The following is a 57,671-nucleotide window of genomic DNA, read 5'->3' on the forward strand; positions in this document are numbered from 1 at the left end:
GCAGAGCGCGGAGCCCGGCGTCTCGAAAGGCAGAGAATCACAAATGATCAAGGATCGGGGATCAAAATTTCGGGAGACGGACTCTTCACCGATCCGTCAATCTGGCATCCGGTGACCCTCTGAGCCCGAAAGAGCATCCACGATGCCATATACGCCAGGTTTTGCCGAATGCTGTCTTCGTTCACAGAGGCACCTGGTCCGACCCGTACCCGCACATCATGATACGGATGTTCTATACCATTCATATAACTAGCTCCTTCTTTGCTGGTCCGGCAGGGCTGATAGATGGCCGCTGCCTCTTTCCATGCAAGCCCTACAGCTCCATAGTCAAATGACTTGGCAGTTTCAAGTTCGAGCCCCTCGTCATAGGCGACCCGACTCCGCCATGATGCTTCTTCCCCATCCACCGTGTTAAGGGTAATTCGCAAGACCGTCTTGCCATTGGCGCTGACGTAGCACGATGCCTGATAACCCCGTTCGCGAGAGCGCCGGTCAACCCAGACCGAGGTAGCAGTGCCACGAGCCGGGAGAAGCTCCCTAACGGGGCCCTCTTCCATCCCCGTGCTCCCGAAATCGCCGCATATTTGATTCGGCTTGACATTAATTGGCCTGAAGAACAACCGGTCGAGAGAAATCGACGCCACAACAGTAGAAACGAGAATCAATGCTATGCACATATTGCGCCAGCGGACGAAACTTTTCACTTTCGACATCAACAGCCCTGAATATCTTGTGAATTCTTATTGGTGCGACAGAAAAGCAGCCATAATATTTCCCGGCTTCACATCCGCAAGTTCATTCAATCTGCCAGCCATTTCCCGAAAGGGCATCCCGGGACGTGTGGGGCCCTGTGAACTCCGGTACGTCGTAGAGCAGACCGCCGTCCAACTCCACCAGCCAAGTAACAGGCCGCTCCAGACGGGTACGACGGGCCCAACCTCTCCGAGCCCCTCTAATCATGGAACTCAATCGCGCCCGGCGGCTTCAGAACCCCTTCCTTCTGGCATCCGGAAGGAGCTTGGGCCAGAAACAGCATGCGGGAGGCCAGGAATACCAAATCCTCCCGAAACCTGTCGTCTTTCACAGAAACATCTGGTCCAAGCGCCGCTCGCACGTATTGATAGGGGCTATCCACCCGTCTATCGCTACCGTAACCCTCTTCTTGCGTACGACAAGGCTGGTAGATGGCCGCCGTATCTTTCCATGAGAGCCCTACTGCCCCGTAATCAAATGGTTTGGCGACCTTCAGATCAAGTCCGTCAAGATGTCTTAGCTGCCCCCGCCAAAAAGATTCCGAACCATCGAAGGCACTAACTGTAATCGACAAGACATGCTCACCATCCACACCGATGTGACACGAGGCCGCGTAACCATTCCTCCCCGGCCGCTCAGCCCATTCCGACGTGACGATCCCGCCGACAGGGAGAAGTCTGTTAACGGGACCACTATCTTCACTTGGAAGCAGATTCCCATCGCACACTTCACGCGAATCCATCCTGACTGGCGTCCTGAAGAACATCCGGTCAACAACGATCGACGCTGCAGCAACAAGGACGAGTGTGAACGCAACACAAAGGTTCCGCCTGCGGGCAGATATTTTCGCTTTCGACATTTCAAATCCTGGGTCGGGTTACGATTTTCTTTTATTACCCAGCAGGACCGCGGCACGGCCTTGGCCTTCTTCGACTCCGTCACGGACCATGCTTTCCCGGGCCGCTTTGGATAGCCCTGAAGGGTTCTCTCGGTCCGCCAGAGCCGCAGACTTCAGCGTGGCGGCTGTCGTGGAGTCCGAGTTATCGTCAATATCTGATTCGGCTTTATAAATATCCATCTCCGACACTTCCCGTGAAAGCCCCCCTACAACCGCATCGATAGCCTTACCACCGACATTATTTGCCAAGGCGGCGGCCACAGCTCCAGCAACTGGCGAAGAGATGCTACTTGTCCCCAATCCGACACCTATGCCGAAAACCTGTTTTGCCCATTCACCCCCCTCCTTCAGCGCTCCATTGAATTCCGTATTCTTCACTTCCTTATCTCCCACAACTGCATCGAAGCGAGCTTGATCAACAATTCCCTCGACGGTCGCTCCATATTTCGTGACATCCTCAAGAGCAACCCCCACATCGCCATCATCCGAATATGCATCAGGGTGAGAGAAATGATAGTTAATCATGTCGCCAGTGTAGGATGTTTGGCCGAAGGTAATCGCGGCATACCCGTCCGGGTCCCTCCCCACTGCATAGAGAAATCGCGTTGTGTCTCCGATGTCCAGCTGCGCCCGCTCCCCCATGGGCGGATATAGATCTTCCAGAGTTTCGCCACCCTTAGGTCCACCAGCTATGGCGTAGTTAAGGTCCGCCATATACTCAGCACTCATCTTGCCGAACGTTTCGTGCATCCCCGGGTGAATCTCGATCTTGTCGCCCGGGTAGGCGATACCATGGACCAGCTTCTCCATGATTTTTGCCTGCTCGGCAGTATGCGCTGGGATTCTGCTGGGCGGCGGCTCGTCGTAGTTGTGACCAGTCGTCGCGGACATGAGGGCGTGGCTGAGCGAACGGTGCCCGGCGCCCTCCTTGGCATCGCTGTACGGAGGCGCGTCAGCCGGCCAATCCCGGTCGCCGAGTAGGTAGTCGAAGTTCTTCTTGGAGCTGAAGAACTCGGTGGAGGCCTCGGGGTTGTGCCCCAGGGCTTCCATGAAGCCGGTCATCGGATCGTTCCCGCGGTCGTCCTTCGCGCCGAAGTTCAGATCGCTCTGAGATTCCCAGGTCCAAAAATGGCCAGCGTTGTGAACAGCGGAGTTCGATCGCTGCTCCAGTTTGATGAGGTTGTTCCCGTAGTCCTTGAGGAACTGCGAGTCGAACTCGCCCTGACGCATGAGGTTGCTCATGACCTGGGCACCGTAAGGACTGTCGTTCTGCGGGCAGTCGATCCGCTCGTTCGACAGCTTGATGACGTCCTTCTTCCAGGCCTGCATCTCTCTGCTGTCGGAGTGTGTGGCTGTCCCCAGGACCTCGCTCAGGTTCTTCTGGAGCGCCTTGAGTTCCTTGACCCGGTCCTCGTCCGGTTTTATTGCCAGCCTGGCCCCCTTGGCCTGCCCGGTATCGGCCGCCTCTGCCCAGAACTGCAGTGTGCCGCCGGCGCCGAGTCCCACTGCGAAGCGCTCGGCGAACCACGGATTTCCGCTGTTCTTCTTGAGAAGTCTGTTGAGGGATGTCAGCTCTTTCTCCGTCAGCTCGCCTCCCTTTCCGGCAAGCTCAAGGGCTGTCTCCGCGTCCTCCAACGCCTGCGCGTCCTTGATCCCGCCCATACTGTTCTGGGTGAAGTCGTGCGGGTTGTCGCCGACGATGGCGTTGAGTGCCTCCGCTACGAGTTCGTCGTCGTGGGTGGCGGCTTCGAGGACCTTCTTGATGCGGCCCGCCATGGCGGTGACGGCCTTGTCGTCGGTGTGCTGCGGTGCCAGGGCCGGGGTGTTCTGCCAGTAGTCGGCGGAGAGCGGGGCCTGGACCTTGGTGGAGCGGACGGTCCCCCGGGCGTCGATGTGCACCTGGTGCTCCGGCGCCTCTTCGATGAGGTTCTGGAGGGCCGTGCGGTGCTCGGCGAACTTCTTCTTCGCGTCCCGGAGGATGTTGCGGATGCTGGTGGCCTCCTTGAGCGCGTCGTCGAACTCCTTGACGGTCTTGCGGACGAACGGTTTGGTGACCGCCGCGTTCTCGCCCTTCCAGTCGGCCTGATCCGACTTCCGCCTCATCGCCGGAGCGTCCTCCTCCGCCAAGTGCCTGAGCCGCTTCACGGTCGCAGTCCAGTCACTGACCGCGTCATCGAGAGCACCCAGACGCACGTTGAGCACATCATCGAAACCGAGCAAGTGGAGGGCTCCTTCACAGAACGACTTGGCTCTTCATTCAAGGCAGGTACGCGCATGGGCCGCCGCCTCACCGTGTTCACGCGTGCCGGGCCGTCATGGGCAGCCGCCAGAGACCGGAGGCCGCCGGCCCCTCTCCCCCAGAAGCCGACGGCCGGGACCGCCTTACCCCTTTCGCGAAATATCCGAGCACTGCGTGAGTGCACAGCCACTCACGGTATCACCGTGGCCTGAGGTCGAACTCCCGCTCCCTACAGCGTTGTTGACTGCTCGGGAGACGACCGGGCCGGTCGCCGCACAGCCCGGCCGCCGGTGATCCTGACGGAGGACGGGATCGGCGAGTGCTGGGGAAGGTGCGCGAGGCGGTCCCGGGGAATGCCCCCTGTCGACACCGCTGCCTCGAGTCAGCACCGGAGGCGTTCGACCGGGGTCAGGAGTTCGCTGGCTCCCGGTGACCACCCTCGCCGGGCTTCTCCTGGGCCCCGGGGACGTGAGCCATGACGGCTGCCAGTGCGATCAGCAGCGCGAGCCCCGCGAGCATGCCGTACAGCGGAGCGCCTGGACGGGCGATACCCGAAGTGATGAGCAGGGTGGTCGCGGCGGCCGGGGGATGATGTGCCTTCAGAAGGGTCAGCAGCAGGAGCGTAACGCCGACCGAGAGGGCCTGAGCCCCGATTTGCGGGAGGGTGTCGTGGTGCGTCTCCGCGATCGAGGGGTTGTCCCAGAGTCCGAAGATCGCCAGGCAGGCCAGTCCGCTCCCGGTCGCAGCCGCGTGTCCGAGCAGTGAGCTGCGCAGCCGCGACGCCTCCTGCCCCGGGTGTACGAGCAGCAGGTAGGCCGTCGGGCCGAGCGTGGTGGTCAGCCACACTCCTCCGGCGGCATGGCCGACCAGACCCACCGCGGTGAGGGTCACGGCAGCCAGTACCAGTAGCCGGATCCCTGCCACCCATGCCGGCCGAGTGCGCGGTCTCATCGCCGCCGCACCGCCTCGGTTCGGGCTTCGGGGTCAGGTCCGGTCGTCCCGTCACGGTTCGGTCCGGTCACATCTTCTCCTTCCAACCGACCCGGATCAGCCAGAGGTTCACCGGCATGGCGGTGAAGAACCCGAGGATCATGGCGAGCTGCATCATCATCCAGTAGCTGGCGGTGGTCTTCGGCAGGCCCGGGGAGAAGAGCACTTCCTGGTAGATCCACATGCCGAGGAAAAGGCCCAGCTGGAAGGCGAGGATGGACAGGGTGTCAACCTTGATCGCCGTCCAGATCGCCTTGACCTTGCCGACCTCCCGTATCGGAGTGATTGCGAAGTACTGGAAAGCGATACCCAGCAGCCAGGCGAAGGCGAAGGCCAGTGGGAAGTCCGCGTAGAGGCCCTTGCCCGCGACCGCCAGGGCGAACGAGTACACCAGCCACTCGGCGCCGATGTCGCCGAGGGTGCAACCCGCTCCGCAGTGACTGACCGCTTTCGACAGCACGCTCCAGGCGGGCAGCCGCTCGGAGTCGGGCAGGGCGTGCCGTTCGACCAGTGGCTTGGAGGTGCGCCGGCCGTGGCGGAAGTAGAACCAGACGGTGACCGGCCCCCAGTAGAGGGCCGTGACCGGATACACCAGGTTCATGATCCACATTTTCTGGCGGTGACCGAGCGCGTAGATGTCGATCAGGATGGCCAGTGCGCTGGCGAAGGCCACGGACAGGCTGAGCCAGCCGATCGCCTCGATCCAGCCGGCCGGGTGCGAGTGGGGCTCCATGACCACCTACTGTGGTGTCTAGACCAGAAAAAACCTTATGCGGCATTCCGCGGAGGTGGTCACGGCGCGAAGGGATCCCATCATCTGAGGGAGTGCCCCGTCATCTCTGATGGATCAGCGCACGGCGTCGCATCGGGGCACCTCAAACTGAGGGAGAGCCAGCCACGGGGTACGCCTCCGGATGCTCCGGCAACGCGGCCAGGCCGTAGCCCTCGCCGTAGCCGTCGCCGGGCAGAAGCGTTGCTGAGGTTCCAGACGGACGCAGCACGCCGACCGGTGGCGATCACCGAGCTGCCCAGCTCGGTGATCGCCCCGGCCTGCCCTCACCTGTCGGCTGGCCACGGAACCTGGGAAGGGCCGCCCACCCTCAGGCCTGGGCCGGGAAACGGTCCCAGACCCGGTGGTAGCCGAGCAGATCGACGATCTCTCCGAGCACCGCCATGCCGTCGTCACCGATGACGACTCCGGGCGCGTCGGTGGGGATCCCCGCACTCTCGAACACCGGCCGGGCGACGCCCAGGGCGCCCAGTGGCTTGGCGTGGCGGTAGGCCTCGGTGATCATGAGCAGCAGGCGCGGGTCGACGGGCGCGCCGACCCCGCTCCACGCCTTGGCGTCCCGGGTCGCGAAGGCGTCCTTGCCCGGCGCCGGCGTGCCGGCCAGCAACAGGGCGTCCACTTCGGTCGACCGACCGGTGGCGAAGCTCCGCTGCACGGTGACGGGCTCACCGGCGGCCGCGCTGAGCTTGCCGCCCCGCGGAGCGATGACGAACGGGACCATGTCCCTCTCGAGAACCGCTCCCCGGAGGGCGCGGACCGTCTCCAGGTCGCTGTCCTCGTCCGCGACGATGCCGACGATGCGGCCCTTGACCGGCCACTCGCGACCCACCTGCGAGAGGGCGGGGCTGGGTTGGACGGAGGGGAGCTCGCGCGTCGCCTTGGGGGCGGGCAGGCCGAGACCTTCCGCGACCTGCTCGCACAGGTAGGTGTCGATTTCTGCGAGCGCTCGCAGCGCGCGTTCCTTGACGGCGTCCTCGTAGCACCTGCCGAGTTCGAAGGTGAAGGCCGAGATGGTGTGCTCCCGCTCGACCGAGGTGAGGCTGAGCCAGAAGAGTCGGGGCTGGCTGAAGTGGTCCGCGAACGAGGCGGGCGCTTGACGGACCTTCTCGGCGGCCGCCACCGCCAGCGGGTACTCGACGTATCCGCCTGCCTCGCTCCCGGCGAAGAAGGGGCAACCGCCGTCCAGGGAGTTCGGCTTGTACGGGGCGCCACCGGAGTGGACGGCCGTCTGGTGCATGCCGTCCCGCAGCATGTCGTTGACGGGCGTGTGCGGACGGTTGATCGGGAGTTGAGCGAAGTTCGGTCCGCCGAGCCGCATGAGTTGGGTGTCGAGGTAGGAGAAGAGCCGCCCGGCCAACAGCGGGTCGTCGGTGATGTCGATACCGGGCACCAGGTGGCCGGCGTGGAAGGCGACCTGCTCGGTCTCGGCGAAGAAGTTGGAGGGGTTGCGGTTGAGGGTCATCAGGCCGATCGGCCGGACGGGCGCCAACTCCTCAGGCACGATCTTGGTGGGGTCCAGCAGGTCGATGCCCTCGAACATCTGCTCGGGCGTGTCGGGGAAGACCTGGATGCCCAGCTCCCACTCCGGATAGGCGCCCGCCTCGATCGCGTCGGCCAGGTCGCGGCGGTGGAAGTCGGGGTCCACACCGTTGATGATCTGCGCCTCCTCCCACACCAGGGAGTGCACACCGGCCGTCGGCTTCCAGTGGAACTTCGCAAGGGTGGTCCGCCCCTCGGCGTTGACCAGCCGGAAGGTGTGGACTCCGAAGCCCTCCATGGTCCGGTAGGAGCGCGGGATACCGCGGTCGGACATGTTCCACAGTGTGTGGTGCGTCGCCTCGGTGTGCAGGGACATGAAGTCCCAGAAGGTGTCGTGCGCGCTCTGCGCCTGCGGGATCTCACGGTCGGGGTGCGGCTTGACGGCGTGGATGACGTCGGGGAACTTGATGGCGTCCTGGATGAAGAACACCGGGATGTTGTTGCCGACCAGGTCGTACACGCCCTCCGAGGTGTAGAACTTGGTCGCGAAACCGCGGGTGTCGCGGACGGGTGTCGGACGATCCCCGCGAGCCGATCACCGGTGAGAAGCGGGTGAAGACCGGTGTCTCGGCGCCCTCTCTCAGGAAGGCCGCCTTCGTGACCTCCGCTGCCGCGCCGTAGCTCTTGAAGATGCCGTGGGCCGCGGCCCCCCGAGCGTGGACGACGCGTTCGGGGATCCGCTCCTGGTCGAAGTGCATGAGCTTCTCCCGCAGGTGGTGGTCCTGCAGGAGCACCGGGCCGCGGGGGCCCGCCTTGAGTGAGTGGTCGGAGTCGGGGAGTCGCAGCCCCTGAGCACTGGTCAGGTACGCGCCGTCCTGCGCGAGCGCCTCAGCGGGTACGCCGGTGGGGCGGCCGGTCGGTGAGTACGGCTCCGGGCCTCCCTGATCGGGCCTGGGGGGAAGCGGCCCAGCCGGCTCGGTGGGCTCCTCCACCGGAGGTGCCTGGCTGGTCGGCCGCCCGGGGATTACCTCGGCCGGGTCACTCCCGGACGTCGCCTTCTTGGTGATCTTGTCGACGGCCGCCTTGACCGGGTTGGGCTCTTCCACCATGACTCCTCGCATATCGGCTGCACGATCCGCCGGCCGCCGACCCGTACGGCGCGCCGCTACGACCCGCTGACCCACCGTTTGGGACAGCCGTCACCGGGTCCTGCTACCCGCTGCCGGGAGGACGGCAGCGGAAGCTCCGCCAGAAGGCCGAGAATTTCACCCTCGTCCATTCGAGTCAGGGGCGGTCCGCAATCGGCGACCGTGTTCCGGGCGGCCGGAAACCCTTCGGACCGGCCACAGTTGACATCAGAAGCGGTGAATTCACTGAGACGAGGATTCCGGAGTTCGAAAAGCGAGACCCGATCCCGGGAAAGGGGCGGACGGCCGCGCGGCAAGGAAATTCACTCCGGGCGAGGGATCCGCGGTCGGTCTTCCCCCGAACACGGCGAAGCTCCGCCCCGGACGAGCGACCCGTGGGTCACCCGCTGGGCGGAGCTTCGCCGTCTACACCGGGTCCGCCGGCTCCGAGGGAGCCCGACGTACCCGGCCGTATGCCGTTGTCCGCGGTTCGCTGCCCGCTGTCGGTCAGGCTGCCCGCTGTCGGGTCAGTACGGGCCGTTCACGTTGTCGATGGAACCGTACCTGTCGGCGGCGTAGTTGCACGCGGCGGTGATGTTCGCGACCGGGTCGAAGGGGTCCATCGACGTGCCGGGCACGTGGTAGGCCTGGAAGGTCGGGTCGATCACCTGCAACAGGCCCTTCGACGGGGTGCCGCGCTGGGCGTTGATGTCCCAGTCGTTGACGATGCTCGGGTTACCGCCGGACTCCCGGATGATGTTCCGGTGGATGCCCTCGTAGGTGCCCGGGATGTTGTGCTCGGCCATCACGGCCAGCGCTTCCCGGATCCAGCCGTCGAGGTCGTTGGAGTAGGTGGTGGCCGCCTCCGTCGTGCTGCTGGTCTGCTGCGCCTCAGCGGCTTCCGCGGGGGCCTCCGCGGAGTCCTCGACTGCGGACCGCTCCGCCTCGCCGGCCTCGACCGGGGCTCCGACGGTCAGCTCCAGACCGGGGTGGATCAGGGCCGGGTTCTCACCGACGGCCTCGCGGTTGTCCTGGTAGAGCTGCTGCCATCCGCCTTCCAGCGAGTGCGCCTCGGCGATCCGGTAGAGGGAGTCGCCCGGGACCACGGTGTAGACCTCGCCGGCCTGCTCCTCGGGGGCGTCCGCCGCCGGCGCCTTCTTCTCGGCGTTGACCTGCTGCGGGGCCGGTGCGGCCTGCGCCGTCGTGGCGGCCGTGAGCGGGAGGGCGAGCGCGGCACCACCGGTGCTCGCTGCGACGATGGCTCGAATCAGCGCGCTCTTCTTGGCGCGACGGTGTTTACCCTTTGCGGGCATGATTTTTTCCTCTCCGTCGCCTGCGAGGTGAGCTGTCGGGTTCGGGCTGGAGATGCCCGGCCGCGTTGTTCCGCGGCTTCACCCCAAGCCGTCCGAGTCTTTCGGACCGGCGCCTTACCTGGGTCCCCCGCTCCTGCCGTACGTGAGTGAGTGCGAGTACGGTTCCCGGACGGCGGCAGGATTCGGCGGTCCGTCCGGACTGAGGTGACGGTAGACGAAGCGCCTCGGAAAGAACAAGTCCTCGGATAGCGGTACGCGGCACCTGCTGTATTCGGTCGGGGCTGATCGCGTTGCGCGCCGATCGGGAATTCCATCAACTCGCTTGGCAGCAAAGAGAAAAGGCGCGGAATGCAGACGTCTTTGCGCGGGGATTCCCGTGACCCATATCACCGGCGGGCACCGGCATTTCTTGTCATGCATCGAGCGGAAAGCAAGCTGATGACCGAACTCTCCGTTTTGCCGCCCGACACCCGATAAGGCGGCGATCGTCACCGGTCGGTGACGTACTGGCCGATCAGCGGCAAGATGTCAAATCCGGCGGGGCGCAGGGCGGGGAGCGGTCGGGCAGCGGACGTGTCCGGGGGGCACCCCGACGACATCCGGAGCGGTGGGTCGGCCATCGTCCGTCCACGCACGGGATACGGGGACGGTGCCCCTCGGGCCGGCACAGCGAGGCTTCCTGGTGCTCCGACGAAGAAACGTCCGGCTGCCCGCGCCGGATCGGGCGCGGGCAGCCGGACGTTCTGTCAGGCGAGCGGGAGGATGCGGTCAGCCCCTGCCGGACTTCCCGGTGGCGCGCAGCCACTCCTTGTTCATCTGGGTGATCGAGGTGAGCGGAATGCCCTTGGGACAGGCGGTGGCACACTCGCCGGTCAGCGTGCAGCCACCGAACCCTTCCTCGTCCATGGTCGCCACCATGTCCAGCACCCGGGACTCCCGCTCGGGGGAGCCCTGCGGCAGGACGTTGAGGTGGTTCACCTTGGCCGAGGTGAAGAGCATGGCCGAACCGTTGGGGCAGGCTGCGACGCAGGCGCCGCAGCCGATGCACTCCGCGTGCTCGAAGGCGTAGTCGGCGTCCGGCTTCGGCACCGGCGCGGCGTGCGCCTCGGGCGCGGTTCCGGTGGGGGCCGTGATGTAACCGCCGGCCTGGATGACCCGGTCGAAGGAGGAGCGGTCGACGACGAGGTCCTTCACGACCGGGAAGGCCGACGCTCGCCAGGGCTCGATGTCGATCGAGTCGCCGTCCTTGAAGGACCGCATGTGGAGCTGGCAGGTGGTGGTGCGCTCCGGGCCGTGGGCGTCACCGTTGATGACCAGGCTGCACGCGCCGCAGATGCCCTCGCGGCAGTCGTGGTCGAAGGCGACCGGGTCCTCGCCCTCCAGGATGAGCTGCTCGTTGAGGGTGTCGAGCATCTCCAGGAAGGACATGTCGGAGGAGATCCCGTCCACCTCGTAGGTGGACATGGCACCGGGGGCGTCGGCGTTCTTCTGCCGCCAGACGCGCAGGGTGAGCTTCATGCGTAGCTCCGCTGAGTGGGGTGGACGTACTCGAAGACCAGGTCTTCCTTGTGCAGGACGGGGGCGGTTCCGGTGCCGGTGAACTCCCAGGCGGCCGCGTAGGAGAACTCCTCGTCCTTACGGGCGGCCTCGCCGTCGGGGCTCTGCGACTCCTCCCGGAAGTGACCGCCGCAGGACTCGCTGCGGTGCAGCGCGTCCAGGCACATCAGCTCGGCCAGCTCCAGGTAGTCGACGATCCGGTTCGCCTTCTCCAGCGACTGGTTGAACTCCTCGCCGGTGCCCGGGACCTTGATGCGGCGCCAGAACTCCTCGCGGATCTCGGGGATCCGGTCGAGCGCCTTGCGCAGCCCCTCCTCGGTGCGGGCCATGCCGCAGTACTCCCACATCAGCTCACCGATCTCGCGGTGGAAGGAGTCCGGGGTGCGGTCGCCGTCCACCGAGAGCAGCCGCTGCAGCCGCTCCTCGGTCTCCGTGAGGGCCTCGGTGACCGCCGGGTGGTCTGCGGAGACCTCGTCGCTGTGCGGGTTGCGGGCCAGGTAGTCGTTGATGGTCGACGGCAGGACGAAGTAGCCGTCCGCCAGGCCCTGCATCAACGCGGAGGCGCCCAGGCGGTTGGCCCCGTGGTCGGAGAAGTTGGCCTCGCCGATGGCGAACAGACCGGGGATGGTGGTCTGCAGGTCGTAGTCGACCCAGAGCCCGCCCATCGTGTAGTGCACCGCGGGGTAGATCCGCATCGGGACCTTGTAGGGGTCCTCGTCGGTGATCTGCTGGTACATGTCGAAGAGGTTGCCGTACTTGGCCTCGACGGCCTTGCGACCCATCCGCTTGATGGCGTCGGCGAAGTCGAGGTAGACGCCCTGGCCGCCGGGGCCGACGCCACGCCCCTCGTCGCAGACGTTCTTCGCGGCGCGGGAGGCGATGTCACGGGGCACGAGGTTGCCGAAGGACGGGTAGATGCGCTCGAGGTAGTAGTCGCGCTCGTCCTCGGGGATCTCGTTGGGTGGGCGGTTGTCGCCCTCCGCCTTGGGCACCCAGATCCGGCCGTCGTTGCGGAGCGACTCGCTCATCAGGGTGAGCTTGGACTGGTGGTCGCCGGTGCGCGGGATGCAGGTCGGGTGGATCTGCGTGAAGCAGGGGTTGGCGAAGTAGGCGCCCTTGCGGTGCGCCCGCCAGATGGCGGTGGCGTTGGAGTTCATCGCGTTGGTCGACAGGTAGAACACGTTGCCGTAGCCGCCGGAGGCGAGCACCACGGCGTCCGCGAAGTAGGTGTCGACACGACCCGTGACCAGGTCCCGGGCGACGATGCCGCGGGCCTTGCCGTCGACCACGATGAGGTCGAGCATCTCGGTGCGGCTGTGCATCTCGACGTTGCCGGCCGCGATCTGCCGCGCCAGCGCCTGGTAGGCGCCGAGCAGGAGTTGCTGGCCCGTCTGGCCGCGGGCGTAGAAGGTGCGGGAGACCTGCACACCGCCGAAGGAGCGGTTGTCGAGCAGACCGCCGTACTCGCGGGCGAACGGCACGCCCTGGGCGACGCACTGGTCGATGATCTCCACCGAGATCTGGGCCAGCCGGTGGACGTTGGACTCCCGGGCGCGGAAGTCGCCGCCCTTGACGGTGTCGTAGAAGAGCCGGTAGATGGAGTCGCCGTCGTTGCGGTAGTTCTTCGCGGCGTTGATACCGCCCTGGGCGGCCACGGAGTGGGCGCGGCGGGGCGAGTCCTGGAAGCAGAACTGGACGACGTGGTAGCCCTGCTCGGCGAGGGTCGCGCCGGCGGAGCCGCCGGCCAGTCCGGTGCCGACGACGATGACGGTGTGCTTGCGCCGGTTGGCCGGGTTGACCAGCTTCGCCTGGAAGCGGCGGGTGTCCCAGCGCTCCTGGACCGGCCCCTCGGGGGCCTTGGCGTCGGCGATCGGCTCGCCGGACGTGTAACGGGTGTAGTCGACGTTGTCGGCCATGTCAGCTCACCACTCCGGTCAGGACGGCGACGGGTACGGAGATGAAGCCCAGGGTCAGTACGAGCGCGAGGCCGTTGGCGATCCCCCGCAGGGCGAGGTCGCGGCCCTTGCCGCCGGCGCCCAGGGTCTGCGCGGCGCTCCAGAAGCCGTGCCGGATGTGGAGGCCGACGGCGAGCATCGCGACGATGTAGAGAGCGGCGGACCACCACCGCTGGAAGCTGGCGACGACGTTCTCGTACGGGTGGCCGGACTGGAAGTCGGGGTTCACGGTGCCGAGGGTGAGGTCCAGGATGTGCCAGACGATGAAGAGGGCGAGGATCACTCCTCCCCAGCGCATCGTGCGGGTGGCGTAGCTGGCCCGCGGCCGCTTGTGGACGTACTTGACCGGGCGCGCCTTGATGTCGCGGCGGCTCAGCTGGGCGGCGGAGACGGCGTGCGCGACGACTGCGGTGAGCAGCACGACCCGGGCGATCCACAGCACCCACTCGCGGTGCATGAAGGGCTCACCCACCACCCGCAGCCAGTGGCCGTAGGCGTTGAACTCGTCCGGACCGAAGAAGATCTTCAGGTTGCCCATCACGTGGACGACGAGGTAGCCGAGCATGATCAGGCCGCTGACGGCCATGATCGCCTTCTTGCCGATCGTGGAGTGCCAGACCTGGCCGATCTTGGTGCGTGGCCGCGGGGGTGCCCCGCGCCGCTTCGCCTCATCCGTCGTACGCCCCTGCGGGCGCGTTGCTGTCACCGGTGCCATATCAGCAGACGTTAAGGGCTCACCCGATCAGACGTCCAAGACGTGGTTCGACTGTTTGCCATAGGCTGCGGCTATTTCTACTGGTCACAGCGGTGTTGTGACTCCGGTCGACGGTGGATCGTGAGCTTCTCGTTGCATCTTCTCCACCTGATCCGCGTCAGATCCATCCGCGTCCCACGGCACGGACGCCGGCCTCGAACCTGCTCTGCGCCCCCAGCCTGTCTGTCAACTGGGCCACGACCCTGCGCACCGTGCGGTCGGAGAGCCCGAGTTGGTGGGCGACCGCACGGTCGGTGGCACCCTGGCTCAGCATCCGCAGCACCCGCAGCTCGACGGTGGTCGGCAGCTCCCCACCAGCCTGGGAGAGGTCGTCGCCCCCTTCCCAGAGGAGGTCCGCGAAGGCGGCGAGCACCGACAGCGTCTCTGCTTCCTCCACGCGCACATAGCCGCGGCCCGACCCCGTGCGCACCGTGAGCAGGGCGCCTTCCACGCCGAGCAGCATCGCCCCCGGCGGCAGACCGCTGCTGCCGCGCACCGCGAAGCCCTGCTCCCGCTGCCACGCCACCTGCTCCACCACGGCCGGTGTCTTCAGCGCGGAACTGGGCAGCACGGCATGCAACTCGCGCTGGCTACCGCGGAGTTCGGCTTCGCAGCCGCGGACCGCGTCGAGTAGGGGGTCTTCGGCCGAGGCATGGTTCCAGAAATAGAAGAGTCGGCCTCCGCCCGCTCCCGCGATCTTCCGCGCGGCGGCGGTGAGCTCGGCCTGGCTCTTCAGCCGGGTGGCCCCTGAGTCGTCCACGAGCACGATCGACCTCCTCGAAACGATCCGCTGTCCCACCGGCCGCGGGCTGCCGCCTCACGGTGCCGCGGCCTTGCTCTTGTCGACGGGCCGCGGCTCCGGATCGGTCGGCAGCGCGCCGACCAGCCGGAGCGTGGCCCGCAGCCCGCCCTGGTCCCCCGGGTGCAGTTCCAGACGGCCGCCCGAGGACTCGGTGAGCTTGGAGGCGACGGAGAGCCCGATACCGCTTCCGGGGGAGGACCCGCTCCCGCGCCAGCCGCGGGTCAGCGCGGCCCGCCGCTCGGCGTCCCCCAGCCCCGGCCCCTCGTCCTGCACATCGATCCGGACACTGGTCTCCCCGACCAGCACCCTGATCCGTACGGTGCTGCCCTCCGGCGCGTACTTGAGGGCGTTGGCCAGCAGGATGTCGAGCACCTGCTCGGCGGCGCCGGGCCGGGCCAGGCTCCAGGCGTGGCGCGGCATGGTGACCTGGAGGTGCATGTCCCGCCCGGCCGCGGTGGCGGCCCAGCCCCGTACGACTTCCTCGACCACCCGGCAGACGTCCACCACCTGGACGTTCACCCGGTGCGAGACGGTCTGCGCGTGGTCCAGCATGTCCGTCAGCGTCCGGTCGAGCCGGTCGACGTCGGCGAGCACCCTCTCCAGCCGTTCTTCGGCCTCCCCCGTCACGTACGGGCCGAGGTTCTCCAGCCGCAGCCGGAGCGCCACCATCGGGTTGCGCAGTTGGTGGGCCACGTCCGCGAGGAAGTGGCGCTGCTCCTCCATGGCGGACTGGAAGACGGTGGCCAACTGGTTCACCTCGGTCGTCAGCTGCCGCAGCGCTTCCATGCCTCCCTGGTAGTCCGCCCGGGCGTGGAAGGAGCCCTCCGAAAGCAGCCGTACCGCGTCGCCGATCTGCTCCAGCGCCTCCAGGTTGGACCGGCGCAGCCGGGACACGGGCAGGACCAGCAAGGCGGTGCCGAGCGGTACCAGGAGCGCCAGCAGCGCCCAGACCAGCAGGATGTGATTGCGTACCTCGGCGGCGGGCTGCCGTACGAGCACCACCCCCTGCTCCGCCCCGTCGCCCGCGAACGGGGCCGCGGCTGAGAGCCGCCCGTCGACCCCGGGCAGCATCGACGCCCTCCCGGGGACGGTGACCCGCCCCTCTCGGACCTCCAGCCTCCGCACCACTTGGGCCAGTGCCGGCGGGGCCCCCGGCGAGACCGAGAGGGTCCCGTCCGGCCAGCGGACGGCGGCCTCCAGACCGCGGGCGTCCGCCAACCCGGCGATGAGGCGGTCGCGGTCGGCTCCGACCGCGGAGTCCCCGGTCGGAGCCGTCGGCGGCTTGGGCCGGTCCTCGGACAGGACCGGTGCCAGGGCGAGGGCCGCGTCCCGCAGGCCGCCGGTGGCGGCGTCCACGTACCGCTGGGCGGTGAGGGCGCCGATGACGGCCACGAGGGCGGTGAGCACCAGGCCGATCAACAGTGCCTGGACGAGTACGTGTAACTGACGCATGCTCGGCCGTGCGCCCTTACTTACCGGTCACGGACTCAAAACTGAAACCGACGCCGCGGGTGGTCCTGATCCGTCCCGCGGCGCCGAGTTTCCGACGGAGCGCCGCCACGTGGGTGTCGAGGGTCCGGGACTCCCCGGCCCACTTCTGGTCCCACACCGCCTCCAGGAGTTGCTGGCGCGAGTAGACCCAACCGGGCCGTTCCGCCAGGAGGTTGAGGAGCGCGAACTCCTTGAGTGTCAGCTGCACCTCGGCTCCGTCCACCAGCACCTTGTGCTGGGCCCGGTCGATGGTGATCCGGCCGCGTCGGATGACGTGGTCCACCGCGCCCGCGGCGGGCGCCGCGCTCCGCCGGGTGACCGCCGCCATCCGGGCGAGTAACTCCTGCAACCGGTAGGGCTTCACCACGTAGTCGTCGGCTCCGAGTCGCAGGCAGATCACCTGGTCCATCTCGCTGGACCGGGCGGTCACCGCGATGATCGGGACCTGTGAGGCGTTCCGCAGCGACCGGCACAGCTCCAGTCCGTCCATGTCGGGCAGGTTGAGGTCGAGCAGGATCACATCGCTGCCGGCCCGGCTCCGCAGCGCCATCGCCCCGGTCGAAACGTGGTCCACCTGCCATCCGTACCGCTGTAGGCCGTCCGCCAGGGCGCTCGCGACCTCGGCATCGTCTTCGACCAGCAGTGCCCTCACAGATTCCCCCTGATTCCGGACGCACGCGATTCCGGCAGAGCGCCCCCGTACACCAGACCCCGCGGAGCCGCTTCGACCGACAGGCCGACCATACTTAAATTTGCATGGATCTGACATTGCTATCGCGATGAACTCACCTGCGACTCCTAGCCTGGCCGCGTGCCCGGGCCGGCTTCTTCCCAAGCGCCCCCGGGAGGTGCCGGACGGGGGTCGACAGCGGTGGCCGTATCGAGGGAACACGTCAACAGAACCCTGACTTTCTGGGTGCTGTTGGGCCTGTTCTCGGGGGCGGTATTCGGTCTGGTCGCTCCCGGTGCCGCCGCCCACGTCCGATTCCTGGCGGACGGTTTCATCTCGGTCATGATGACGCTGATTCCCCCGGTCATCTTCACCACCGTCGTGGGCGGGGTCGCGGCGCTCGGCAGCGGACGCCGAATGGGCCGCCTCTCGCTGAAGGCGATCGTCTACTACGAGGCCATGACCACGGCCGCGCTCGGGCTGGGCCTGCTCGCCGGGAACCTGCTGAACTTCTCCCCCCTGGAGACGTCGGGCGGCAAGGACTCCTCGGCACAACTGGACTCACTGCTGGAGAAGGTGGAGCGGGTCTTCGACAGCTCCGCCGGCGTCAACGCCATCGCGCCCCAGAGCCTGTTCTCCGCCATCACAGGCGGAAACCCGCTGCACGCCCTCACGGTCGGGGTGCTGATCGGCGGGGCGATCCTGATGGCCGGCAGGCGGGCGGCCCCGGTCCTGGACCTGGTGAACCGGTGCAGCCACATCCTCTTCTGCGCGGTCCGCATCCTGCTCGTCGGCGCACCGCTGGCCGCCTTCGGCGGTGCGGCCAACACCACGAGCCAACACGAGTCCATGCAGGACACCGGGGTGCTCCACTTGCTCTTCGGGTTCTTCGGCACCTGCGCGCTCGCGGTCTTCCTGGGTCTGGGCCTGCTCGCCCGGCTCAACGGGTTCTCGCTGCTGCGCCTGCTGCGGTTCCTGCGCTACGAGATCCTCCTCGTCATCGGGACGTCGTCCTCCGGGCCGGTGTTCCCGCGGGTCCTGCGCAAACTGGAACTCGCCGGGGTCCCCCGTGCCACCAGCGCCCCGCTCATGGCCGGCGGCCAGTCCTTCCACCTGATCGGCACCTGCGTCTACATCACCATGGGCGCCACCTACATCGGTGCGGCCGCCGGGCACCCCATGGGCCTGGGCGAGCAGTTGTTCTTCCTGGCCATCGCGGCGGTGGTGTCGAAGAGCGCGGTGGGCGTCACCGGCTCGGGGCTGCTCACGCTCATCGCCACCATCTCGGTGGCCCATTCGGTTCCCGTCTCGGGCGTGGCCCTGCTCATCGGGATCGACCGCTTCATGTCCGAGGCCCGGGCGCTCACCAATCTGGTCGGCAACGCCGTGGCCACCCTGGTCATCTCCAAGTGGGCCGGCCAACTCGACACCGAGCGACTGCGAGAAGTCCTCACCGGCCAACGCCGTGTCGAACCGGACCGACCGGCGGACGACCCCGACGTGGTGGACATCCGCATTTCCGACACATAGCGACTTCTTACCCAGGACCGGAAATCAGCTCAGCCACCCGACTCGCACTGCCTTCCCGATACCGCACTCACGTCAGATTCCCGTCGGCAGAGAAGATGAGGAACGCGGCATGTCCGTCACCACTACCACCACTGACGACACCGTCTCCCTGGCGGAGAAAATCAGAAGGATTCCCTCACGCAATTTGGGATTCACCTTACAGGCCGCTCTCCTGCCCGCCCGACGCGAGGTGACGATCCTCCGCTCGGAGACGGACCTCGACACCGAGGAGATCAAGCAGGAGACGCTGGCGATGAACACCCTGCTGCGGCGCTGGGTGCGGGTCAGCATCGTCTGGGACTCCCGGCTGCTCACCCGGCCGCACCTCGCCCAGTACCTGGGGTGGCAGCTCCGCGCGGGCATCGAGGTCCGCACCGCTTCCCGGGTGCCCGCCACGCTGGCCCTGGTGGACGATCAGACGTCGCTGGTCAGTGCGGTCTCGGAGGACGGGGGGACGGGCCGGGGGGTGACCCTGTCCACCTGCCCGGAGACCACCGGCATGTTGCGCTACCTCTTCCTGAGGACCTGGGCGGACGCCACCCCACTGTCCGCGAGCGGCCCCTGGACGGGCGACGGGCAGACCCGACTCGTCATGCGGATGCTGGCCGAAGGCGCGACGGACGACCAGATCGCACACGAAATGAGCGTTTCCAAGCGGACGGTGAGCCGCACCGTCGCCCGGGTGATGACGGAACTCAACGCTCGGAGCCGATTCGAGGCGGGGGTGATAGCGGCCCGTCTCGGCTATTTCGAGACTTCGGAACAGCGGTGGCTGGCCTGACGAGCGTCCCCATTGGCGCTACGGTCCGCCGGAAGTCCTCGGCGGACCGGCCAACGGCGTCGGACGCGCTGCGCCACAAGGCGGAGGGACGTCCCGATACTGGGCGTATCAGGATGTTCCGACAACGCGGCGAGGTGCCGTAGCTGCCGTCGTGCGCCCACCAGTGATTACGGGACAGCGCTCACCCCGGAAACCCCGGTGCGGAATCTGGGGAAAATGATGCTCCCCGGACCGCTGACCGCTGGAAAGGCTTCCGGCAGAAGGACGCCACCCCCTGTCGGAATACGGCCATGGGAGCCACCGGCTTGCAGCCCGAACCGCCCGACAGGGATTCGCGTCGGGGATTCAGGCCTGCTCGCGCACGAGGCGCATGTCCCGGTGGGCCAGGTGCCAGACGGTGTGGTAGCTCTCCACCAACGGGGAGGTCACATAGGTGAGATCGCCCTTCTCGACCCGCAGCAGGGCGTTCTCCAGCCGCGCCGGGTAGGTCGCCCACAGCGGCGCCGTCCGGGCCACCTCGCGCACGGCGGGCTCCGCGCGCTCCGAGAACTCCCGGAGGCGCTCGCCGATGTCGTCCCGGGCGCCGCGCTGGTAGCGGGTCACCAGGCTCTTCAACTCCCCGTCGTGGGCCTCGAAGCCGGTCAGCACCGCGGTCAGCGCGGCGGTGCCGGGGCCGTCGTCCCCGGCCAGCCACTGGGCCAGCAGCTCTTCGGCCCGGCCGGTTCCCCCGGGGGTGAGCCCCCACATCGCGCCGCGGGGGGTCTGCGCCTGCCGGACCAGACCGGCCTCCACGGCCTGGTCGAGAACCTCCTGGGGGTTGCCGACGTCCCAGGCGGCGAGCCGCTCCGGATCCAGCCATCCGGCGACCCGCAGCGCGTGCAGCGTGGCGCCGCCGGCCTCGCGAAGGTCAGAGAACTGCGTCATCGGTTCCTCACTCACTTCCGGTCGGTTGCTGTCGTGGTGCCGTCCGCGCCGATCGGCCCGGTTCACAGGTACGCCTGGGCGTGGGTGAGGGCGAGCCGCGCCAACGGGCCGTCGGCCCCCAGGCGGTGCCTCGCCTCCTCGGCTCCGCGCCGGGTGGCCGCCCGCACCCACGCCTCGGCGGGGCCGCTGATCACGTCCGAGGCGTCCTCCGGTCCGAACGTCCAGCGGCCGTGCGGTCCCCCGTCGAGGTCGATCCGCAGGGTGTGCCCGGCGGGCGGCCGGGCCCGGGCCCGGCGCAGCGCGAAGGCCAGGGTGGCGTGGCCGAGGGAGGCCACATGCCACGCCTCCGCCCCGAACCGCTGCGGGCGCCCCATCCCCTGCGCCAGGTCCCAGCCGTGTGCCCAGCTCTCCATGAGGCGGGCCTGGGCGAACGTCCCGGCCGACATACCGAGCGCCCACGGCACCCGGGCGTCGGGCGAGGCGTTCTCCAGCGCGGCGAGGGTGGCGTCCTGAGCCCGTGTCAGCCACTCCAGGAGCCGGTCGGCGTCCAGCCCGGCCCCCCGTGCGACCCCGGCCGCGGTGAAGGCGTCGGCACCGGGGTACGGCCGGACGGCCTCGGCGAAGGAGCGCGGCCCGCCGGTCACGGTGTCCGCCGCGACCTCCTCGGTGTCCGCGAGGTGGGCGATCTGGTCCCGGACCGTCCACCCCGCCGCGGGGGTGGGACGGTCCAGGTCCTCTTCGGTGAGCGCCCCGAGCAGTTCGCGGACGGCGGTGAACTGCGCGGCCAGGTCCCGCAGCACGGAGCTGTGAGACGGGGCGTCGTGCCGCGGGTGCCCCGGCCGCGCGGTCCCAGCCGGGTTCACACCGGGCTCCGGCTGGCGGTCCTGACCGCCAGGGTCCAGCGGGCGTGGTCGGCCTGCTCGGGGCGGTCCAGCACGACGGCCTCCAGCCGGCAGTCCGGTAGGGCCGTGTGCCAGGGCCGGTCCGGGTCGGCGGGCGGGTGGAGGAAGACCACCGTGCCGCCGCGGGCGGCCCATGCCTCGGCCACCAGGGGGTCGCCGGTGGCGACGGTCCGGTCGCCGGGGCCGTCGGGCAGTTCCTCGACGCTGGCGCAGCGCGGCAGCGCCGAGCTGCGGGCGTCCGCCTCCGTCTCGCCCGCGAGGAGGAGTTCGGTCCCGCTCTCCACGGCGGCGAGCAGGTCGGCGTACTCCTCCCGGCCGTAGACCTCCGGAGTGGCGGCGGCCCGGCCGCGCCAGACCCGGCCGGTGGTACCGCAGACCGTCACCTCCGGCAGCGGCACGCTCTCGCCGGCGGCGCGCCGCCGCAGCAGTTCGGCGAAGTCCGGGTCGACGATCCGCGCCCCGACCACGGTGGGCACGTTGAGCTCCCGGGCGACGACCGCGGCGTGCGAGGTGCCGCCGCCCTCCAGGGTGAGCAGCGCGGCGGCCTGCGCCATCCCGGCGAAGTCGGCCGGTTCGGTGGTGGGGCGCAGCAGCACCGCCTCGCCCGGAGCGTGCCCGAAGACCTCGTCGACCTCGGTGGCGACGGGCCCGTGCGCGACCCCGGCGCAGGCCGGCAGGCCGACGGCGAGCAGGCCGTCCGGTTCGCCGGCCACAGCTGGCGGCAGCGGGGTGAACAGGGCGTCCACCTCCAGCCGGGCGAGCGCCTGGGGCGCGGTGAGCCGGCCCTGCGCCCGGAGTTCGAGCACCACGCGGTTGAGCACGTGCGGCGCGGCGGTCGCCGGGCGCACCTGCACCAGCCACAGCCTGCCGCGTTCGACGACGAACTCGACCTCGACCATGGCCCCGAGCCGGTGGTGCAGTCCGGCGACGAGCCGGGACAGCTCCTGGTGCACCCGCTCGTCCTGCTCGCGGAGGGCGCCGACCGGCCGAGGGGTGCGCACCCCGGAGACCAGGTCCTCGCCGGTCGATCCGGCGAGGTACTCGCCGAACAGGCCCGGGCTGCCGTCGACCGGGTTGTGGCTGAACACCACGCCGCTGCCGGAGACCTCTCCGGCCATGCCGTACACGAGCGACTGCACCACGACGGCCGGTCCCGGCTCGTCCGGTACACCGTGGGCCCGCCGGTACTGCCGGGCCCGCTCCGACCACCAGGAGTCGCGGACCGCCTCGACGGCGAGCCGCACCTGGGCGGCGGGTTCCTCCGGGTACGGGGTGCCGGTCAGTTCGGTGTACAGCCCGTGCAGTGCCCGGTAACCGTCGGAGAGGCTGTCCGCCCCCGCCGCGGCAGCCTCCACTCGGGCCGGTTCCGCCCCGGCGACGTGCAGGCACAGGTGGCGTGCCTGGAGGCGGAGCAGTTCCCAGGCGGCCTGCTCGTCGCCGAGGCGCCGGGTCAGCGGCCCGATGTCCTCGGGGGTCAGCCCGATGCCCAGCAGGGTGTCCATCATCCCCGGCATGCTCCGGGGCGGACTCGACCGGACGGCCAGCCCGGTCACCCCTTCCGGCCCGCTGTCCAGGTCCGCCGCCGCGAGCCGGTCGAGTAATGCCCGGATGCTCTCCGGCCCGGGCACGCCTTCCCGCAGTTCGGTGGCGCGGAGCACCTCGAAGGGTGGGACGGGCAGCCCCGCCCGCCGCATCAGCTCCAGGTGGTGTCCCTTCCCGCCCACCTCGGCCCGGGAGTCCGGCCGGCCGCTCTCGGGGCTGTGAGCCGGGACGACCCGGGCGTTTCCGCCGGTGTCCTGCTCGAAGCGGTGGGGGAAGTCCTCGCCGCGGTGCAGGAGCACCCCCTCCAGCCGGCCCTCGGAGAGCGCGCGCCAGAGCTTGGCCCGCTGCGGCTTGCCACTGGTCGTGCGGGGCACGGCCAGCGCGCCGACCTGGAGGACGGCGGTGCGGTCGACGCTCAGCCCGAACGTCTCCAGCACGTCGCCGATCCGCTCCGGTTCGACCCGGGCCGCTCCGCGCTGGAGGCAGACGAGGACGGCGGGTCGGCCGGCGGTGGAGTCCAGCACCACCACGAGTTTGTCGTGCTGGAGCCCCAGCGCCCGTACCAGCGCCAGGTCGACGTCCTCGGCGGTGACGTACCGTCCGTTGACCTTGACCGAGTCGCCGACCCTGCCGAGCACGTAGATCTCGTCCTCGTGCCGGAAGCCGACGTCGCCGGTCCGGTAGCCGCCGGTGGTGAACCGCTCGTCCTCCGGCGGGGCGCCGAAGTATCCGGCGGACAGCGAGGGCGAGCGGATCAGCAGCTCCCCCACGTGTCCGTCGGGTACGGCGTGGCCGTCCTCCCCGACCACCATGAGGTCCACTCCGAGGAGTTCGCTGCCGCAGGAGACCACGCTGTGCCGGCGGTCGTCCGCCGAGAGGGTGTCGCCGAGCCGGAGCCGCCCGACCACGTCCACCGGCTCGCCCTGGCTGAACTCCGGCGAGCCGAGGAGCAGCGCCTCGGGCTCGTGGCCGGGTCCGGCGGCGGCCACCGCCAGCGTCGCCTCGGCCATGCCGTAGGAGGGGGCGAGGGTGTCCCGGGCGAATCCGTGCGGGGCCAGCAGCCGGTGCACCGAGTCGAGCACGGGCATGCTCACCCGGTCGGCGCCGACGATCAGCGAGGTCCAGCTGCTGAAGTCCATGCCCTGGAGGTCCTCGGAGCGCACCCGGCGTACCAGCTTCTCCAGCGCGAAGTTGGGTATCGCCCCGTGGGTGCCGCCCTGCCTGCCGAAGACCTCCAGCCAGGCGAGGGGCTTGCGCACGAAGTGCTCCGGGCGCATCAGCCACACGTCGGAGCCGGTGAGCACCGGCGTCACCAGCAGGCCGATCAGCCCCATGTCGTGGTGGAGCGGGAGCCAGGAGCCGAAGGAGCAGCCCGGCCCGATCCGGTACTTGCGCTCCAGCAGGGAGACCTGCGCCAGCACCGCCTGGCTGGTGAGCGTGACGCCCCGGGGTGCGCTGGAGGACCCGGAGGTGAACTGGATGAGCCCCAGGTCGTCCTTCTCCAGCACGACGCGTTCCCGCTCGCCGCCCTCGGGGAGCGGCTGGCCCGCGTCGATCACCCGCGGTTCGGTGCCGTCGGGGCTCCGGCGGATCCGCTCGGGCAGTCCGGCGACGGTCTCCAGGGTCGCGCCCTCGGTGACCACGCAGCCGGGGCGCAGGGTGTCGAGCAGCCCGGCGACGAAGTCGGCGTGGTCCATGGGGCCCTGGTAGCCGGCCGGGGCGATCGGGGTCGGGGTGGCGCCGACCGCCATGGCGCCGAAGAAGTAGCGCACGAACTCCGGCCCGGTGCCCAGCACGAGCGCCACCCGGTCGCCCTGCCGCACCCCCTGCCGGCGCAGCGCCGCGGCGGCCCCCCGCACCTGTTCGGCCATCTCCGGGTAGCCGGTGCGGTGCCAGCTCTTCCCGTCGTAGAAGTGGAGTCCGGTGTCCTCGGGAGGGCTCTCCAGCCAGCTGGTCAGATCGCGCATCAGGTGCTCTCCGGGGTCGGGGCGTCGCCGCCCGCGGCGGCCCGCGCGGTGGCCTTGACCAGCTCGACGAGGTCGCCGACGGTGCGGGCGCTGTAGGTCTCCGGGTTGTCGATCAGCTCGATGTCGAACTCGTCCTCGACTCGGGTCAGCACCTCGAGCAGCGCCAGGGAGTCCAGGCGGATGTCCTGGGTGATGGAGTCGGTCAGCCGCAGGTCCCGCCGGGGGCGGTCGGCGGCGATGGCGTCCTCCAGCTTGGCGAGCACCTCCTCGGTGGTGTACTCGACCGGCCGGTCGGCGGTCGCGGACGCGGTGGTGGGGTTCTCAGTCAAGGGTCCTCACTTCTCCGTTGTCACCGTTCAGATAGACCCGCTGGCCCGGTTTTATGACGGAGGCCAGCGGGTGCGAGACCACCGCCGGCACGCCCATCTCCCGGCACAGGATCGCCACGTGCGAGTACTGGCTGCCGCGGGCGGTCACCACACCGCTGACGAAGGGCAGCAGCGGCATGATGTTGGCGTCGGCGCTCTCGCAGACGAGCACGGCCGCCTCGTGGGTCGGCATGTCCTCGATGCCGATGGCCACCCCCTCGCTCACCCCCGGCGAGACCCCGGTGGGCCGGCGGCGCGGGGCCGTGTCGGGCGCCGCGTCGGGGCGCAGGTCCAGGTAGTCGGGCATCTCCAGGCCCAGCGCCTCGGCGCTGGACTCGCGGCGCAGCTCCACCTCCTCGGGGGTGGGTACGCGCGGACCGCTCAGCTCGTCCATCGACATGTAGGGCCAGTCGTCGTGGGCGACCCCGCGGGCGGCGGCCAGTTCGGCGGCGAGCGTCCGGTGGACGTGCAGCAGCCGCATCGCCAGCGACTTGCTCTGCTCGCGGACCGACATCATGTCGCCGAGGAAGAGCACCGAGGCGTCCACCGCCCGGCCGCGCAGCGCGCTGCGCATACCGACCAGGGCCTCGCGGGGGCTGACCTCCTGGGTGCCGCCGCCGCCCTCCATGGGCTGGGCGACGGCCCGGACGGCGTAGTCGGACCAAGGGGCGTGCTCGTCGGCCACCTCGTAGAAGACCTTCTCCAGGAACTCCGCCGGCCCCTCGCGCATGCCGGTGAGGCCGTAGAGCCGGTTCCACGGCAACTCGGCCGGCTCCCGCAGCCAGCCGGCCACCGAGGAGGCGTTGGGGGTGAGCCGGTCGGTCACCTTGCGCCGGATGACCTCGGCGGCGACGGCGCCGGAGGTGCAGGTGATGTGCACCTCCCAGGCGACCTCCAGGAGCCGCTTGCCGCGGCTGACGAAGTCGCCGAGCCGCCACTGCATGCCGGAGCGGCGGGCCTCCCGCACGTCCTGCTCGAAGGCGAACACGGCCTGTTCGAGTTTGGCGTTGCGGGTGCGCAGCCGCAGCAGCTCGCGCATCATCCGCGGGCCGACCATCACCTTGCGCCAGCCCATGACCCGCTCCACCGCGGCGGCAGGCGGTGGCTCGACGCCCTCGAAGTACGCCTCGGTGACGTCCTCCGGCTCGGTCAGCACCACCTCCTCGGCGACATGGCAGTAGGCGGTGAGGTTGTGGTACGGGCGCAGCCCCAGGTAGCCGGTGAAGATGTAGGTGGATCCGGTGGTCCAGCGGGGGTGCCCGAGCACCCGGCCGAAGAACCGCCGGGTGCCCAACTCCATGGGGCGGCCCACCAGCGACCAGGACATGGGGGAGAGCCGTTCGGGGGCGACCTCGCCGAAGTTGCCGGCCGAGTACACCCGCAACTCCGGGTGGACCAGGGTGTCGACCCGGCAGAACGGCGGTTGGTGACCGGCGCCGGGGGCGGGTGCGGCCGGGTTCGCCGAGATGGCGGTCGCGGGCTCGGTCATGGTGTGCTCTCCTCCGCATCGACGGGAAGCAGCGCGCGTTTCGCGGATCGCAGGACTTCCGCTGTCTCCCTTACGTAACCGGGGCGTTCGCCGGGCGCCGGCCCGGGCAGCGCGGCGAGCACCTCGGGGTCGAGGACGGGCAGCCGGGCGGTGTACTCCAGGGTGCTGGCCGACAGCCCGAGCCGGCCGCCCGCGAGCCGCTGGAGCCGGCGCAGACCGGTGCCGCCTTCGAGGAGCCGGGGCACCGTCCCCCACGGCAGGCACAGTTCGTGCAGGAGCCGGGCGAGGGTGGGCCTGGCGGGGTCGAAGTAGGTGCAGACCTCGGGGGCTTCGTCGGCGTGCGCGAGGTCGGCCACGACCTGCCCGGCCGCCGCCACGTCACCCGCGTAGACCGGGAACCGCCCGCCCCGCTCCAGGAAGAGCGGGAAGCCCTGGAGGAGGTTGGGCAGCGCCTGGAGCGGCCCGCCGGTCAGCGGGACGAGTTCGGCGGGGGCCGGTCCGAGCAGCGGGCCGAAGCGGACGATGCTGACCGGCACCCGCCGCTCCTGCCGGGCCAGCGCCTCCGAACGGTACTTGGCGTACTCGTACCAGTTGCGGAAGGTCTGGCCCACCGACAGCTCTCGGTTGCCCACCACGCCCTCGGCGCGGCCGAGCGCCAGCAGCGAGGAGATGTGCACCACCCGGCGGACCGAGGGCAGTTCGGCGGCGGTGTTGAGCACGTTGCGGGTGCCGGAGAGGTGCAGGCCCACCAGGGCCGAGGGGTCCGCGTCCCAGTCGACGGACCCGAAGCAGGACACCACGGTGTCCACCTCGGCCAGCTCCCGCAGCGCGTCCTCGTCCAGTCCGAGCCGGCCGGACAGCACGTCGCCCTTGAGCGCCTTGCCGTGCCAGGCCCGGCCGCGCCTGCTCAGCTCCCAGACCTCGTCCCCCGACTCCGTCAGGCTCCGGGTCACCCAGTACCCGAGGTAGCCGGACGCTCCCACGACGAGAACCTTCACTGGAACCTCCCGAGCGGCAGTTCCTCGCCCGCGGTGACCGGGGCGGGTTCGGCGAGGCCGAAGGTGACGCGCAGCACCGTCTCCAACGGCACGGACGGCAACCAGCCTCCGGTCAGGGCCGCGAAGCGGGACCTCTCGAAGACCCGGTTGACGGTGACGTAGCGCAGGCCGTGCAGCCGGTTGCCGGCCTTCCGGCTCCAGCGCACGTACCGGCTGCCGGCTCTGGTGAGGGTCTCCAGCATTCCGCGGGAGGCGGGCACCAGCCGGGGGATGCGGTAGCGGGCCGAGCCGTCCATCGCGTCCAGCTGGGCGAGGAGCGCTGCGAGGGTCGGCGCCCGCTCACCGGCCGCGACCTGGGCGATGACCCCGCCCCGCCAGTCCGCGCAGGCGTTGCGGTCGCCGTACCGGAGGAGCCGCAGCAGCGACTCGCCGATCAGGTCCCGCGGCAGGGTGTCCACCCGGGCGCCGCGCTGCGCGGGCAGCACCGGCAGGGCGTGTTCCGCCTCCCGCGGGGAGACCAGCTGGTACAGCGAACTTCGCCGGGTGGTCCGGGCGGTGACGGAGTTGCCGATGACTCCGCCGACCCGGGCCACCAGGACGGGGTGCGCGGTCTGCCGGGCGCGGGTCACCAGGGCCCGTTCGGCGGTCCACTTGCTCAGCTCGTACGGTGTGCGGTCGGTGTGCGGCGGCAGCAGGTCCTCCGGGACGGCCCCGTCGGCCAGCCCGGCCACGAAGACCGAGCTGGCGTAGAGGTACGGCACGGTGCGTCCGGTGCGCTCCCCCAGTTCCAGGCAGAGGTCGAGGCCGTGGGCGGCGCCGAGCACGTTGGTCCGGTCGAGCGCGGCGTGGCTGGCCGTCCAGTCGGTGGTGCCGGCGAGGTCGAGCACGCAGTCGATCTCGCCCAGCTCGTCCAGTTGGGCCTCGGTCATCCCCCAGCGGGGGCGGGTGACGTCCCCGACGACCTGCTGGACGACCTGCTCCCCCAGCAACTGGCCGGTCCGGCGCCGGCGGCGGACCAGCGCGGTCACCCGGGGCGCCTGCCCGCCGTGTGCCGCGGCTGCCTCCAGCAGTCCCTGCCCGACCTGGCCGGTGGCGCCGGCGACCAGCAGGCGCAGCGGGCGGTCCTCCGGGCCCTTCACGAGGAGATCCGAACGCCGCGGTCGTAGGCCCTGGCGGCGCCGGAGAGCTCCCCGGCCACCAGCGCGAGCATCATCTCGTCCGTACCGCCCCCGATCCGGGCCAGCCGTACGTCCTGCCAGATCTGGCCCAAGGGGGTCTCCTGGGGGAGGTAGCCGGCTCCGCCGAACATCTGCATGCACTCGCTGACCAGGTACTCGGCCTTCCGGGCGGCGTGCACCTTGACGGCCGCCACCCGCGCCACCAGGGAGCGTTCGAGCGGGTTGTCGACCAGCTGGCGGGCGGTGTGGTAGACCGCGCCGCGGAGCACCTCCAGCTCCACCAGGACGTCCGCGAGCCGGTACTCCAGGTGCTGGTGCGAGCGGAGCGGGGCGCCGAACTGGCTGCGGCGCTCGGTGTGTTCGACGGCGAGCGACAGGGCGTGGCCGACCGCGCCGAGGATCTGGGCGCCGACGGCGAGCCGTTCGAAGGTCAGGCCGTAGCTGATGTTGGCGAGCCCCAGCCCGGAGCGGCCGAGGAGGGCTTCGTGCGGCACGAGCACGTCGTCGAAGGCGACCGCCACCGTGTCCAGCGCGTGGGTCCCCAGCTTCTCGTGTTCGCGGGTGACCTCGGCCTCGGCCAGCGGGACGACCACGGTCGCCAGTCGGCGGGTGGGCTTCCCGGCTCGGTCCGCGACCCGGCAGAGCACGACGACGAAGTCGCCGACCGCGCCGAGGGAGACGTACTTCTTCCGCCCGCTGATCCGCCATCCGGCGGCGTCGGGCACCGCCACGGTCCGCACCGCGGACAGGTCGCTGCCACCGGTGGGCTCGCTCGCGGCGACCGCGCCGATCGCCGCGCCGTCGAGGGCGCGCTCGCGCAGTTCGGCGAGGTAGTCGGTGGTGCCGAAGCGGTGGAGCATGGACAGCACGGACTCGGTGTGCAGGCTCACGCCGACGGCGATCCCGGTGGGCGCGTTCGCCGCGACCGTCTCGGCCAGTTCGGCGCCGAAGACCACATCGCCGGGGCAGTCGCCGCGCCAGCGTTCGCGCAGCACACCCAGCTTGCCCAGGCGCTCCAGCACCTGGCGCGGGAAGCGGCGCAGCTCGCCGATGTCGTCGAGGCCGTCGAGCGCCTGATGGACGGCGTCATGGAGCGAACCGAAGGGACGGGCTGGACCGGCGTCGTGACCGACGGCCATGTTTCCCCCTATACGAGCCTGTGGGACCGATAACGCGATACGGGTTTTCGTTTGTTGTCGTGCTGCCGGGTGGCGATCCGGGCCCGCCGCCGGCCGTCCGGGTTCCGGACGTCCGGGCGCGGCCGGTCAGCTGAGGAACAGGGTGATGCCGAGCAGTCCGAGGAAGCCGACGTCGTAGGCGATGAAGCCGCAGAGCCGGGCCTTGAGCCAGCTGTCGCGGCCGACGCCGAACCAGAGTTGGGCGAAGTGCAGGCCCACCGCCGGCAACACCGCCAGCGCCGACCACCACGGGGCGCCGTCCAGCGTCACCAGTGCCACGAGCAGCGCCAGGTCGACCACGAAGAAGGCGATCATCGCCGCCTTGAACACCCGTGGCCCGCTCACCACCGCCAGCGTCTTGCGCCCGACGGCGGCGTCCCCCTCCTTGTCGTTGACGTTGGAGCAGGAGATCACCATGACCAGCCAGAGGCCCATGAGCAGCGCTTCCAGCACCGCGGCGGCCGACCACCGACCGGCCACGGCGAGGTGGGGGAAGACCAGCCCGCCCGCGGTGACCAGGCCGAGCATCGTCTCCGAGCCACCGGTCCGGAAACTGAAGCGGAGCCCTCCGGAGTACTGCACCGAGCAGAACCCCACCACCAGGAAGATGACCACCGCCGCGGCGGGCGCCTGCCAGCCGAGGGCCGCGAAGCCGCCCAGGCCGGCCAGGAGCGCCAGCGCCCCGGTGGCGGCGACGAAGATCCGCGCCTCCGCCACCTTGATGGCGCCGCTGAGCAGGGGCTTGCGCCGGATGTCCCGACCGAGGTCGCCCTCCCGGTAGTTCGCCGCGTCGCTGCCGTTGTGGTAGCCGACGATGTCGTCCACACCGGAGGTGCAGGCCACGATCGCCGCCGAGGCGAGCAGGAACAGCGCCAGCGCCACCGGCGCGCCCTCGTGCCGCCAGGCCTGCGCGCCGAGCAGCGCCACGGCCAGGGCCCAGGGGAAGAAGTGCTGGTAGACGGTGACCTTGGAGAGGCGCAGGAACGCTCGGGCGACCTGCCCGGCCGAGCGTTCCCCGGCCGCCGCCGGCGCCTGTGGCTCCGCTGTCCGAGTGCTCTCAGCGCTCATCGATACGCTCGGAGACCTTGATGCCGACATGCCGTCCCGGCTCGGTGACCAGGCCGAGCAGGGTGCTGCCGGGCTTGACCTCGGTGAGGTTCACGGCCTTTCCGTCGCCGCCCATGACCCGCACGTGCCAGTCGTCCTGGAGGATGACGTTGACCGTGGTGTCACCGTGTCGGGCCTCGATCAGCCGCAGCGGCCGGACCTCGGTCTTGATCCGCCCGATCCCTACCTCGCGGAAGGTTCCGTCGGCGGCGACGGCGTACGAGTTCTCCCCCGCGGCGAGGTCGGTGATGTAGGCGGTGTGGTCGGCGCCGAACACGTAGCTGTGCACGGCCCCGGCGTTCACCCGGAACGGACGGAGGTTCATGTACGGCAGGTAGTGCACCTCGGCGCAGACCAGGATGCCGCCCGAGGACGTCGATCCGATGATCATGCCCTCGTCCTCGCCGAACAGGGTGGTGGTGTCGATGCAGCCGCGGTAGCCCATCCCCACCGGCTCGGCCCGGACGACCTCCAGCTGCACCAGGTCCTTGTGCGCCTGCCGGCTCTGGGCGAGGACGGAGGCGACCAGGTCGACCGCGCGCAGGTTCTCCGCCGAGACCATGAGCCCTGCCGGGCCGCACTCCAGCACGCCGGCCACGGTGGCGGCCTCGGCGGTGTCGAGCAGTTGCTTCACCACGCCCGTCCGGGTGCTCTGGGCGGTCGCCAGCAGCAGCTCCAGGGGGATGTTGGTGTCGTCGCTGAACGCGGCGATCACGTGGTCCACCTTGCCGGACAGCGCCGCCGCCTCGTTCATGGTGTCGCCGTCGACGATCTCGCAGCGCACCCCGATCTGGCGGGCGCCCGCCACCTGCCGGGCGCGCTCGATATCGGCCGGGGACCTGGCGATGACCGCGTCGATCCGCTCGTCGGCGGCTATCTCCTCGGTCTTCTCCGCCTCGTCCGCCCCCACCAGGCAGGCGGTGCGCAGCCGCTCCACCGGCTGCCACTCCGCGTACTGGTCGTGGCGCATCACCAGTACGGTCGCGGCGGACGAGCGGAGGTAGGCCAGCGCGTCGGGCGTCTCGGCGGGCGTCAGCGTGCTGACGTCGACCCAGAGTTCGGTGCCGGTCATTCGTCTCACATCCTCTGTTGCGGTGTTCGGCCCCGCCCGCCGCACGCCCCGGTGCGGACGTGGTGGCGGCGCGGAACCGCAGGGGTCTCGGAGGCGGTCGTCCGGCCTCCGCTGGATCGGTTCGGGACGTCCGGCGCGGTCGTCGCCGGGCACGGTCGCCCTCGTGGCGGGCGGCCGTGCCGGGCTGCCGATCCCGGTGGGGGTGGTGGGCGGCTCGGCCGCCGGCTCAGGCCGCCCGAGCGGGCGCCTCGCCGTGCACCAGTGCGCTCAACCGGGCCACGGTGTCGGCCGGGTCGGGGCTGCCGAAGACCCGGCGGCCCACACAGAGCCCGGCGATCCCGCGGCCGATGGCGTCCTTGGCGGAGGCGACGTAGTCGTCCCAACCCGCCTCGACCTCCCCGCCGGCGAGCACCACCGGCACCTCCACGGAGGCCACCAGTTCGGCGAGGTTCTCCCGGCCGGGGTGGGCGGACTTGACGATGTCCGCGCCCAGCTCCGCGGCGACCCGGCTGGCGTGGATGATCTGCTGGCCCCGCTGGTCGTCGTCGCCTTCGCTGCGCACGTAGGTCATCACCATCAGCGGCAGCCCCAGCTGGTCGCAGGAGGCCGCCACCCTGCCGAGGTCGGTCAGGGCGGCCCGGTCCTCCTGGTGCCCGCCGCCGAAGGTGACGTGCACCGAGACCGCGTCCGCGCCCAGCGCCGCGGCCGTCTCCGGCTCGCACACCCGGGTCTTCAGTTCACTGCCCGGGCTGAGCTGGGTGTTGCCCGAGAGGTGGACGATCATGGCGGTGCCGCGCTGGACCGGCATGGAGTTGGCGGCCGACCCCCGGTGCACGACGACACCGTCCGCGCCGCCGGCCACCACGTCGGACAGGACGGACCGCATCCGCGACAGCCCACCCACACCGCCGGTGGTCACCGCGTGGTCGACGGCGACGAGAAGAGTCCTTCTGTCCGTTCCGAGCAGGCGCCTCAGGCGCCGTTCCTTCCCACTGATCAAAGCCCTGTTCCTCTCCGGTGAAAGTGATCGGGTAGCCGTGCCCGGGGCCGGGGTGCGATCCCTCGGCCCCGAGGCACTTGAGAAGGCGGGTGGCTGTCTCGCGCCGAGATCACTCGTGGGCGAGCAGCACCCGCAGCGGCGGGTTGGCTCGGCGCGGGTTGCCCACGCCCAGGGCCAACAACATGCAGATGACGACCAACGGCAGGCTGACCACGCTGAGCACCACCGGCACCGAGGTGGCGGGGAGCAGACCGCTCGTGCCGGCCTGCGCGTCCAGCATCCCGGGGATGGCCAGGCAGCCGACCGGCAGCGCGATGACCCAGGCGCTCACCGCGATCACCACCGACTCCCACACCAGCTGCCGGCTGACGGCCTTGCGGGAGGCGCCGGCGAGGCGGGTGAGGGCGAGTGCCCGCTGCCGCTCGACCAGCCCGGAGGCGAGGGTGGCGCCGCCGACCAGCACCGCGAGCACGAACATCACCCAGGCGAAGGCCTCGAAGGAGCTGACCAGCCGGGCGGTGATGCCGGCGAAGGCGTCCCGCATCTCCTGCCGGTCGATCACCACGGCGCCGGGGTAGCGGTCGGCGACGGTCTTCTCCAGGTCCGCCCGCACCTTCTCCACGTCGGCGCCGTCGGCGACCCCCACGTAGTACTCGTAGACGCCCTGCGAGGCGGTGAGCTCCTGGTGCAGCGCCTCGCCGGAGACGAGCATCCCGCCGTCGGAGGCGGAGTCCTCCAGCACCGACTTCACCCGCACCTCGCGGTGCCCGCTGGGCAGCGGCAGCTCCATGGTGTCGCCGACCTCAAGACCCTTGGTGCGGGCGAAGTTGGAGGAGATCACCAGCTCGTCCGGGCCCAACTCGGGGATGAAGTCCTGCTTCCCCTCGGCCACCTCGAGCGCCGTGAGCTTCTCGTGGTCGGCCTCGCCCCAGTTCCAGACCTGGGTCTTCTTGCCGTCGATGGTGACGCTGTCGTAGGTGAAGGAGGTGACCGCGTCGACCCCCGGCACGGCGCGCAGCTCCTCCTCCAGGGAGCGGGAGAACTTCTCGTTCTGGAGGTTCCGCCCCACCTCGGCCGCCTGGACGTACAGCTCGCCGCGGGTCCAGCGCTCCACGGACCCGGCGACCTCGTCCTTGATGCTGCTGGCGACGCCCGCCATGGCGATCGAGCTGACGATGGCGATGCTGAAGGTGATGCTCAGCGCGGCGTTGCGGCGCCAGCCGAGCTGGAGTTGACGGCTCACCGCGAGCCGCAGCGGGCCCGGCTCCCCCCGGCGCAGCACCATGCCCACGCCGGCCGGCAGCACCACCGCTAGCAGCGCCGCCGCGAGGAAGAGGAAGAGCAGGCTCACCGACTTCACCATCGGCCCGGCCAGCAGCACCAGGGCCACCCCGATGACGAGCGAGGCGAGACCGGCGACGAACGGCAGCCGGAAGCCGCTGGGGGTCATCTGGGCCTGGCGGTCCCCGCTGACCGCCTCGATGGCGGTGATCTTGGAGAAGCGCCGCACCCCGGCGTACCAGGCGGCGCCGAACATCAGCAGCGCGCCGACGAAGGAGCCCACCACCGGCACCTCCCAGGGCAGCCCCGGGGTGACGGCCTGCTGGGTGAGGTCGGTGATCTGCCGGGTGAACGAGCCGAGCATGGATCCGATCCACACCCCGAGCCCGGCGCCGATCACGTAGGTGCCGAGCAGTACGGGCACCATCACCATCGCCGAACCGACCATCAGGTGCCTGCTGCGCACCCCGAGCAGCCGGGTGCGCGCCAGCGTCGCCCGGGCGTCGTCGAGCGCCAGCCGCCAGCTGAGGAAGAGCACCACGGCGGCGGTCACCACCGCGATGGCGGCGAACATCGCGAGGATGGTGAGCGAGGTCTGGAAGGTCTTGCTGTAGCCGGAGAGCAGTTCGTCCGGGCGCTTGACGTCGGCGGCGCCGTCGACCGCCCGCTCGGCGGACGCGGCGACCGCGCTCCAGTCCCGGCCGGCGGAGTCCACCAGGAGCACGTCGGTCGCGGTGCCCCGCTCGAAGGCGGTGGCCACCGAGGGCAGCGGCGCGATCACCACGGCGCCCCGGTTGGCGACGTCCCCGGAGAGCAGCCCGCCGACCTTCCACTTCTGCACCCCGGTGGGCGAGGTGACGTTCAGCGCGTCGCCCTTGGCGAGCCCGTGGTCCTTCGCCCAACCGGCGGAGAGGAAGACCTCGTCGGCGCCGAGCCGGGTGTCCGCGATCTCCTTCGACAGGCCCTTGTCGGTGAGGTCGCCGAGGTTCTGGTCCACCCCGAAGACGATCACCGGATCGGCCGCGGCGTCGGCCCCGGTGCCGGCGCGGGTGCTGATGACCAGGGCCCGGGAGGTGGCGCCGGGCGCCGTCTCCTCGGCGCGCCGCACCACGTCGGCGTCCATGCCGCCGGGGGCTCGCGCCTCCACCGCCACGACGTCGTCCCGGACCCCGCTGATGGAGGCCCCCGCCACGGCGTCGAGCACCGACATCGACACCAGCAGCATGGCGGTGGTGAGCAGCACGCCCCCGATGCCGGCGACGATCGCCGAGAGCATCCGGGCGGGCCGCTGCCGCCAACTGCGGCCGAGCGAACGGGCTACCAGGCGGTCGGCGTCGAGTGCCATCAGCCCTTCCTTTCCATGCTGGCCACCGAGCCGCCGGCGATGGTGAGGACGGTGTCCGCGCCGGCCGCGAGGTCCAGGTCGTGGGTGATGATCACGCCGGCCGCGCCGGTGGTGCTGACGAGCTTGTGGAAGATCTCCTGCACCTGCTTGCCGTTCTCCTCGTCGAGCGCACCGGTCGGCTCGTCGGCGAAGACGATGGCGGGCTTGACCACACACGCCCGCGCGACGGCCGCGCGCTGCGCCTCACCGCCGGAGACCTGGCCGGGCCACTGGCCGGCCCGGTGGTCGAGCCCCACCTCGGCGAGCATCTCCCGGGCCTGCTCCAGCGCCACCGAGAGTTTCAGGCCCCCCATGACCAGCGGGGCCGCGACGTTCTCCTCGATGGTGAGCGAGGGGATCAGGTTGTCCTTCTGGAGCACGAACCCGATCTCCTGGGCCCGCATCCGGGCCATCTCCGCGTCGTCGAGCGTGGCGAGGTCGCGGTCCAGCAGCGTGACGGTGCCGGCCGTCGGGCGGTCCAGGCCCGAGAGCAGGTTGGCCAGCGTCGACTTTCCGCTACCGCTCTTGCCGACGATGGCGACGAGCTCGCCGGCGCTCACCTCCAGGCTGCAGTCCTTGACCGCGGCCACGACGGTGTCCCCGCTGGTGAATTCGCGCCGCAACCCTTGGGCCCGCAGAACCACTTTCTCTTGCGCCATCGGGCAACAGTCTCCATTCCGTCTTGAACGCATATCAGTTGACTGGACCATCGGATCAGTTCCGTCCGGGCGAGGGAACAGCGCCAACGACCCGGCGGGGCACAAGGGTTGTCAGGCCGTCAGGCGGCTGAGCAGCACCTCGCGCCGTACCTTTCCGGTCGCCGTCCGCGGAATGTCGTCCCAACCCATGAACCTCGGCGGCGCGAGCGGGGGGAGGTCGTGGACCGCGCTCGCCCACCGGTCCTGCGGCAGCGGCCGGGCGTCACCGGTCACCACCACGGGCAGCAGCGCCCCCTCCTGCTCCAGGATCACCGCTTCCACCAGCTCCGGAACCCGGCTCAGCAGCACGTCCTCCAGGGCGATCCCGCTGGGCACGGCGTCCATCCGCTCGACCTGGCGGTCGAGCAGCCGCAGCCCGCCGGCCCGGCCGAGCACCCCCCAGTCGCCGGAGTCCCACCAACCGTCCGGCGAGAGGTTCTGGCCGAATTTCTCCGGGAAGTTGAGGTATCCGGCGAAGCGGCCCCGGGAGCGGACCTGGATCCGTCCGGCGGTCCCGCGCGGCAGCACCTTCCCGGTGTCGTCGACCACCCGCAGCCGGCTGTATCCGGGGATCGCGACACCCAGCCGGTGGCCGGCGAGGTCGGCGCCGATCCGACGCCGTTCGGCCGCCTTCTTCCGCATGCTGACCCGGAAGGCGATGGGGCCCAGTTCGGACTGCGCGTAGACCTCGGTGAACGTCGGCAGGAAGCGGCGGGAGCCGGCCAGCAGGGCCGCGGTGACCCGCGGGTGCATGGCGTCGAAGGTGCCCAGGAACATCCGCACCGAGGAGAACGCGCCGGAGTCGGCCAGTCCCTCCCAGGTCACGAAGGAGTTCGGGTGCGTCTCCAGGTAGGCGGGCCGCCAGCGCTCCAACTGCTCGCCCACGACGGCCGGTTCCTCGGAGGCGAGCATCAGCACCGAGTGCCGCAGCCGCAGCGCGCCCAGCAGCCCGGAGAGGGTGCGTACGTGCACGGGCGAGATGGCGGCGGCGAGGTATCCCCGCAGCCGCATCGGCCGCATCATCCGCACCTGGACGGCGGCCTGCTGGAAGAAACTGCTCCGGGTGTGCACGGCGAGCTTGGGCACGCCCGTCGTCCCCGAGGTGTGGGTGACCAGGTACGGGCTGTCCGCGGGGAGTTCGACGCCGTGCTCGGGCAGGTGGCCGTCCTCCCGGGGCGCACCGCGGGCGGCCAGCTCCTCCCAGCCCAGCCGCAGTCCACCGCCGCTCTCCAGCGGTTCTCCGGCGAACTGCTTGGACGCCAGCGCGTGCAGCGGCCCGGGTACCGGGGCCAGCGCGGCGCTCGCCGTGACGCTGTCCATCCGGGGGCTGAGGAGTACCGGCACGACCCCGGCCGCGGTCAGTCCCGCCACGGCCACCAGGATGTCCAGCGGCTCCTCCAGCCGCACCACGCACCGTTCGCCCTCGGCCAGCCCTTCGGCGGTCACGGCGAGTGCGAGGCTCCGGGCGGCGCCGGCCACGTCGGCCAGCCGCACGGCTCCGTCCCGGACTTCCACCGCGGCCGAGCCATGGTCCACCCCCCACGGGCGCCTGTCCTCTGCCCCGGCCGCGTTGAGCTGCCCGAAGAGCAGATCGGCGGAAGTCGGAAGCCTCATGTCCCCCTGGAACCCCCTCGTGTCCGTCCGTCGTGCGCGCCGTGGAGAGCGGTAAGCCCGGTCAGGCGCCCCCGTTCCTGGATCGACGGCAGCACCACCGGCTCACCCGGCAACCGGACATCAGGTCCGCTGACCATGCTGGTCCGACACGGTCGCGAACGACGTGACGGACATGCTGCGCAGCACACCAGTCCTTCACAACCGTTCTGGCAGCAATACGACACCGACTGTCTTCAACCGGTCAGCCACCCAATCGGGGGACGGGAGTTGGCGTGCCGCTGGCGACTCAGGGCTGCGGTGGTTCGAGCGTCGTGGGGCCGGTCGCGGGGACGGTCTCCGAGGGGAGTGGGGCTGGCTCAACCTCGGTGAAACGTCGACACTGGGAGGGGACGGCTCAGTCGCACGGCTCCGGCCGTCACCTCAGGACGGCCCGGAGACCGGGTTCCCTGGATCGGAGCCCATGGTGACGCGGCTGACGCCGCCGACGCGTCCCGGCTTGGAGGAGCACCGGTGCGGATCTACGTCAGCGCGGACATGGAAGGCATCACCGGGCTCGTCGACGCTGACGACGTGCAGCCCGGCGGCCGCGACTACGAGCAGGGGCGTCGGATGATGGCCGAGGACGTCAACGCGGCTGCCCGAGGAGCGGTCTCAGCCGGTGCCACCCGCATCACCGTGAACGACGCGCACGGCCCGATGCGGAACCTCCTGCCCGAAACCCTGCACCCGGCGGTCCGCCTCATCCGCGGCAGACCCAAGATCATGGGCATGCTCGACGGTCTCACCGCCGACTACGACGCCGTCGTCTGCGTCGGGTACCACTCCCGGGCCGGCACGCTCGGTGTGCTGAGCCACAGCTTCATGGGGCACGAGATCGAGGACATGTGGCTGGACGGCCGGCCGGTGGGGGAGATCGGGCTCGCTCACGCCACCGCCGCGGCCATCGGTGTTCCCGTGGCACTGCTCACCGGCGACAACCGTGCCTGCGAGGAGATGGCGGACTGGGATCCTTCCGTCGCCACCGTAGCCGTGAAGTACGCCCACGACCGCTTCGCCGCCGAACTGCGCCCCGCGGAAGAGGCACGTGCGGCTGTCGAGAAGGCCGTTGCCGAGTCTCTCGTGGTGCGGAGGACTACCCCGAAGGCTCCGGAATCGGCCGCCCTCACCGTCCGCTGGCAGTCGGCCTCGGTGGCCTCCGTGCTCCAGGGCATCCCCGGAGTCACGGTCGAGGACCATCGGACCGTTCAGGCGCGGGGGACTCTGCCCGGCCTCTACCGCCAGTTCGGGGTGTGGATGCGGGTCGCGGCCTCCCTGACCGACCAACCGCCGTACTGCTGATCGCTGCGTACAGCAGGCCTGTCGCTTCTCGACCGGATCTCGCGGAGTCGGCCGGCTTCACGGCCGCCGAGGGGTGATCGACGACAACAGCCGTGAGGGCCGTCCCTGGGACTTCTCCTTTCCGCGCGAGCAGCTCTGGAAGAGCTCCGACGCCTCGGACGACGCAGCTCTGGGGACGGGTGTCAGTGGCGTCGGCGATGCTTGCCGCTCATGTCACCGAGGCAGGGAGCCCAGATGTCGATCCGCGTTGCCAGCCGCCGCCGCGGGATCGCTTCGCTGACCCGCGCCTTCCCTGACGCGGAACTCATCGACGTGACGTCCAGGGCGCCGGAACCGTGGGTGCGGCTGAGCCCGTTCTACCCGCACGGCGGTATCCCCGTCCCTTACTGCGAGGGGTCGACCAGCCAGTCCGTGGAGGGCATCTGGCAGGCGCTCAAGGTCTTCCAGGACGCGGATGTCGACCCGGGCAAGCTCGGGATCACCACCATGAAGGGGCTGAAGCGGACGGTGCGTCGGTTCGGCCCCGTCCAGGGCCACCGCACCGGTCTGCACGGCGATCGGCTGCTCCCCTACGTGACCGCCCGACGCCGGATCTACCTGCCGGCCTACCGCTGGGTTCTCGAACACCGCGTAGCCGATCTGGTCGAGTTGCTCCGCGGCAAGCGAGATGTCGTGCTCCTGGACTACACCACCAACGGTGACGTCACCGATCCCGCCAGGCCGCTCTCCCACGCCGCGCTCGTCCAGCTGCACATCGAGGGCCGTTGGCCCCGAGAGGACGACTCGGACACGCCCGACCTGGTCGAGGGCCGAACGCGATGAGTGATGGGGCGGGTGCGGTTGTGCACCGGTCAGGTCGCCGTCCGCCTGCTTCGCGGCACGAAAGTGCGTGCGGCAGCGGGCGGACCGTAGTACCCCTGGACCGTTCTCGTTCCTTGTCCGTTGCTCCGAGGAGTCGTCGATGGCCGTTCGCCGCGTCATGCCCATCATCCAGTCAGAGGCTGTGGAGGACAGCCGTGAGTTCTACGGCCGGCTGGGCTTCGAGGAGGTCATGGATCTCGGTTGGATCACCACTCTCGCCTCGCCGGCCACTCCGACGGCCCAGGTCAGCGTGGTGACCGCCGACAGAACCGCTCCGGTCACCCCCGACATGAGCGTGGAGGTCGACGATGTGGAGGCGGCCTACGCGGCCATGCGGGACAGCGGCGCGGAGATCGTCCACCCCCTGCGGGACGAGGAGTGGGGCGTACGGCGGTTCTTCGTCCGGGACCCCAACGGGCGGGTGGTCAACGTCCTGAGCCACCGCTGACGCTTCCGGCGCGACGGGACAACCCTTAGGCAGCCACTCGTCGGGCAGGGCGTCCGCGACCGCTGTCGGCTGCGCTGGCATCGCGCCCGGGCCACCACAACCGGTGGTTCGGTCCGCACCCCCGCTCATCGGCGCGCTCGCTCATCGGTGTGCTGGGGGGCGCACCGCTCCGCTCGCACGGTCAGGCGGCTTGGAAGGACCGCTTGGACAGTCCGATGGCGTAGCCGTCGACGGTCGTGGCGGGCGGTGCCGTCGGGTCGGTGGCGGCGCCGAGGGTGACGAACAGCGGTGTGAAGTGCTCCACGGTCGGGTGTGCGTAGGGCATGCCGGGCGCGCGGTTGTGGAAGTCGGCGAGTTCGTCGATGTCGCCCCGGTCGAGCGCCTCGGCTGCCCAGGCGTCGAAGTCGGAGGACCAGCCGGGCACCTTCTCGGGGTTGGCCCAGTCGAGGAAGGGCAGGCCGTGGGTCATGTAACCGGAGCCGATGACCAGCACTCCGGACTGACGTAGGGCACGCAGCCGCCGGCCGAGGTCGAAGAGCCGCTCCGGGTCGTGGGTGGGCATGCTGAGCTGGAGGACCGGGATGTCGGCGTCGGGGTACATGATCTTCAAGGGCACCCACGCCCCGTGGTCCAGGCCGCGGCTGCTGTGCTCGTGTACCGGCTCGCTGTGCGGCATCAGTGCGGCTACCTGCCGCGCGAGTTCGGTGGCGGCCGGGGTGTCGTAGCGCATCTGGAAGTACATCGGGTCGAAGCCGCGGAAGTCGTAGACGATCTCGGTCGGCTGGCTGGTGCTGATGCTCAGCGGAGCGGACTCCCAGTGCGCGGAGACGATGAGGATGGCTCTGGGCTTGGGCAGCGAACGCGCCCAGGTGTGGAGCTCGGTCATCCAGTCGGTCATCTCGAACAGCATCGGCGCGCCGTGGCTGAGGTACAGGGCGGGCAGGGGTCCGTCCTGGGGCGTCCACAGCTGGTGAGTGGCGGCTTCTTCCGCGGTCGCGGCGCGGCGTAGGTGTGCGGAGAAGGGGTGCTGGGCCGGAATGCGGGCGTCAGCGGCCGCGGTGGTGGTGGAGGGGGTCGTCATGAGGGCTCCTCCTGAGGGTGCGGTTGGGTGTCGGTCGGTCCGGCGACTGTGTCGGTGGTGCGGATCCAGGTGACGGTGAGTTCCTGACGCTGGCCGAACCGTTCGAGGTGCTTGCCGAGCACGTCCTGGGCTCGGTTGAGGCTCGGCTCGTCGTGGCCGGCGGCGTGCAGCGTCAGTACGCCGTCGCCGACCGTGATCCGGGCGGTGGCCGTCCCGATGGTCGTGGTCGAGGTGGCGCCGTCACTGGTGAAGACGAGCTTCCGCCCGAGGTGGGCCATGAGCTGCTTGGCATACCGGGCGGGCGCCTCGGTGACGACATCGGCTCGCGAGCGCAGTAGGCGGTCCGGCATGGTGTCCTCTTTCCCGGGAGTGCTGATGCCACTTGAAAGGTTGTTGCTTCAACCATCACATTACCCCAAGATAGTTGTAGGGACAACTATCTTCTGTGAGGATGTGCGGCATGGACACGGAATGGCTGGACGACGATGAGCTGGCGGCATGGGTCCGTCTGGCGTCCGTACTGGAGCTGCTACCGGGAGTGCTCGACTCCCAGCTGCGCCGGGACGCCGGACTGACGCACTTCGAGTACTACGTCCTGGCGATGCTGTCGGAAACCCCACAGCACACCCTGCGGATGACCACGCTGGCGCTGCGGACCAACGCCACCCTCCCCCGGCTCTCCCACGTAGTGAGCCGGCTGGGGGACCGGGGCCTGGCAGAACGCCTCCCCTGCCCCGAGGACGCCCGCGCCACCAACGTCCACCTGACCCCGGCCGGCTGGGACAAGGTGCGGGAGACGGCGCCGGGACACGTCGCCAACGTCCGGCAGCACGTCATCGACGCACTGACCCCCGAGCAGATCACCCAGCTCACCGCGATCAGCGACGCCATCCTGGGCAGGCTGGACCCGGACGGCAGCATGGCCGCGACCTACAACCGCTACGACCCGCCGCGGGAGACCGCCCGGCCCCGCTGAGGCCAACGCGGTGGCGGCCTCCGGCCCACGGCGCCGTACCCACGCTCCGGGGCAGGGGCAACCCTCAGGGCCGTCGGGGCAGATCCAGCTCGGCGCGCACGGTCTTCCCGGCCGGCAGCCGCTCGCGCACCGACCACCTGTCGGCCAGCGCCTCCACCAACAGCAGTCCGCGGCCGGCGTCATCACCGGGAAGCGGCGCGGGGAGGCTGCCGGGGGCGGGAGGACGCCGATCGCCGCGCATGTCGGACACCTCGATCCGTAGCAGCACACCGGGCGCGCAGCGGAGCGCCAGCTCGAAGTCTCGGCCGGGCAGCCGGCCGTGGGTGACGGCGTTGGCGGCCAGTTCGGCCACGATCAGCGCGGCGGCATCGGAGAGGTCGCTCCCCCTCGGGATGCCCCAACGCTCGAACTGGCAGACCGCCAGGTGCCGGGCGAGCCGAGCGCCGCGGCGGGTGGAGCTGAACCGCTGGGTGAAAGCGTCGAGGGTGACCGGACCTTGCCGGGTGACGGACGTGACGGAGGTGATCTCGAAGGCCATGACGGCACTCTGCTCCCGCCCCACCCGGCCGTACCAGATCCAAAACCCCTACAGAGCGTCAGCGTACGGGTGCGAACCGTAGACAGCGCGCGCCACGAGTAGTGACGATGGACCGGTTCCGACGGGCGCGTGGAGGTGGCCGGAGATGGCTGGCAGTACGGACGGGGCGGAGGGGCCGGGCAGCACCGTTCCCTGCGCCGCCCCCGCGGTGGGCGCGGTGGGCGTGGTGGAGCCGGAGGGCTCCGACAGCCTGAAGGCCTTCGGTGCGGTGGTCAAGGCCTTCAGGCGGCGGGCGCGGCTGACCCAGGAGCAGTTCGCACCGCTCGTGCGGTACTCGCTGCCCACGGTCGCCTCGATCGAGCAGGGGCGGCGTTTCCCACCGCAGGACTTCGTGGAGCGGGCGGAGGAGGTGCTGGACTCATTCGGCACCCTGCGGGGCGCGGCCCGGCACCTCTCCCGCCGTCCCGGCCTGGCGAGTTGGTTCCGGCAGTGGGCGAAGCTGGAGGCGGAGGCGGTGGCCCTGCACACCTACGAGTGCCGGCTGATCCCCGGGCTGCTGCAGACCGAGGCGTACGCGCGGACGCTCTTCGTCAACCAGTTGCCGCCGTTGGGCGACGAACAGATCAGCGCTCAGCTGACGGCCCGGCTGGAGCGGCAGCGGTTGCTGCGGGAGCGGCCGAACACCGCGTACAGCTTCATCCTGGAGGAGCACCTCTTCCTCCGGCGGACCGGCGGGATGGCCGTGACGAGAGAGCTGGTCGATCATGTGCTGCGGATCGCGGAGCTGCGGAACGTCGAGATCCAGATCATGCCGCAGATCCGGGAGGACCACGCCGGCCTGCACGGCCCGATGCAGCTGCTGGAGACCCCGGATCACCGGTGGTTGGGGTACTGCGAAGGCCAGGAGAGCGGCCAGTTCCTCTCCGACCCCAAAGTCGTCAGCACCCTCCAGATGCGGTATGCCAGGATGCGGTCCCAGGCCCTTACCCTGGAAGACTCCCTGAGCCTGTTGCGGCGGATGCGAGGATCGACATGAACACCACTGAACCGGCCTGGTTCAAGAGCAGCTACAGCAGCGGCTCCGGCGACAGCTGCGTCGAGGTGGCGAACACGCGCGAGGCGATCCTGGTCCGCGACTCCAAGATCGAGCAGAGCCCCCGGCTCACCCTCTCCCCCGCCTCCTGGGCCACCTTCGTCTCCTACGCCACCACCGAGGACTGACGCACCGCAGCCCGAGCCACCCCCGCCGCCTCCGGCGCGGGGTGGCTCCCTCTGTCGGCGGCGCGGGAACGTGGCGGCAAGCCCCGGGGGCGGCCGTCCCACCCAAGTGGTGGGCGCACGGGGACGCACGCACTGCCTCCTGCAAGTCAGGCCAGAGGACTTGTAACGGCGTCAGCCACTGGCCGTCTGGCAAGCCAGTAAGCTCTCGGAACTGACCTCAGCAGATCGCGAGCCGCGTGTGATACGAGACCTCTACAACGTCCGGGCGCTGCCTGCGGAGGGCACCACCACACCCACACCACTCACCGACGAGGAAGAGCAACGCTTCCAGGCCGTGCTGTTCAGCGAACTCGGAAACTTGATCGCGACCGAGGCTGGGCAAGCTTCCCCGCGTACACCCCGGAAGACCGCCGCCGCCTGGTCACCGTCGCGCACCGCCTCACCACCTACTGGGGCAACAGGTGATCGCCGAAGCAGAAGACGAATGCCGCGTCAGGCTCCACCTCGCTGGGCACGAACCCCTGCCGTAATCACGGGCGTGGCCCCAGCCGCCCCGTCGCCCCGTCGCCCTGCTGAATCTCGATTGGCTCGCCCGAACACTGCCACCGGTAAGGGATACACCACCGAGTCAGCAGGGACCGCAAGGCTGGACCACGCATCGCACCAAAGCGGCGGATCACAGCGGAAACACAAGCCGACATGACCGTGAGCCTTTTCCAACCTGGCCGTCAGCGCCGCTGACCACGCTCAGCGGAGCATCCCCGTGGCCGATTGCGGATTCGCTGGTCATGAACTCGCTGCAGACTGGTGCGTCCAGGCGTCAGCAGGTCGTTGACCAGCACCGACATGAGGTTGGAAAAGGCTCACTGGCCGCAATATGGCCATGAACGCAGGCGTGACATACGAAACCTGTGGTGCCGGCGGCATGAGCGCGCCGGTGTGCCCGTAAGGAGATTCATGAAAGTCCTTCGTACCCGACACGGCGTTTCTGTTCTTCAACGCTCCAGCGGACTATTCCTCGGAAGTATCGCCGTCGCGGGAATTGCCATCTTTGCCGTCATAGTTCTTCCGGCCGCAGCATCGAAGAATTCCACGGTGGACACGATAGGACTCTGGTGCATGATGCCTTTCGGCATGAGGATTGTCTGGCGCGCCGTGGGGCGACCGCGCGTAGAGATCCACAAGGACGGACTGAAGATAATCGGACTCTTCGACCGATACTGGGTCCCGAACTCTGCTTTCCGCGGCGTAGAGACCGATCAAGGCCTCTCTATCAAAGTTTCGGGGGGCCAGGAGATCCCGGTCTTCGCTTTCTCCAGCTCGCTCATCGACCGCGGCCGGACGGTGGAGGCAGCAGCGAGTGAGATTTGCCAAGCCGCCAGTCTCCGCAGGCGAAAAAACCAGAATCAATTGTCGGTCAAGCGGAGCATTGACTGGGCCTGGATGGATATCGCCATGGCTCCGTTCCCAATCGCCGCGGGCGCCGCTATCCTGTTGGGGTGAGACGCCTCGAATGCCCGTGATCAACCGCCAAAAGGATCGAGTACGAGACCATCATGACCCCACCCGCAGCCCTGGCTGCATAAATCCGCTGTCACCCGATCATGCAGCAGTCCCCATCGCTGTCCGTACAAGCGAGGGCTTCTCCTTCCTCCTCCCTGACCACCAGGGCACTTCCATGGCCGCTGTCGCCATGACCACCCTCACCATCACCCGCCGCAAACAACTCCCCTTCGGGCAGCTCCGCTCCGAGCAGTCCGAGACCATCCCCGGCACCCGCGGCTTCGTCAGCGGAAGCATCCGTCAACGACGACGCCTGGGCCCGCGACCGCGGCATGACCGCCGGCTACGTCTACAAAAACGGCAAATGGGTCTGGACCCAGACCCCACTCAAGGACAAGGCATCCCAGAAGAAATACGCCGCCTACCGCGCCAACCCAGCCCACTACCTCATCGACGACGGCTACGCCAAGGCCAGAGAGCGGCAGTCCGCTGCAGCCCGAGCCCAGGCCCAGGCCCAGGCAGCCAAACGCGACGCAGAACGCCGCAAGCAAGACGGCATCCTTGGCAACATCAAGAAAGGCAACTGGGGAGATGCCTGGCACAACACGAAAGTTGGAGTAAAGGACTGGGCCTCAGACTGGCGGAACTGGGCAGATGTGCTAGTACTCGGCACCTGTGCGGTGGGGGCTGTGGCTTCTGGTGGAGCTGCTGCTGCATTGTGCATCCCGCTGACCGTGGCTGTGATCGGCACGAAGTTCGGTGAGGACGTTTACAACGAGGGCTGGGTTTACGGAGGCAATGCACTGTTGTGGAACGCCGGCTTCGCCACTCTGGGCGGAAAAGCAGGCGCAGCCTTCAGCAAACCTGTCACCCAATACCTCAATAACCACGGGGTACGGACGCTCGTGCGGGGGGCACGGCATGCGGTCGGCAAGGGGCGCCACCGGGCTGTCCCCACGCCCGCGTATCGTGGAGCGATGGCTGGCGTCAGCCTGGCTACTACTGTGCCAGCCTGTGGGATCGACCTCCCATATTGCCCGTGAACCGTGCCGTCTCGGGGAGGGAATAGCCAAGGTGTAGCCAAGTCTGGTCTCGGGTCGGGCTCGGCAGAGACTTCGACGGATGTGGCTACGACAGGGAGTAACAAGGTTATGAAGTCTGCAGGGCAGCGGGAGACACTGAGCTGGAAGCATCCCTACCGATGGGTGTTTTGGCCGACTCTGGTGGTGTGGACGGCGCTTTACTTCTTGGCCACCGGGTACTGGATCTGGAACGGGTTGACCGGCGGGGAGGGTTGGTTGCAGCTGGTGTTGTGGGTGCCGATTGGCGCGCCGATCGGTCTGTTCTCACTCGCGATGCTCACAGCCCGGCTCGAAGTCACCGACGAACACCTCGTGGTCAAGAACCTCCGCGCCCACCGCCCTATCCCCCTCGAAGAGGTGGTGGGCATAGACGGCTCCGACCACTGGGGGCGGGTGATACTCAACAACGGGCCGGGGGTGCGCTCACTGGTTTTGGAGGGGGTGGGCGGGCGTGTTCGTTCCTCGCGCTTTTCCAGACGTTGGGCGGCCGAGATCATGGAGCGTGCACGGGCCCGTCGGAACCAGCTCGACCAGGCGCACCCCATGCAGGAGCGAGCGGAAGGAGTGCCCGACCAGGTCGGCGATGACTTCCCGTTGGATGACCTCGGTTTGATGCTGGAGGGCGATCCCCGACTCATCGCGCCTGGACGACCAGCCGTCCACTATGCCAACCTCGCCGCAGCAGCGCGAGCGCAGTACGGTCAGCGACGGTCAGTGATAACCCCAAGCAGCAGGCGGCGGGCCTGGTGGTGGTACCCAGGCCTACGGTGGCTGTTCCCCCTACCCAGGGCACTGGCCAACCTGGCCGCGTTCGCCACCCTTCTCGCGCTGCTCAATGTGTCTGTTTTCCGGGAGCACGGAGCCACGACCTTGTCGGGGCTCGCGGTGCTATCTCTTTTCGCTACGGGAGTATTCACCTGGGGTACCTGGAAGTACAGAGGGGCCCTGCAAGAAGTGTTGCGCCTTGCTGACCAGCCTGGCGGCCAGCCCTTCTCCTACATCTCGCTGTACGTCGACGGCAGCGGCTGGTTGGTACTGTTCGATCCGGATGCCGGGCCCACAGCGCAGCCCCGCTATGTGCTGCGGCAGTGCCCTACCGAGAGTAAGGACCCCTTCGCTGCCTTGCCCCCGCCCACAGGACAGGCACAAGTGAGATGGCATAACGGCCCCGCGCCACAGAGCGAGCGCTCCAAAATACACGGAATATTGGCAGTTGCGGAGATTGACGGCGAAAATTTCTGGGGCTCACACCTCCTGTCACCCGAAATCCACGAAGAGGTACAACGCAAATTCTGGAACGAGGTTCTGGACTACTGGGTACCACAGGCACGGCCGAGCTGATTTGCGCAGTCCCGCCCACTCCGCCATCTTCCATTCCGCAGCCGGGAGCGGTGGGCCGAGTTACTCGCACCGTCCAGGAGGGGAAGGCCCAACCAAGAGCCGCAAAATTGGTCGGTCTTGAATGGAGGAGGCTGCCTCGTCACTCACGGCGTCGGGACAGCTGCATATCTGCAATGAGCATTCTCATCGCTACGGCAGTAGCCGTTCCATTCTTCCTTATTGGGCTCTCCTTGCTCGTTGACTATAAGGGCCTGGCAACGTTCTTCATTAAGGACGGGGGGTGGCAGACTGCGTGCATCATAAAGGCGCTGGGTGTGCTCTTCATGGTTGCGCCCACCTATCCAGTAACAGCCGAGACAGCCAGCCGTTTGTCCCGATAATTTCGATGGCCCCTCGGCCCGTCTACCCATAAGAAGAAGGCGACTATAATCGACATTGACGGCAGTCCAAATTACATGAAAAGCGGCAAATTCAACCTTCCTTGAATAATCTTCGCACAATTAGGGGGTTCTGTGTTTCAGATCATTGTTGGGCTCTGCTCTATCTGCTTCGGCGTTTGCGTTTCCGGGAATTTCTGGAATCTCGCGAACCGAATCTTAGAATATTATTCGGGTGGATTGAACGTCGGAACGACGACTGTTGGTACGGTCAGAGTCGTAGGGGCAATGAGCGTGCTAGTTGGCTCGTTCGGCGTTGCAGCAGGGCTATCAAGAATGCTCTGATTCCAAGGTAGTCATGCAACGCCGAGAGGCCGTAGAGATCCACGAAGACGGGCCGAAGATAATCAGTTTCTTCGACCGGCAGTTGGCCTAGAATTCTGTTTCCGCAGCATGGAGACCGAGCAATGCTGCGGCAGTGCCCCGCCGGGACTCGGGCCCCCTTCGCTGCCCTACCCCTACCCACCGGACTGGTGCTGGTGAGAAGAATGAGAGGGCATGACAGCCCCACACTGCGGAAACAGCGCAAGCGCCCCTACAGGCACGACATACTGGCGGTAGCGGAGATCGATGGACAAGTCTTCTGGGGCTCACACCTCCTGACACCCGACATCCGCGAAGAGGTGCAACGCGACCTCTGGGACGAGGTACTGGACCACTGGATTCCACAGGCACGGCCCAGCTGGTCACTGTCCGGCTATCCGTCATCAACTACCGTGAGGGAACCTTATGTTGATCACCCTTCACACGGCCGCAAACGTCGATCCAGGTAGGACAACTTGACTATCGACGCAAATACTCAATTGTCACGGGCTTTTACGGAGCTGGCAGCGCCAGCGTCTCGGGAACGTCCTGCTAACTCAGAAGTAGACTGACATGCCGACTCAGAAGAAAGGGCGGGTGCTACGACGCCGTTCGTGGCCCATCATGAGTTGGAGTGCGATCACTTTTCTCTGGATTCTATATTTTCTTACTCTATTGGCAGCCTTAGCGCATGAGAACCATCGCGATGCACTTCTTATCGGAGCCACGATCGCGGCACTCACTACACTCGTGCGCAGAATCGGCAGCTGCCGGATGGTGCTACTCCCCGATTCAATTCTGGTAGAGAACCCCATCTGTTCCTACCAGCTCCCGCATGAATCCATACACGACGTACGCATGACATCTGGTGGGGGATTGGCAATTGAAACCCGACAGGGAACAAGCGTCCAGGCCTTTGGATTCGGCGGGTCGGTCGTTGACGCGTATTTCAAGACCACCGAACGTGCAGTAGCAGAGGCCCAACAGATGTTATCGGTCGCTCACGAAGATCGCGGAAAGGCGGAACAGCAGTTGAACAACACCTTTCGGCGGTGCTGGTCAGCGGATATCCCTCTCTTGCTGGCCGCGACCTTGGCCGTAGCAGGGTTGCTGACGCCTCGTTGATATTTATCCAACCTGCGGGTGAACTGGTGTGATCACTCGTCGGCTGTCTACCAAAGCGCACCCGAAGCAGCTGGGTTCCGCTGCTTCGGGTGCGCTTTGGATGCCGGTTTCCGGAAGGACGGGCTAACTTGTGCGGGCGCAACTTCCCCGATCGGCGTGCTGTGGCCCGTCGCCGGACGGTCGGATGTCGAAGTCGAAGATGGCGGTGGGCAGATAGAGCGTGGCGCAGGAGTTTGGGATGTCGACCACGCCGCTGAAGCGGCCTTCGATCGGGGCGGCTCCGAGGAGCAGGTAGGCCTGCTCAGGCGAGTAGCCGAACTTGGTCAGGTACTCGATCGCGTTCAGGCAGGCCCGCCGGTAGGCGACCTGTGAGTCGAGGTAGCGCTGGCGGCCGTCCTCGTCGACGGAGATGCCGACGAAGGTGAGGAACTCGCTGTAGCGCGGCTCGACGTTGCCGGGGTAGAACACGGGGTTCGTCGTCACCCCGTAGGTCTGCATGCCGCCCTTGATGAGGTCGACGCCGAGATCCAGGTAGCCGCCCATCTCGATGGCGCCGCAGAAGGTGATCTCGCCGTCGCCCTGGCTGAAGTGCAGGTCACCGACGGACAGTTTGCCGCCCTCGACATACACCGGCAGGAAGATCCGGGCGCCACGGGTGAGGTTCTTGATGTCCTGGTTGCCGCCGTTCTCGCGTGGCGGCGCGGTTCGTGCCGCCTCACCCGCAGCGCGCTCGAACGCGTCGCCTTCCAGCGAGCCGAGGAGCGCCCGTTGCGGCTCCGGTGGCAACGCGAGCGGGGGCACTCGGTTGGGGTCGGTCGCGATGAGCTCGGCCTCCCGGGCGTTCCACCGACCGAGCAGGTCGTGTGACGGGGCGGTGCCGATGATGCCTGGGTGGGTGATGCCGGTGAAGCGCACACCGGGCAGGTGGCGGGAGGTCGCGATCTGCCCGTGGAAGTCCCAGATCGCCTTGTAGGCGTCCGGGAAGTGCTCGGTGAGGAAACCGCCGCCGTTGGACTTGGCGAAGATGCCCGTGTAGCCCCATCCTTGGCCGGCGACCGGCCCGGTCTCCTGCGGGACGGGACCGATGTCGAGGATGTCGACCACCAGCAGGTCACCGGGCTGCGCACCCTCCACGGCGATCGGTCCGCTGAGGGGATGGACCGTCGAGATATCGACGTCGCGGATGTCGTTGGCGGAGTCGTCGTTGTGAACCGCCCCGTCGAACCACTCCCGGCATTCGAGGCGGAACTCGGCGCCGGGCCGAACGGTCGCCACCGGTGGGATGTCGGGGTGCCAGCGGTTGTGCGGCGGGACTGCCTGGTCGTAGAACGACCGGGACTGGTCGACGCTGAAGAGCACTTCGGGCATCTGTCGTTCCTTGCCTGTGGTCACGGCCTCGGGAGGCGTGCGTGCAGTGGATTCGGCTGATGGGCATGACGACGAGGTGGTGCGGGCATGCGGTGCACCACCGTCGGCTCGTGCGCGCTGGCCTCGGCAGCGTCGCGCGCCCGTCGCAGGGCGGAGTGGGGCGAGGTGATGGCGGGCGGGGCGTACACACGTGTCGCCGCTCCGCCGCATGTGACGCAGGTCGGCTCGTGTACCGGGGCGTTGATCGGGCGGACGACTTCGAACACGCCGCACTGCCCGCACGCGTAGTCATACCTCGCCATATGAGAGCCTCCGCGTCATGTTCGGGGCGGACCGGGGGTGTGATGGCGCTGGCCTGAGCTCCCCACTGCCGCTGAAGCAATTCGTGGCGGTTTGAGCATAATGATCGTGCAGCGGTGTAGCTGAACGACTCGGTTGCGGGTAACTCCGTCGGGTATGGCGGCGCGCAAATGGGGGGCCGCTGTGTTCGACAGTTCCAATCGGTGAGGAGGTCGCTGCAACGACGGTTCGGCCTTCACCGAACCCTCCCTGGCCTAGCGTCAGGGCCATGGCTCCCACGACGCATGAATTCGACCATCACGCGGACATCCGGGCGGCGCTTGCCGATCCGGCGCTCGTACCGGAACTGCCCGCGGCGAACGCCGGTCCGGCCGGGGCGAGCGTCGCGTGGTTGTGTGCCACCGTGGCCCGGTTCAGCTCCGGTGAGCCGCACCGGCGGCGGCGGGCTCTGGTGGAGGCCGAACTGGCCCGGCTGGAGCCCGCCACACTGAGGCGGGCGGCAGCGGCGGCGCGAGAAGGGGAGGTCCGGGTACGGGTGGTGCGTGCCCTCGCCGAGGCGCTGGGGATGCCGGAGCCCGAGGCGGTTGCCGAGGCCGTGACGGTGGTGGCCGGTGCCTACTTCGGGGGTACGGACCCGGCCGCGGACGAGGCGGTGGCCCGGCTGGTGGCGCAGCTGATGCCGGAGCCGGCGGACGAAGCCGCACTGGAGGCTGCCGCCAACCGCATCGGGCTGCTGGTACAGGCCTGCGCGGCGACGGCCGCACTGGTGGAGGCCGCGGCGGACGACGACGTACCGCTGGCCCGGGTGCTCCGGGAAGTTCCGCCGGTACCGACCATGCGCCGGGTCGCCGCCCGTACCACTCAGGTCGCCGGTCGAGAGATCGCTGAGGGCGATGTAGTGCTTCTGGATCTCGCGACCGCCAACCGCGTGCACCCCGAGCCCCTCACCTTCGGGGCATCGCCGCGGGCCTGCCCCGGACGGGCCCACGCCCTCGCTCTCGCAGACGGTCTGCTCCAACGCCCGCTGACCGCCTTCGCCCGCCTGCACCACCAGGCCACCCCGCTGCTGCTGCCCAACGCATGGGACTACGCCACCGCGGCCGTCCTCGCGGTGCGGGGCTTCCAGGCGGTCGGCACCACGAGCCTCGGCGTGGCTGCGGCCGCCGGGCTGCCCGACGGCGCGGCGGCGACCGTCGAAGAGACCTTGGCCCTGGCCCGCCGGCTCGGACGGGGCTCCTTCCTGTTCACCGTCGACGCCGAGAGCGGCTTCAGCGATGACCCGGAGGAAGTAGCCGAGCTGGCGAGCAGGCTGCACGAGGCGGGCGCCGCGGGAATCAACCTGGAAGACGGTCGCCCCGACGGCACCCTCGCCCCCGTGGAGCTGCACGCCGCGAAGATCGCCGCCGTATCAAGACCGCCGTGCCCGCGCTGTTCGTGAACGCCCGGACCGACACCTACTGGCTCGGACGCCAGAAGGAAGAGACCATGACGCGCCTCGCGGTGTACGAACAGGCCGGTGCGGACGGCGTGTTCGTGCCGGGGCTGTCGGCCCCGGACGGGATCGCCACCCTGACGGCGAGCATCACCGTCCCGCTGAACATCCTGTACTCGCCCAGCGGACCGAGCCTCCCCGACCTCGCCGGGCTGGGCGTGCGCAGGGTCAGCCTGGGCTCGCTGCTCTACCGCAGGGCTCTGACGGCGGCCGTGACCGCCGCGACCGCCGTGCGCGACGGCCTGCCGACGGACCTCACGGCCCTCCCCTACGCAGAGGTGCAGGAGCTGGGGGTGCCTGGTGAGACACCGCGGACGACCGTACGGCCCGCCGGGTCATAGGTCGCCAGCTCCGAAGCGGGAACATGCACCCGCCCGGTGACGAACTCCTGGCTCACAGGGGCTGGAGCCGGGTGTGCAGCAGGCAGAACTCGTTGCCTTCAGGGTCGGCCAGCACATGCCAGCTCTCACCGCCGGTCTGGCCGACGTCGACGGGCCTGGCGCCGAGAGCGAGCAGCCGCTCCAGCTCGGCGTCCTGGTCGCGGTCGGTGGCGTTGACGTCGATGTGCAGTCGGAGCTTCCCGGTCCGCGGGGCGCTGCTGGGGCTGAGGACGAGGGTGGGCTGCGGGCCACCGAAGCCGGCGTCGGGCGGGCCGATCTCGATGCTGCCGTCTTCCTCCCGGTCGAGTTCGACGTAGCCGAGGACCTCGCTCCAGAATGCGGCGAGTTGCTCGGGATCGGCGACATCGATTACCAGCTCACTGATACGGCATGCCATACCAGGCAGTGTACGGGGGCCACCCGGCTTTTCAGCCGTACAGGCGGCCGACGGGCCGCATATGGCACGCGCCCGCTTCGTGCGGGTCCGCTGATCCCTGATGGCGCATCTTCCCCTGTCGGCACACGGTCTCAGTGGTCGGAAGGTCGCACGGGAATCGCGAGGTGATTCGCGCCGGATGTGAGCCCTCGAAACCCGGATGCACGCCGCACGTCCGCCTGCCACCTTTGCTGTCATGGGTGCGTTCGAGCAGCTCGTTGCGGAAGGCCAAGCAGTCCCCACCGCGGGGTGGGACTTCTCCTGGTTCGCAGGTCGCGCCAGCGAGCAGAGGCCGTCCTGGGGCTATGCCAGGCTGCTTGCCGAGCGGATGGCGAGAGCTACGGCCGGCCTCGATATCCAGACGGGTGGCGGCGAGGTGCTCGCCTCGGTCCCGGTCGCTCCGCCGGTACTGGCGGCGACGGAGTCCTGGGCCCCGAACATCGCGATCGCCCGCCGGACGCTGGCGAAGTTCGGCGCGACCGTCGTGGAAGCCGAGGACGCGTCCGACCTGCCCTTCGCCGAGCAGTCGTTCGACCTGGTGGTCAGCCGGCATCCCGTGGTGACCCGCTGGGACGAGGTACGACGAGTGCTGCGCACGGGCGGCGTGTACCTGGCCCAACACGTGGGTGCGGGCTCGGTGCGGGAACTCACCGAGTTCATGATGGGGCCTCAGCCGACGGGAGCCCGCCTACCGTCGGCGGCCACCACCTACTCCGGCAGCAGCACGTTCGCGGCGATCGCCGCTGCCGAGGAGGCGGGCTTGGATGTCGTCGATGTGCGTCAGGAAGCTCTCCGGATGGAGTTCCACGACATCGCGGCGGTGGTCCACTTTCTGCGCAAGGTGATCTGGATCGTTCCCGGTTTCACAGTGGACGCCTACCGTGGCCGCCTGGCGGAACTCCATTCCTTCATCGAGCGCCATGGTCCGTTCGTGGCGCACTCGCAGCGCTTTCTCATCGAGGCGCACCGGAGAAGCTAAGGGGCTCGACGCCCACGGCGATTCATCATCATGGGTCGAAGTCTCCTTCTCCGCACAGCACTCAGCGCCTGTCGGCAGCGCGTCCCGGGAAAGTACAGGTCACTCGTCCTCATGCGAGTTGCGGCCCCTCCTACATCGGGTTCCCGAACTTCTCGGCGGGACCGAAATCAGCGAAGGTGGCGATGTTGTGCCCCTCGGTGCCGCCGAAGTCAATCCACTGCTCGAACCGCACGGTGCGCCCGTTCTCGTCGATCCACTGGTCACACTTGAAGGAAGAGACGCCCGAGGTACGCATCGAGTTGTGGACGCTCGGGTCGATGGCACGGATCTGATCGGCCCTGAGGCGCCCCGAGAGACGGTAGGCGGTCACCCCGCCCCGTTCCTCGACACCCTTGCGCGCCGAGCGGCCGAGGCCCAGCAGCAGTTTCGCGTACTCGGCGTAGTCGGTGATGACGTTCGTCTCGGACTTGGGGAGCCGTTGCCAGCCGCCCTCCGCATCCAGATCCCGACCGAACCGGCCGTCGGAGGTCACCACCATCTCCATCCGCATGGCCTGCTCGGGCGGGGTGTTCTCACCGGTACGCAGCTCCAGGCGACCGGTGAACTCGGTGTTGAGATTGACGCGGCCGGACATGCGCATGTTGCCGACCCCGCCCACCTCGGTCTTCACAAGCAGGTCCGCCGAGTACGGCGACTTGTCGGCCCGCTCCAGCGCAACCATCGGATCGAACACCTCCGCCGCGGTGGCGGAGGCCTCTGGCGTGGCCCGGCTCTGAGCGGCCGCGGGGCCGGGCTCCGCAGAGCAGGACACCGTCCCAGCGAGCAGAAGGCCTGACACGGCCAACGCGGCCGTGGCTATCGGGGTGGGGAGACGGACAGCAGACACCTGGGTCCTCAGCAGTTGAAGTAGAAATGAGATGGCATCTTGCCATAGGGGGACCAAACCGAGCGCGGTGATTCTGACGGTGCTTCGGCGGCTTGGGCGACGGTGCGGAGGCGTCCAGGTGAATGGACGTCCGGACACGGTGGCAGTCGGCCCGTGCCGAGGTGGTACGGCGTGGTCTGGAGAGCATGTACGGATCCCGGATCGGACCAGCTGGCGGTCACCCTCCCCCGGTACGGTGTATCCGTCGTATTCGAGGCTGAACTGGCAACGCCGGCAGAAGGGTTGCGTCGCGGGTTGAAATGCGCTAACGAAATCCTCGCCGGAAGCCGGAAGCCGGAAGCCGGAAGCCGGAAGCCGGAAGCCGGAAGCCGGAAGCCGGAAGCCGGAAGCCGGAAGCCGGAAGCCGGAAGCCGGAAGCCGGAAGCCGGAAGCCGGAAGCCGGAAGCCCCGGCAGGCGGTAGGACCTCTGGTTGCCGTGCGGGGCGCCCGTGAACTCTGGTAATGGGATGGGGCATCTCCGGGTCCCCGTAGGGCATGACGCGCACCGCTGGAGCACCTTCCCCGGTGTGCGGACCCTGGTGGTGGCCGCCCGAACGGTCACTTCCACCGTGCGTGTCCTGGAGTGTCTGCCGGCGCTGCTGCGCGGTGACGACCGCATCACCGTGGTCTTCGCATACGACCCCACCTCGGCCTTCAGCGACGGAGTCCACGACCTCCTCCGTGACGCCGGCTGCCGGGTCATGCCCTGGTCGCAGCTGGCTGACATCACCCCTGACCTCATCCTCACCGCCAGCGAGAACATAGCTGTGCCGGAGGGGGAGTGCCCGGTGCTCGTCCTGCCGCACGGCATCGGTTTCCAGAAGCTGGTACCGGACTCCCGGGCCGAGCGGACCAGGGTCTCCGGAATCGTGCCCGAGCCACTGCTGGAGTCGGGCCGGGCCTGGCTGGCCGTCTCACACCCCAGCCAGGAAGAGCAGTTGCTCGCCACGCACCCGAAGGCCACCGGCCGGACCCTGCTCATCGGCGATCCCTGCTTCGACGAACTGCGGGTCAGCCTCCCCAGTGCGCCGTCCTACGGGCGGGCCCTGGGTGCCGCAGAGGGGCGGCGTCTGGTGGTGCTCAGCTCCACCTGGGGGCCCACCTCCCTACTCGGCCGGCACCCGGAACTGCCGGCCCGGTTAGCAGCCGCCCTTCCGTACGACGAGTACCGGCTGGCCGCGATCGTCCACCCCAACGTCTGGGCGGCGCACGGCTCCTGGCAGATCCGCACTCTCCTGGCTCCCGCTCTGGAGGCGGGGCTGCTGCTGATACCGGCCGTCCATGCCTGGCGGTCGGCGCTGGTGGCGGCCGACGTGGTCGTGGGCGACCACGGTTCGGTCACGCTCTACGGCGCCGCGCTGGGCAAGCCCGTGCTGCTCGCCGCCTTCGGCGAGGACGCGGTGCCCGGTACTGCCGTGGCCCGCCTGGGAGAGGCCGCGCCACGCCTCGACACCCGGCAGGATCCATGCCGGCAGATCGACACCGCGCTTCGGAGTCACACCCCCGGGCGCTACCGGGAGGTGGCCGAACTCGCCTTCGCCGAACCAGGGGGTGCGCTGGCCCGGCTGCGCACCGCCCTCTACCAGTTGCTCAGGCTGGACGAGCCGGGTTCCTCCCCACCGCTTCCGCTGAGGCTGCCTCACCCGGAGCCACCGGTCATCGCCACC

Annotated in this window: 47 protein-coding genes, 2 pseudogenes and 1 riboswitch (1 of these 50 cut by a window edge); of the genes and pseudogenes, 15 read left to right on the top strand and 34 right to left on the bottom strand. The window is 69.1% G+C overall.

The window, feature by feature from the left end:
* Positions 1–47 precede the first annotated feature (47 nt).
* The 13 genes and pseudogenes from BGP73_RS22835 to BGP73_RS06900 form a co-directional block, all read right to left on the bottom strand.
* The gene (locus BGP73_RS22835; RefSeq protein WP_139134528.1) at positions 48–713 is read right to left on the bottom strand and encodes a hypothetical protein; all 666 of its coding nucleotides are present in this window, start codon (positions 711–713) and stop codon (positions 48–50) included.
* 239 nt (positions 714–952) lie between these two features.
* The gene (locus BGP73_RS22840; RefSeq protein ID WP_139134529.1) at positions 953–1,612 is read right to left on the bottom strand and encodes a hypothetical protein; all 660 of its coding nucleotides are present in this window, start codon (positions 1,610–1,612) and stop codon (positions 953–955) included.
* A gap of 18 nt (positions 1,613–1,630) precedes the next feature.
* Positions 1,631–3,871 (bottom strand): DUF6571 family protein, encoded by a 2,241-nt coding sequence (locus BGP73_RS06850; protein ID WP_069812596.1) that lies wholly within the window; start codon positions 3,869–3,871, stop codon positions 1,631–1,633.
* Positions 3,872–4,298: 427 nt separating this feature from the next.
* Positions 4,299–4,841 carry an HPP family protein gene (locus BGP73_RS06855; protein ID WP_069812598.1) on the bottom strand — a complete coding sequence of 181 codons (543 nt, stop codon included), beginning with the start codon at positions 4,839–4,841 and terminating at the stop codon, positions 4,299–4,301.
* Between the two features lie 67 nt (positions 4,842–4,908).
* Entirely contained in the window at positions 4,909–5,613 is a 705-nt protein-coding gene (locus tag BGP73_RS06860) for a DUF4396 domain-containing protein (protein WP_069812600.1), read from the bottom strand.
* A 367-nt stretch (positions 5,614–5,980) separates the two neighbouring features.
* Positions 5,981–8,258 (bottom strand): annotated as a pseudogene (locus BGP73_RS06865) (catalase).
* Positions 8,259–8,803: 545 nt separating this feature from the next.
* Positions 8,804–9,589 (bottom strand): LysM peptidoglycan-binding domain-containing protein, encoded by a 786-nt coding sequence (locus tag BGP73_RS06870; protein WP_069812602.1) that lies wholly within the window; start codon positions 9,587–9,589, stop codon positions 8,804–8,806.
* Between the two features lie 2 nt (positions 9,590–9,591).
* A riboswitch (cyclic di-AMP (ydaO/yuaA leader) is annotated at positions 9,592–9,752 on the bottom strand.
* Between the two features lie 605 nt (positions 9,753–10,357).
* Entirely contained in the window at positions 10,358–11,107 is a 750-nt protein-coding gene (locus BGP73_RS06875; RefSeq protein WP_069812604.1) for a succinate dehydrogenase/fumarate reductase iron-sulfur subunit, read from the bottom strand.
* Complete coding sequence (locus tag BGP73_RS06880; RefSeq protein WP_069812606.1) at positions 11,104–13,062, bottom strand: fumarate reductase/succinate dehydrogenase flavoprotein subunit; 1,959 nt, start codon at positions 13,060–13,062, stop codon at positions 11,104–11,106. The genes BGP73_RS06875 and BGP73_RS06880 overlap by 4 nt, the downstream gene beginning before the upstream one ends.
* Before the next feature lies 1 nt (position 13,063).
* Positions 13,064–13,816: a succinate dehydrogenase cytochrome b subunit gene (locus tag BGP73_RS06885; RefSeq protein ID WP_079127262.1), complete on the bottom strand. Its 753-nt coding sequence runs from the start codon at positions 13,814–13,816 to the stop codon at positions 13,064–13,066.
* Between the two features lie 157 nt (positions 13,817–13,973).
* Positions 13,974–14,621, bottom strand: a complete 648-nt coding sequence (locus BGP73_RS23465) for a helix-turn-helix transcriptional regulator (protein ID WP_069812610.1) — start codon at positions 14,619–14,621, stop codon at positions 13,974–13,976.
* Between the two features lie 51 nt (positions 14,622–14,672).
* Positions 14,673–16,109 carry a sensor histidine kinase gene (locus BGP73_RS06895; RefSeq protein WP_139134530.1) on the bottom strand — a complete coding sequence of 479 codons (1,437 nt, stop codon included), beginning with the start codon at positions 16,107–16,109 and terminating at the stop codon, positions 14,673–14,675.
* A gap of 16 nt (positions 16,110–16,125) precedes the next feature.
* Positions 16,126–16,800, bottom strand: a complete 675-nt coding sequence (locus BGP73_RS06900) for a response regulator transcription factor (RefSeq protein WP_069812614.1) — start codon at positions 16,798–16,800, stop codon at positions 16,126–16,128.
* 219 nt (positions 16,801–17,019) lie between these two features.
* Here BGP73_RS06900 and BGP73_RS06905 point away from each other — a divergent pair, with 219 nt between their 5' ends.
* Both BGP73_RS06905 and BGP73_RS06910 read left to right on the top strand, forming a co-directional pair.
* A complete protein-coding gene (locus tag BGP73_RS06905) occupies positions 17,020–18,348 on the top strand; it encodes a cation:dicarboxylate symporter family transporter (RefSeq protein ID WP_170837760.1) in 1,329 nt (442 codons plus the stop codon).
* Between the two features lie 109 nt (positions 18,349–18,457).
* Complete coding sequence (locus BGP73_RS06910) at positions 18,458–19,168, top strand: helix-turn-helix transcriptional regulator (RefSeq protein WP_069812617.1); 711 nt, start codon at positions 18,458–18,460, stop codon at positions 19,166–19,168.
* A gap of 345 nt (positions 19,169–19,513) precedes the next feature.
* On the opposite strand, the gene BGP73_RS06915 is transcribed toward BGP73_RS06910, so the two are convergent.
* From BGP73_RS06915 to BGP73_RS06980, 14 genes are all read right to left on the bottom strand, one after another.
* Positions 19,514–20,092, bottom strand: a complete 579-nt coding sequence (locus BGP73_RS06915) for a hypothetical protein (RefSeq protein WP_069812619.1) — start codon at positions 20,090–20,092, stop codon at positions 19,514–19,516.
* A gap of 62 nt (positions 20,093–20,154) precedes the next feature.
* Positions 20,155–20,892: a maleylpyruvate isomerase family mycothiol-dependent enzyme gene (locus BGP73_RS06920; RefSeq protein ID WP_170837761.1), complete on the bottom strand. Its 738-nt coding sequence runs from the start codon at positions 20,890–20,892 to the stop codon at positions 20,155–20,157.
* A gap of 59 nt (positions 20,893–20,951) precedes the next feature.
* Positions 20,952–24,503 (bottom strand): AMP-binding protein, encoded by a 3,552-nt coding sequence (locus tag BGP73_RS06925; protein WP_069812623.1) that lies wholly within the window; start codon positions 24,501–24,503, stop codon positions 20,952–20,954.
* Positions 24,503–24,832 (bottom strand): acyl carrier protein, encoded by a 330-nt coding sequence (locus BGP73_RS06930; protein WP_069812625.1) that lies wholly within the window; start codon positions 24,830–24,832, stop codon positions 24,503–24,505. The genes BGP73_RS06925 and BGP73_RS06930 overlap by 1 nt, the downstream gene beginning before the upstream one ends.
* The gene (locus BGP73_RS06935) at positions 24,825–26,360 is read right to left on the bottom strand and encodes a PEP-utilizing enzyme (RefSeq protein WP_069812628.1); all 1,536 of its coding nucleotides are present in this window, start codon (positions 26,358–26,360) and stop codon (positions 24,825–24,827) included. The genes BGP73_RS06930 and BGP73_RS06935 overlap by 8 nt, the downstream gene beginning before the upstream one ends.
* Positions 26,357–27,358: an SDR family oxidoreductase gene (locus BGP73_RS06940; RefSeq protein ID WP_069812630.1), complete on the bottom strand. Its 1,002-nt coding sequence runs from the start codon at positions 27,356–27,358 to the stop codon at positions 26,357–26,359. The genes BGP73_RS06935 and BGP73_RS06940 overlap by 4 nt, the downstream gene beginning before the upstream one ends.
* Complete coding sequence (locus tag BGP73_RS06945; protein WP_069812631.1) at positions 27,355–28,497, bottom strand: SDR family oxidoreductase; 1,143 nt, start codon at positions 28,495–28,497, stop codon at positions 27,355–27,357. The genes BGP73_RS06940 and BGP73_RS06945 overlap by 4 nt, the downstream gene beginning before the upstream one ends.
* The gene (locus BGP73_RS06950; protein WP_069812633.1) at positions 28,494–29,675 is read right to left on the bottom strand and encodes an acyl-CoA dehydrogenase family protein; all 1,182 of its coding nucleotides are present in this window, start codon (positions 29,673–29,675) and stop codon (positions 28,494–28,496) included. The genes BGP73_RS06945 and BGP73_RS06950 overlap by 4 nt, the downstream gene beginning before the upstream one ends.
* Before the next feature lie 126 nt (positions 29,676–29,801).
* A complete protein-coding gene (locus tag BGP73_RS06955; RefSeq protein ID WP_069812635.1) occupies positions 29,802–30,782 on the bottom strand; it encodes a UbiA family prenyltransferase in 981 nt (326 codons plus the stop codon).
* On the bottom strand, positions 30,772–31,893 hold the full coding sequence (locus BGP73_RS06960) for a 3-dehydroquinate synthase II (RefSeq protein ID WP_069812637.1): 1,122 nt from the start codon (positions 31,891–31,893) through the stop codon (positions 30,772–30,774). The genes BGP73_RS06955 and BGP73_RS06960 overlap by 11 nt, the downstream gene beginning before the upstream one ends.
* A gap of 226 nt (positions 31,894–32,119) precedes the next feature.
* Entirely contained in the window at positions 32,120–32,893 is a 774-nt protein-coding gene (locus BGP73_RS06965) for a class I fructose-bisphosphate aldolase (RefSeq protein ID WP_079127267.1), read from the bottom strand.
* A 109-nt stretch (positions 32,894–33,002) separates the two neighbouring features.
* Positions 33,003–35,519: an ABC transporter permease gene (locus BGP73_RS06970; protein ID WP_069812638.1), complete on the bottom strand. Its 2,517-nt coding sequence runs from the start codon at positions 35,517–35,519 to the stop codon at positions 33,003–33,005.
* Positions 35,519–36,217, bottom strand: a complete 699-nt coding sequence (locus BGP73_RS06975) for an ABC transporter ATP-binding protein (RefSeq protein ID WP_069812640.1) — start codon at positions 36,215–36,217, stop codon at positions 35,519–35,521. Before BGP73_RS06975 ends, BGP73_RS06970 begins: the two co-directional genes overlap by 1 nt.
* A 111-nt stretch (positions 36,218–36,328) precedes the next feature.
* Positions 36,329–37,870: an AMP-binding protein gene (locus BGP73_RS06980; protein WP_069812642.1), complete on the bottom strand. Its 1,542-nt coding sequence runs from the start codon at positions 37,868–37,870 to the stop codon at positions 36,329–36,331.
* A gap of 510 nt (positions 37,871–38,380) precedes the next feature.
* Here BGP73_RS06980 and BGP73_RS06985 point away from each other — a divergent pair.
* The 3 genes from BGP73_RS06985 (at position 38,381) to BGP73_RS06995 (ending at position 40,517) form a co-directional block, all read left to right on the top strand.
* Positions 38,381–39,208, top strand: a complete 828-nt coding sequence (locus BGP73_RS06985) for a M55 family metallopeptidase (protein WP_069812644.1) — start codon at positions 38,381–38,383, stop codon at positions 39,206–39,208.
* 234 nt (positions 39,209–39,442) lie between these two features.
* Positions 39,443–40,030: a DUF6939 family protein gene (locus tag BGP73_RS06990; protein ID WP_069812646.1), complete on the top strand. Its 588-nt coding sequence runs from the start codon at positions 39,443–39,445 to the stop codon at positions 40,028–40,030.
* A 139-nt stretch (positions 40,031–40,169) separates the two neighbouring features.
* Positions 40,170–40,517, top strand: coding sequence for a VOC family protein (locus BGP73_RS06995; RefSeq protein ID WP_069812648.1), 348 nt, complete (start codon positions 40,170–40,172; stop codon positions 40,515–40,517).
* 181 nt (positions 40,518–40,698) lie between these two features.
* Here BGP73_RS06995 and BGP73_RS07000 read toward each other — a convergent pair whose 3' ends face one another.
* Both BGP73_RS07000 and BGP73_RS07005 read right to left on the bottom strand, forming a co-directional pair.
* The gene (locus tag BGP73_RS07000) at positions 40,699–41,598 is read right to left on the bottom strand and encodes a dioxygenase family protein (RefSeq protein ID WP_069812649.1); all 900 of its coding nucleotides are present in this window, start codon (positions 41,596–41,598) and stop codon (positions 40,699–40,701) included.
* Entirely contained in the window at positions 41,595–41,948 is a 354-nt protein-coding gene (locus tag BGP73_RS07005) for a DUF2218 domain-containing protein (protein WP_069812651.1), read from the bottom strand. Before BGP73_RS07005 ends, BGP73_RS07000 begins: the two co-directional genes overlap by 4 nt.
* Before the next feature lie 110 nt (positions 41,949–42,058).
* Between BGP73_RS07005 and BGP73_RS07010 the strand changes: the two genes are divergently transcribed.
* The gene (locus BGP73_RS07010; protein WP_069812653.1) at positions 42,059–42,574 is read left to right on the top strand and encodes a MarR family winged helix-turn-helix transcriptional regulator; all 516 of its coding nucleotides are present in this window, start codon (positions 42,059–42,061) and stop codon (positions 42,572–42,574) included.
* 64 nt (positions 42,575–42,638) lie between these two features.
* Here BGP73_RS07010 and BGP73_RS07015 read toward each other — a convergent pair whose 3' ends face one another.
* Positions 42,639–43,112: an ATP-binding protein gene (locus BGP73_RS07015; protein ID WP_069812655.1), complete on the bottom strand. Its 474-nt coding sequence runs from the start codon at positions 43,110–43,112 to the stop codon at positions 42,639–42,641.
* A 145-nt stretch (positions 43,113–43,257) separates the two neighbouring features.
* Here BGP73_RS07015 and BGP73_RS07020 point away from each other — a divergent pair, with 145 nt between their 5' ends.
* The 6 genes from BGP73_RS07020 to BGP73_RS22850 all read left to right on the top strand — a co-directional run bounded on the left by BGP73_RS07020 (position 43,258) and on the right by BGP73_RS22850 (position 50,124).
* A complete protein-coding gene (locus BGP73_RS07020) occupies positions 43,258–44,148 on the top strand; it encodes a helix-turn-helix domain-containing protein (RefSeq protein WP_079127269.1) in 891 nt (296 codons plus the stop codon).
* Positions 44,145–44,333: a DUF397 domain-containing protein gene (locus tag BGP73_RS07025; RefSeq protein WP_069812657.1), complete on the top strand. Its 189-nt coding sequence runs from the start codon at positions 44,145–44,147 to the stop codon at positions 44,331–44,333. The genes BGP73_RS07020 and BGP73_RS07025 overlap by 4 nt, the downstream gene beginning before the upstream one ends.
* Before the next feature lie 957 nt (positions 44,334–45,290).
* Complete coding sequence (locus BGP73_RS07030) at positions 45,291–45,836, top strand: hypothetical protein (protein ID WP_139134531.1); 546 nt, start codon at positions 45,291–45,293, stop codon at positions 45,834–45,836.
* 332 nt (positions 45,837–46,168) lie between these two features.
* On the top strand, positions 46,169–46,879 hold the full coding sequence (locus tag BGP73_RS22845) for a hypothetical protein (RefSeq protein ID WP_139134532.1): 711 nt from the start codon (positions 46,169–46,171) through the stop codon (positions 46,877–46,879).
* Positions 46,880–46,987: 108 nt separating this feature from the next.
* Positions 46,988–48,259 carry a hypothetical protein gene (locus BGP73_RS07035; RefSeq protein ID WP_139134533.1) on the top strand — a complete coding sequence of 424 codons (1,272 nt, stop codon included), beginning with the start codon at positions 46,988–46,990 and terminating at the stop codon, positions 48,257–48,259.
* Positions 48,260–49,572: 1,313 nt separating this feature from the next.
* A complete protein-coding gene (locus BGP73_RS22850) occupies positions 49,573–50,124 on the top strand; it encodes a hypothetical protein (RefSeq protein ID WP_139134534.1) in 552 nt (183 codons plus the stop codon).
* Positions 50,125–50,247: 123 nt separating this feature from the next.
* Here BGP73_RS22850 and fmdA read toward each other — a convergent pair whose 3' ends face one another.
* Both fmdA and BGP73_RS23885 read right to left on the bottom strand, forming a co-directional pair.
* Entirely contained in the window at positions 50,248–51,492 is a 1,245-nt protein-coding gene (fmdA, locus tag BGP73_RS07045) for a formamidase (protein WP_069812663.1), read from the bottom strand.
* A gap of 20 nt (positions 51,493–51,512) precedes the next feature.
* Entirely contained in the window at positions 51,513–51,794 is a 282-nt protein-coding gene (locus BGP73_RS23885) for an FmdB family zinc ribbon protein (protein WP_079127270.1), read from the bottom strand.
* Between the two features lie 266 nt (positions 51,795–52,060).
* Here BGP73_RS23885 and BGP73_RS07050 point away from each other — a divergent pair.
* A pseudogene (locus BGP73_RS07050) lies at positions 52,061–53,625 on the top strand (isocitrate lyase/phosphoenolpyruvate mutase family protein).
* Between the two features lie 52 nt (positions 53,626–53,677).
* On the opposite strand, the gene BGP73_RS07055 reads toward BGP73_RS07050, so the two are convergent.
* Positions 53,678–54,061, bottom strand: coding sequence for a VOC family protein (locus BGP73_RS07055; protein WP_069812665.1), 384 nt, complete (start codon positions 54,059–54,061; stop codon positions 53,678–53,680).
* Positions 54,062–54,296: 235 nt separating this feature from the next.
* On the opposite strand from BGP73_RS07055, the gene BGP73_RS07060 reads away from it, so the two are divergent.
* The gene (locus BGP73_RS07060; protein ID WP_069812667.1) at positions 54,297–55,079 is read left to right on the top strand and encodes a class I SAM-dependent methyltransferase; all 783 of its coding nucleotides are present in this window, start codon (positions 54,297–54,299) and stop codon (positions 55,077–55,079) included.
* A gap of 130 nt (positions 55,080–55,209) precedes the next feature.
* Here BGP73_RS07060 and BGP73_RS21855 read toward each other — a convergent pair whose 3' ends face one another.
* The gene (locus BGP73_RS21855; RefSeq protein WP_139134535.1) at positions 55,210–55,800 is read right to left on the bottom strand and encodes an LppX_LprAFG lipoprotein; all 591 of its coding nucleotides are present in this window, start codon (positions 55,798–55,800) and stop codon (positions 55,210–55,212) included.
* 671 nt (positions 55,801–56,471) lie between these two features.
* Between BGP73_RS21855 and BGP73_RS07070 the strand changes: the two genes are divergently transcribed.
* Positions 56,472–57,671 carry the 5' portion of a hypothetical protein gene (locus BGP73_RS07070; protein WP_069812669.1) on the top strand. The gene runs 507 nt beyond the window's last position, so 1,200 of the gene's 1,707 nt are visible here — the first part of the coding sequence; the start codon lies at positions 56,472–56,474; its stop codon lies off the right edge, out of view.

It is taken from the genome of Streptomyces sp. TP-A0874 (genome assembly GCF_001748085.1).
GTDB lineage: Bacteria > Actinomycetota > Actinomycetes > Streptomycetales > Streptomycetaceae > Streptomyces.

Bases quoted from the DNA above. Each gene is read 5' to 3' on its own strand.
- BGP73_RS06895 (WP_139134530.1), bottom strand. From the start codon at position 16,109: ATGCGTCAGTTACACGTACTCGTCCAGGCACTGTTGATCGGCCTGGTG.
- BGP73_RS07005 (WP_069812651.1), bottom strand. From the start codon at position 41,948: ATGCCGGACCGCCTACTGCGCTCGCGAGCCGATGTCGTCACCGAGGCG.
- BGP73_RS07060 (WP_069812667.1), top strand. From the start codon at position 54,297: ATGGGTGCGTTCGAGCAGCTCGTTGCGGAAGGCCAAGCAGTCCCCACC.
- BGP73_RS06995 (WP_069812648.1), top strand. From the start codon at position 40,170: ATGGCCGTTCGCCGCGTCATGCCCATCATCCAGTCAGAGGCTGTGGAG.
- BGP73_RS06955 (WP_069812635.1), bottom strand. From the start codon at position 30,782: ATGAGCGCTGAGAGCACTCGGACAGCGGAGCCACAGGCGCCGGCGGCG.
- BGP73_RS06925 (WP_069812623.1), bottom strand. From the start codon at position 24,503: ATGCGCGATCTGACCAGCTGGCTGGAGAGCCCTCCCGAGGACACCGGA.
- BGP73_RS06885 (WP_079127262.1), bottom strand. From the start codon at position 13,816: ATGGCACCGGTGACAGCAACGCGCCCGCAGGGGCGTACGACGGATGAG.
- BGP73_RS06910 (WP_069812617.1), top strand. From the start codon at position 18,458: ATGTCCGTCACCACTACCACCACTGACGACACCGTCTCCCTGGCGGAG.
- BGP73_RS06915 (WP_069812619.1), bottom strand. From the start codon at position 20,092: ATGACGCAGTTCTCTGACCTTCGCGAGGCCGGCGGCGCCACGCTGCAC.
- BGP73_RS22840 (WP_139134529.1), bottom strand. From the start codon at position 1,612: ATGTCGAAAGCGAAAATATCTGCCCGCAGGCGGAACCTTTGTGTTGCG.
- BGP73_RS07025 (WP_069812657.1), top strand. From the start codon at position 44,145: ATGAACACCACTGAACCGGCCTGGTTCAAGAGCAGCTACAGCAGCGGC.
- BGP73_RS07030 (WP_139134531.1), top strand. From the start codon at position 45,291: ATGAAAGTCCTTCGTACCCGACACGGCGTTTCTGTTCTTCAACGCTCC.
- BGP73_RS06870 (WP_069812602.1), bottom strand. From the start codon at position 9,589: ATGCCCGCAAAGGGTAAACACCGTCGCGCCAAGAAGAGCGCGCTGATT.
- BGP73_RS23885 (WP_079127270.1), bottom strand. From the start codon at position 51,794: ATGGCGAGGTATGACTACGCGTGCGGGCAGTGCGGCGTGTTCGAAGTC.
- BGP73_RS06970 (WP_069812638.1), bottom strand. From the start codon at position 35,519: ATGGCACTCGACGCCGACCGCCTGGTAGCCCGTTCGCTCGGCCGCAGT.
- BGP73_RS07010 (WP_069812653.1), top strand. From the start codon at position 42,059: ATGGACACGGAATGGCTGGACGACGATGAGCTGGCGGCATGGGTCCGT.
- BGP73_RS22845 (WP_139134532.1), top strand. From the start codon at position 46,169: ATGACCGCCGGCTACGTCTACAAAAACGGCAAATGGGTCTGGACCCAG.
- BGP73_RS21855 (WP_139134535.1), bottom strand. From the start codon at position 55,800: ATGGTTGCGCTGGAGCGGGCCGACAAGTCGCCGTACTCGGCGGACCTG.
- BGP73_RS06960 (WP_069812637.1), bottom strand. From the start codon at position 31,893: ATGACCGGCACCGAACTCTGGGTCGACGTCAGCACGCTGACGCCCGCC.
- fmdA (WP_069812663.1), bottom strand. From the start codon at position 51,492: ATGCCCGAAGTGCTCTTCAGCGTCGACCAGTCCCGGTCGTTCTACGAC.
- BGP73_RS22835 (WP_139134528.1), bottom strand. From the start codon at position 713: ATGTCGAAAGTGAAAAGTTTCGTCCGCTGGCGCAATATGTGCATAGCA.
- BGP73_RS06855 (WP_069812598.1), bottom strand. From the start codon at position 4,841: ATGAGACCGCGCACTCGGCCGGCATGGGTGGCAGGGATCCGGCTACTG.
- BGP73_RS07015 (WP_069812655.1), bottom strand. From the start codon at position 43,112: ATGGCCTTCGAGATCACCTCCGTCACGTCCGTCACCCGGCAAGGTCCG.
- BGP73_RS07020 (WP_079127269.1), top strand. From the start codon at position 43,258: ATGGCTGGCAGTACGGACGGGGCGGAGGGGCCGGGCAGCACCGTTCCC.
- BGP73_RS06935 (WP_069812628.1), bottom strand. From the start codon at position 26,360: ATGACCGAGCCCGCGACCGCCATCTCGGCGAACCCGGCCGCACCCGCC.
- BGP73_RS06950 (WP_069812633.1), bottom strand. From the start codon at position 29,675: ATGGCCGTCGGTCACGACGCCGGTCCAGCCCGTCCCTTCGGTTCGCTC.
- BGP73_RS07000 (WP_069812649.1), bottom strand. From the start codon at position 41,598: ATGACGACCCCCTCCACCACCACCGCGGCCGCTGACGCCCGCATTCCG.
- BGP73_RS06860 (WP_069812600.1), bottom strand. From the start codon at position 5,613: ATGGAGCCCCACTCGCACCCGGCCGGCTGGATCGAGGCGATCGGCTGG.
- BGP73_RS07055 (WP_069812665.1), bottom strand. From the start codon at position 54,061: ATGGCATGCCGTATCAGTGAGCTGGTAATCGATGTCGCCGATCCCGAG.
- BGP73_RS06990 (WP_069812646.1), top strand. From the start codon at position 39,443: ATGTCGATCCGCGTTGCCAGCCGCCGCCGCGGGATCGCTTCGCTGACC.
- BGP73_RS06980 (WP_069812642.1), bottom strand. From the start codon at position 37,870: ATGAGGCTTCCGACTTCCGCCGATCTGCTCTTCGGGCAGCTCAACGCG.
- BGP73_RS06880 (WP_069812606.1), bottom strand. From the start codon at position 13,062: ATGGCCGACAACGTCGACTACACCCGTTACACGTCCGGCGAGCCGATC.
- BGP73_RS06975 (WP_069812640.1), bottom strand. From the start codon at position 36,217: ATGGCGCAAGAGAAAGTGGTTCTGCGGGCCCAAGGGTTGCGGCGCGAA.
- BGP73_RS07035 (WP_139134533.1), top strand. From the start codon at position 46,988: ATGAAGTCTGCAGGGCAGCGGGAGACACTGAGCTGGAAGCATCCCTAC.
- BGP73_RS22850 (WP_139134534.1), top strand. From the start codon at position 49,573: ATGCCGACTCAGAAGAAAGGGCGGGTGCTACGACGCCGTTCGTGGCCC.
- BGP73_RS06875 (WP_069812604.1), bottom strand. From the start codon at position 11,107: ATGAAGCTCACCCTGCGCGTCTGGCGGCAGAAGAACGCCGACGCCCCC.